The organism is Burkholderia sp. PvR073 (genome assembly GCF_054055695.1).
On the sequence record NZ_JBSRXO010000010.1, the window covers coordinates 230,053 to 278,843 of the forward strand.

31 protein-coding genes are annotated in these 48,791 nt (G+C 67.2%); 18 read left to right on the forward strand and 13 right to left on the reverse strand.

Annotation, left to right across the window (positions count from 1 at the left end):
- Window positions 1-273: 273 nt before the first annotated feature.
- A complete protein-coding gene (locus ACVK00_RS26565) occupies window positions 274-1,605 on the forward strand; it encodes an MFS transporter (RefSeq protein ID WP_228910161.1) in 1,332 nt (443 codons plus the stop codon).
- A 27-nt stretch (window positions 1,606-1,632) separates the two neighbouring features.
- On the opposite strand, the gene ACVK00_RS26570 is transcribed toward ACVK00_RS26565, so the two are convergent.
- Window positions 1,633-2,439 carry an IclR family transcriptional regulator gene (locus tag ACVK00_RS26570; protein WP_284894146.1) on the reverse strand — a complete coding sequence of 269 codons (807 nt, stop codon included), beginning with the start codon at window positions 2,437-2,439 and terminating at the stop codon, window positions 1,633-1,635.
- Window positions 2,440-2,540: 101 nt separating this feature from the next.
- Between ACVK00_RS26570 and ACVK00_RS26575 the strand changes: the two genes are divergently transcribed.
- Window positions 2,541-3,326: a substrate-binding domain-containing protein gene (locus ACVK00_RS26575; RefSeq protein ID WP_284894147.1), complete on the forward strand. Its 786-nt coding sequence runs from the start codon at window positions 2,541-2,543 to the stop codon at window positions 3,324-3,326.
- Window positions 3,327-3,418: 92 nt separating this feature from the next.
- Here ACVK00_RS26575 and ACVK00_RS26580 read toward each other — a convergent pair whose 3' ends face one another.
- From ACVK00_RS26580 to ACVK00_RS26610, 7 genes are all read right to left on the reverse strand, one after another.
- Window positions 3,419-5,377, reverse strand: a complete 1,959-nt coding sequence (locus ACVK00_RS26580; protein ID WP_284894148.1) for a phosphatase PAP2 family protein — start codon at window positions 5,375-5,377, stop codon at window positions 3,419-3,421.
- Between the two features lie 237 nt (window positions 5,378-5,614).
- Window positions 5,615-7,135, reverse strand: coding sequence for a GGDEF domain-containing protein (locus ACVK00_RS26585; protein ID WP_284894149.1), 1,521 nt, complete (start codon window positions 7,133-7,135; stop codon window positions 5,615-5,617).
- Window positions 7,136-7,347: 212 nt separating this feature from the next.
- Complete coding sequence (locus tag ACVK00_RS26590; RefSeq protein WP_284894151.1) at window positions 7,348-8,820, reverse strand: NAD-dependent succinate-semialdehyde dehydrogenase; 1,473 nt, start codon at window positions 8,818-8,820, stop codon at window positions 7,348-7,350.
- Window positions 8,821-8,930: 110 nt separating this feature from the next.
- On the reverse strand, window positions 8,931-9,422 hold the full coding sequence (locus tag ACVK00_RS26595; protein WP_034191873.1) for an Lrp/AsnC family transcriptional regulator: 492 nt from the start codon (window positions 9,420-9,422) through the stop codon (window positions 8,931-8,933).
- An 86-nt stretch (window positions 9,423-9,508) separates the two neighbouring features.
- Window positions 9,509-10,909 carry an aspartate aminotransferase family protein gene (locus ACVK00_RS26600; RefSeq protein WP_284894152.1) on the reverse strand — a complete coding sequence of 467 codons (1,401 nt, stop codon included), beginning with the start codon at window positions 10,907-10,909 and terminating at the stop codon, window positions 9,509-9,511.
- Window positions 10,910-11,070: 161 nt separating this feature from the next.
- Window positions 11,071-11,997, reverse strand: coding sequence for a 2-hydroxyacid dehydrogenase (locus tag ACVK00_RS26605; protein WP_284894153.1), 927 nt, complete (start codon window positions 11,995-11,997; stop codon window positions 11,071-11,073).
- Window positions 11,998-12,009: 12 nt separating this feature from the next.
- Entirely contained in the window at window positions 12,010-12,870 is an 861-nt protein-coding gene (locus tag ACVK00_RS26610) for a GNAT family N-acetyltransferase (protein ID WP_284894154.1), read from the reverse strand.
- A 467-nt stretch (window positions 12,871-13,337) separates the two neighbouring features.
- On the opposite strand from ACVK00_RS26610, the gene ACVK00_RS26615 reads away from it, so the two are divergent.
- The 14 genes from ACVK00_RS26615 to ACVK00_RS26680 all read left to right on the forward strand — a co-directional run bounded on the left by ACVK00_RS26615 (window position 13,338) and on the right by ACVK00_RS26680 (window position 31,068).
- Window positions 13,338-14,006 (forward strand): haloacid dehalogenase type II, encoded by a 669-nt coding sequence (locus tag ACVK00_RS26615; RefSeq protein WP_006749698.1) that lies wholly within the window; start codon window positions 13,338-13,340, stop codon window positions 14,004-14,006.
- 195 nt (window positions 14,007-14,201) lie between these two features.
- Window positions 14,202-15,740 carry a methyl-accepting chemotaxis protein gene (locus ACVK00_RS26620; protein ID WP_284894155.1) on the forward strand — a complete coding sequence of 513 codons (1,539 nt, stop codon included), beginning with the start codon at window positions 14,202-14,204 and terminating at the stop codon, window positions 15,738-15,740.
- A gap of 565 nt (window positions 15,741-16,305) precedes the next feature.
- The gene (locus tag ACVK00_RS26625) at window positions 16,306-17,889 is read left to right on the forward strand and encodes an ABC transporter substrate-binding protein (protein WP_284894156.1); all 1,584 of its coding nucleotides are present in this window, start codon (window positions 16,306-16,308) and stop codon (window positions 17,887-17,889) included.
- A gap of 79 nt (window positions 17,890-17,968) precedes the next feature.
- Window positions 17,969-18,922 (forward strand): ABC transporter permease, encoded by a 954-nt coding sequence (locus ACVK00_RS26630; RefSeq protein ID WP_012372394.1) that lies wholly within the window; start codon window positions 17,969-17,971, stop codon window positions 18,920-18,922.
- Between the two features lie 30 nt (window positions 18,923-18,952).
- Window positions 18,953-19,909 carry an ABC transporter permease gene (locus ACVK00_RS26635; RefSeq protein ID WP_284894158.1) on the forward strand — a complete coding sequence of 319 codons (957 nt, stop codon included), beginning with the start codon at window positions 18,953-18,955 and terminating at the stop codon, window positions 19,907-19,909.
- Window positions 19,909-21,783 (forward strand): ABC transporter ATP-binding protein, encoded by a 1,875-nt coding sequence (locus ACVK00_RS26640; protein ID WP_228910147.1) that lies wholly within the window; start codon window positions 19,909-19,911, stop codon window positions 21,781-21,783. Before ACVK00_RS26635 ends, ACVK00_RS26640 begins: the two co-directional genes overlap by 1 nt.
- A 198-nt stretch (window positions 21,784-21,981) precedes the next feature.
- Window positions 21,982-23,259 carry an FAD-dependent oxidoreductase gene (locus ACVK00_RS26645; RefSeq protein WP_435521304.1) on the forward strand — a complete coding sequence of 426 codons (1,278 nt, stop codon included), beginning with the start codon at window positions 21,982-21,984 and terminating at the stop codon, window positions 23,257-23,259.
- A gap of 23 nt (window positions 23,260-23,282) precedes the next feature.
- Window positions 23,283-23,714 (forward strand): helix-turn-helix domain-containing protein, encoded by a 432-nt coding sequence (locus ACVK00_RS26650; protein WP_006749705.1) that lies wholly within the window; start codon window positions 23,283-23,285, stop codon window positions 23,712-23,714.
- Between the two features lie 120 nt (window positions 23,715-23,834).
- Entirely contained in the window at window positions 23,835-24,569 is a 735-nt protein-coding gene (locus ACVK00_RS26655) for a cupin domain-containing protein (RefSeq protein WP_284894161.1), read from the forward strand.
- Between the two features lie 2 nt (window positions 24,570-24,571).
- On the forward strand, window positions 24,572-25,897 hold the full coding sequence (locus tag ACVK00_RS26660; protein WP_284894162.1) for an NAD(P)/FAD-dependent oxidoreductase: 1,326 nt from the start codon (window positions 24,572-24,574) through the stop codon (window positions 25,895-25,897).
- Between the two features lie 136 nt (window positions 25,898-26,033).
- The gene (locus ACVK00_RS26665; RefSeq protein WP_284894163.1) at window positions 26,034-27,311 is read left to right on the forward strand and encodes an NAD(P)/FAD-dependent oxidoreductase; all 1,278 of its coding nucleotides are present in this window, start codon (window positions 26,034-26,036) and stop codon (window positions 27,309-27,311) included.
- The gene (locus ACVK00_RS26670) at window positions 27,308-28,777 is read left to right on the forward strand and encodes an aldehyde dehydrogenase family protein (protein WP_284894164.1); all 1,470 of its coding nucleotides are present in this window, start codon (window positions 27,308-27,310) and stop codon (window positions 28,775-28,777) included. Before ACVK00_RS26665 ends, ACVK00_RS26670 begins: the two co-directional genes overlap by 4 nt.
- Window positions 28,778-28,808: 31 nt before the next feature.
- A complete protein-coding gene (locus ACVK00_RS26675) occupies window positions 28,809-29,996 on the forward strand; it encodes a M20 aminoacylase family protein (RefSeq protein WP_284894165.1) in 1,188 nt (395 codons plus the stop codon).
- Window positions 29,997-30,165: 169 nt separating this feature from the next.
- A complete protein-coding gene (locus ACVK00_RS26680; RefSeq protein WP_284894166.1) occupies window positions 30,166-31,068 on the forward strand; it encodes a GNAT family N-acetyltransferase in 903 nt (300 codons plus the stop codon).
- A 31-nt stretch (window positions 31,069-31,099) separates the two neighbouring features.
- Here ACVK00_RS26680 and ACVK00_RS26685 read toward each other — a convergent pair whose 3' ends face one another.
- Both ACVK00_RS26685 and ACVK00_RS26690 read right to left on the reverse strand, forming a co-directional pair.
- A complete protein-coding gene (locus ACVK00_RS26685; RefSeq protein WP_354123351.1) occupies window positions 31,100-33,319 on the reverse strand; it encodes a LamG-like jellyroll fold domain-containing protein in 2,220 nt (739 codons plus the stop codon).
- Between the two features lie 575 nt (window positions 33,320-33,894).
- Entirely contained in the window at window positions 33,895-34,053 is a 159-nt protein-coding gene (locus ACVK00_RS26690) for a hypothetical protein (RefSeq protein WP_456826967.1), read from the reverse strand.
- Window positions 34,054-34,257: 204 nt separating this feature from the next.
- On the opposite strand from ACVK00_RS26690, the gene ACVK00_RS26695 reads away from it, so the two are divergent.
- Entirely contained in the window at window positions 34,258-36,447 is a 2,190-nt protein-coding gene (locus ACVK00_RS26695; RefSeq protein WP_284894169.1) for a TonB-dependent siderophore receptor, read from the forward strand.
- A 24-nt stretch (window positions 36,448-36,471) separates the two neighbouring features.
- On the opposite strand, the gene ACVK00_RS26700 is transcribed toward ACVK00_RS26695, so the two are convergent.
- Window positions 36,472-37,287 carry a response regulator transcription factor gene (locus ACVK00_RS26700; RefSeq protein ID WP_228910919.1) on the reverse strand — a complete coding sequence of 272 codons (816 nt, stop codon included), beginning with the start codon at window positions 37,285-37,287 and terminating at the stop codon, window positions 36,472-36,474.
- Window positions 37,288-38,274: 987 nt separating this feature from the next.
- Between ACVK00_RS26700 and ACVK00_RS26705 the strand changes: the two genes are divergently transcribed.
- Entirely contained in the window at window positions 38,275-41,889 is a 3,615-nt protein-coding gene (locus ACVK00_RS26705; RefSeq protein ID WP_284894170.1) for a YadA family autotransporter adhesin, read from the forward strand.
- 114 nt (window positions 41,890-42,003) lie between these two features.
- Here ACVK00_RS26705 and ACVK00_RS26710 read toward each other — a convergent pair whose 3' ends face one another.
- Both ACVK00_RS26710 and ACVK00_RS26715 read right to left on the reverse strand, forming a co-directional pair.
- Window positions 42,004-43,377, reverse strand: a complete 1,374-nt coding sequence (locus ACVK00_RS26710) for a TolC family outer membrane protein (protein WP_284894171.1) — start codon at window positions 43,375-43,377, stop codon at window positions 42,004-42,006.
- A gap of 180 nt (window positions 43,378-43,557) precedes the next feature.
- Window positions 43,558-48,791: beta strand repeat-containing protein (locus tag ACVK00_RS26715; RefSeq protein ID WP_456826968.1), on the reverse strand; the 5,234-nt coding region annotated here is incomplete at its 5' end.

Here is a 48,791-nt window from a genome sequence, read left to right on the forward strand (position 1 = left end):
ATCTCTTCCTGCGTGGGAAACGAAAGCGGTGCGATGAACCGGCGGCGCGTGGCGCGAGGCCGATCCGGTTGCTGCAAGCGTAGCGCGGCCCCACGCGGCTGCCATCGGCACGGTTTCACTGAATGAAACTGTCAGGTGGCCTGTCGTTGTTTCATCCAGTGAAACAGCGCGGTTGCGGCTCGCCGCCAGCCGCCGATAATCGATTTCACCGCGACAGGTGAAAACAAAACACCGATTCGGCGTCGCGGTGCGATCAACAAGACTGGAGACAAGATGCAACACGCCATTGCAACGGAACCGCTCGAGCGAAGCGTCGCCGATCGGCCGGCACTCGACGCGGTATATGCGAAGGTCACGCGGCGGCTATTGCCGTTCCTGTTCGTCTGCTACGTGTTCGCGTATATCGATCGCGCCAACATCGGCTTCGCCCATCTGCAGTTCTCGCGGGACATCGGGCTGACCGAAGCGGCGTTCGGCTTGGGCGTCGGCCTGTTCTACGCCGGTTACATGCTGTTCGAGGTGCCGAGCAACCTGTGGCTCGCGCGGGTCGGCGTGCGCAAGACGCTGATGCGGATCATGGCGTTGTGGGGGCTCGTATCGGCGGGTACCGCGTTCGTGCAGACGCCCACGCAGTTCTACATCGCACGCGTGCTGCTCGGCGTCGCGGAGGCCGGTTTCTTCCCCGGCATCATCCTGTATTTCACGTACTGGTTCCCGTCGGCGCGCCGCGCACGCGTCACCGCGCTGTTCATGACGGCGATCTGCGTATCGGGCATCGTCAGCGGCCCGGTGTCCGGTTTCATCCTGAACAACTTGTCGGGCGCGCTGCACCTGAAAGGCTGGCAGTGGCTCTTCGTGATCGAAGGATTGCCGTCGGTCGTGGCCGGCCTGTTCGCCTACCTGTATCTGACCGATCGTCCGGAGCAGGCGACATGGCTGAGCGACGACGAGAAGGCGCTGCTGCTGCGCGAACTCGAACACGATGCGGCGCTGAAGGCATCGCACGCGCACGGCTCGATCTGGGATGCGCTGAAGGAGCCGAAGTTCTATTTCCTGACGTTCGCGTATTTCAGCGTGCCGTGGGCGAGCATCGTCGTGCACGTGTGGGCGCCGAGCGTGATCCGCAAGAGCGGCATCACGAACTTCTGGACCATCGGGCTGCTGTCGGCGATCCCATACGTGTTCGGCGCGGTCGCGATGTATCTGCTCGGCCGGCATTCCGACCGCAAGCTCGAACGGCGCTGGCATTTCATGGGCAGCGCCGTGATGGCCGCGCTGGGCGTCGCGCTGTTACCGGCCGCCGCATCGCAGCCGACGGCACTCATCGTACTCCTCTGCATCGCGACGGCCGGCTATCTCGGGATGCTGTCGCTGTTCTGGACGATTCCGCCCGCGTATCTGTCGAGCACCGTGGCCGCGAGCGGGATCGGCCTGATCAGCAGTCTCGGCCAGTTCGGCGGCATCGCGGCGCCGTCGGTGATCGGCTACACGTCGACGCACTTCGGCAGCAGCGCGATCGGCCTCTACACGGTCGCGATCGTGTCGGTGCTCGGCGGGCTCGCGGTCGTGCTCGGCATTCCGGCCCGCGCGATTCGCGAACGCTGACGCCTGCGCAAGCGATTCGTCGTCGCGTCAGCTGTCGAGGCGCAGCGTCGCGGCGACGATGTCGTCGCGCAAGGCCAGCAGCGCCGACGACAGGCGCGCGGCGACGGTTGACGGCGCATCGAGCGTGCGCACGCTGAAATTGAGCGCGAGCGTGCGGTGGCCCGCGATTTCGAGCGGGGTCGCGAGCGCGACGACTTCGGGCTGCCAGCTGGCGACGCAGAACCCTTGCGCGCGCACCGATGCGACGGCCTCGTCGATCTCGGCACGGATGCGCGGCCATGAAGTGCGATGCCGTTTGAGCTCGGCGAGTTGCCGCGCCTGGTCGGCCTCCGGCAGCGACGCAAGAAACGCGCGGCCGAGCGAGGTCAGCGCCATCGGCACGCGCTGGCCGCTGACGACGGTGCGAAGCGACGCGCGCGGGCTGTAGCGGATCGACTCCAGGTAGACCATGTCGTCGCGATCAGGGCCTGCGATGCCGACGTTGATGTGCAGCGACTGGGCCGTCTCGCGCAAGCGCGGGGCGGCGGCCTGCAGCACCGTCGAGCCGCTCCTGAGCGCATGCGCGAGACCGAGCACCGGCAGTCCGAGCCGGTAGCCGCGGTGCACGGGATCGTGTTCGAGATAGCCGGCTTCGACGAGCGTGCGCGCCAGCCGCGTGACCGTGGCCTTCGGCAGACCGGTGAGTTCGACGAGATCGCCGTTGCCGAGCAGGGTCGCGCCGGAGCCGAACGCGCGCAGCACGTCGAGCCCGCGTTCCAGCGAGCGGTTGGACACCGTCGACGACGGAGCGCGCGTGGCCGTGGCGGGCGAACGGGAAGGGTGGGAGTCACGCATGCGGCATAGAAATACAGGTTCATCAGGTCTTTGTCAAAGCACGCGCGCGGAGCCGCGCCGCGCGGCAAACGCCGCTTTCAAGTCAACCACAAGGAGCATGCATGAAGAACCGGACAAACTGGCGGGCAGCGCTCGCCGCCGCCGCGTGGATCGCGCTCGGCGCAGCGCCTGCGGCCGCGCACGCGGACGACATACACGTGCTGGCGACGGGCGCGTTGCACGGCGCGTTCGCACGACTGGCGCCCGCGTTCGAGCAATCGTCCGGGCACCATCTGAAGATTGAATGGGGGCCGTCGTACGGCACGTCGCCGGAGGCCCTGCCGATGCGCGTGCGCAATGGCGAACCCGTCGACGTCTGCTTCATGATCAAGCCCGCGCTGGAGCGGGAAGTCGACGCCGGCAGGTTCGACCGGGCGACGCTCGAAGACATCGCGGCGACCGGCATCGGCGTCGCGGTGCGCCACGGCGTGGCCGTGCCCGAGGTCGGCACGGTCGACGCGTTGCGCCGCGCGCTGTTGGACGCGCGTTCGGTCGCGTTCTCCGAAGGTGCGAGCGGGACCTACATCGTCGGCGTGCTGTTCGAGAAACTCGGCGTCGCCGAGCAGATGAAATCGAAGAGCGTGCTCGTGCGCGGCAAGGAGCTGGTCGGCACCGCGCTCGCGCGCGGCGACGCGGAGCTCGGCCTGCAGCAGGTCAGCGAATTGAAAGTGACGCCCGGCATCGACTTCGCGGGCCCGCTGCCGGCCGACGTGCAGAAGACGAGCGTGATTGCGTCCGCCATTGCCGTGGATGCACGGGCCGCCGACGCGTCACGCGCGTTCGTGGCCTTTCTGAAGACCGCGCCGGCCGCCGCGATCCTGCAACGCAGCGGCCTCGATCCACGTTGACGCGAATGCCTGCACGGTGCGCCGCGAGGTCGCGACAACGCGTTCGACGCGTTTGACGCGATGAAAGCGACGTCGCACGCGCCGCGCGGCGATCACGACGCGGACAACCTCACCGACACGCCCGTCGCCGTATAAACCGGCGTCGCCTTGAAGCCGTCGACCGTGACCGTCGAGAACTTCGCCGCGCCCGCCGCGCCGTCGATCAGCGCGATCGTATCGCCGGCCTTCGGCGCATAGCCGTTCACGAACTTCACGTGCAGCGTGCCGCCTGCGACGGTCAATTGGCCGCCCACGCGCAGCCGCCCGCCGCCGTTGCCGTCGATGTCGAGTTCGAGCGTCGTGTTGTCGAGCTGCGTATAGCGCGTCGCGATCGTGACGGGCGCGCTCGCCGCAATCCTGATGCTACCGCCGGCGCCGACGTACACGTCGCCGTTGCCGAACGCCGACGCGGATGCCGCGGCGAGCGTGCCGCCGCCGACCTGCGTGCCGCCCGCATAGCGATTGTTGCCCGCCAGCGTCAGCGTGCCGGTGCCTTGCAGCGTCAGCTTGCCGGCGCCGGCGATGTCGTTGCGCCACTGGTCGGCCGCGTTGAGTCCGCCCTGCGACGCGTCCATCGACACGATCACGTTGCCGTTGAACGCGCCATAGCCGTCGGCCGCGGCGAACAGGTTCAGGCGGCCCCAGCCTTCCGCGTCGTCCATCACCGGGTAGCCGGACTGCAGCTCGGTCGTCTTCAGCACGACGCGCCGCTGGTCGGCGCTCAGGTACGGGAAGCGCGTCTGCAGCAGGATCTCCGCGCCTTTCGGTACGACGGGCGGTGCGTCGGTCGACTCGATCGCGCCGAAGCCGTATGTCAGGCGGCGCGCGAAGGCCGTCTTGTTCGCCGTGTAATCGGCGAACCGGTCGTTGGCCGTCGTGCCCGAGTGCGCGAAGTCGGCGAACGTCGTGCCGGTCGTCCCCGTGAGCTGCTGCAGCGCCTGGTGGGCCTGGCTGTACGCGGCCTGCGCATCGCTCGCATACGCGCTCAGGTTCGCCGCGCTGACCGCCAGCGCGAGCATGCGGCCGCCGATCACGTCGAGCGGCGAGTGCATGCCGGCGAGAATCCGGTTCTCGCCCAGTTCGAGGCCGCGGCTCACCATCTCCTGGAATCGCTCCGGCACGAGCCATGCCATCGTCATCGCATCGCGCATCGCTTCGGCCTGGTGGCCGCTGATGAAGCCGCCGTCGGTCGCGGGCGTCGTGCTTTCGGCCGGGACGAGCGTCGGCGCGACGACGACGCTCGAACTCCAGCGATACGGCCGCGCGTACTTGTAGAAGCGCTTCGAGGGTTCGGTCGACGCGTTGTTGCCCATTTCGTTGAGCAGATCGACGACCTTGCCGAAGCTCGCGTTCGCGCTGCTGCCGACGCCGACGTTGTTGCCGGCGTCGTTGTACAGCACCGTCGTCGCGTCGGCGGGCACGCTGGTGATGCTGGTGGTCTGCTGAGCGGCCGTGCGCCACGCGCTGGTGAGCGGGCCCATGCCGTCGGTCACGCTATAGCCCTTGCCGCGCCGGTCGTCGAAGTAGGCGGCGTCGGCCTGCTGCTGCGTGCGCGCGGTCGTTGCGTTGACCACGTACTGCACATTCGCCGACAGCACGGTGTCGTTCAGGATCGTGCCGCACGGCGTGCCGCTGCCGGGCAGGCCGGAGCAGGTCGACGGCGAGATCGCCGGAAACGCGCCGTTGGCCGGCGCGGTCACGCCCGCATCGACCAGCATCGTCGACGGCTGCCACAGGTCGAGGAAGCGGCTCACCACGCGCACGGCCGCGTTGGTCGACAGCGTGGCATAGCGTGCGTCGCCGCGCTGGTTGGTCGCGATGTTGTCGACGAAGGCCGGCACGCTCGGCACGGGGGCGCTGTCGACGAAGCCCGGGTCCGCCGGCGGCGCCGGAACGGCCGCGATGGTCGGGTTCGTCGACGCGACGTCGTCACCGCCGCCGCAGGCGACCAGGACGAACGCACTCGACAGCGCTGCGACGTGCAGCGGGAAACGGCTCCGTGATACCAACATGCAAGACTCCATCCTGAGGGTCGAAGATGGCGGATTGTCGTGGGCGATCGTGACGTGGCGGTTAAGGATTTGTTGCGGGTCGCGGTCGACGCGCGCGAATTCTCACTATTTGGTGAATTCGTGATGCTGAACATGCCGGACGGACCGATTCGATCGTCGGTGCAGCCCGATGGTGGACGGCGATGCGCGAGCCGAGCATGCGTGCATTGTCGAATCAGGAGACCGGAACCGCGGCACTCACGCCGGTTGGGCGAGCGATTCCACGTCGGCGACGCACACGCGGTTTCTGCCCTGGCGCTTGGCCGCATAGAGGGCGAGGTCGGCCTGATGCGTCAGCGCATGCACGGACGGCGGCCGCGCGCGATGGCCGGTCGCGCAGCCGATGCTGACCGTGAAGGCCGGCATCGTCGCGTCGAACCCGTCGAGCTGGTTGCGCTCCACGGCGTGGCGAATCGCTTCGGCGACTTGCCGGGCACCGTGTTCGTCCGTGTCGGGCAACACCGCGACGAATTCCTCGCCGCCGTAACGTGCGGCGAGATCGCCGCGCCGTCGCGTATGCGCGCGGATGCATTCGGCAAGAAAGCGCAGCGCGGTGTCGCCTTGCGCATGGCCGTAGCGGTCGTTGTACTGCTTGAAGTGATCGGCGTCGATGAACAGCACTGACAGGCTGCCGTCGCTGCCGCGCTGCAGCCGTTCCCATTCGTCGGCGAGCGCGGCGTCGAGCGCGCGCCGGTTGTGCAGGCCCGTCAGCGGATCGGTGCGCGTGAGGTCCGTGAGCAGCGTCTGCTTGCGCAGGTTGTCGCGCAGCGCGAAGGCAAGCAGCCACACCACCGCGCAGAACAGCGCGCCGATGACGGACGCCGACACGCCGACCGTCCACGCCAGATGCGAGATGCCGGCCAGCACGTCGCGCTCGGCCGGCGCGACCACGGCGATCAGCGGCGTGCCGGGTACCCGCTGGTACGTGTAGAGCCGCAACGTCCCGTCGATGCTCGAGCGCGCGGCATAGAAGCCCGCTTCGCGGCTCACCATCCGCTCGAACGATTTCGACCGGCGCAGGCGCACCATCTGGTGATCGCTCAACGGTGGATTGCGCGCGAGGATCGTGCCGTCCGCGCGCAGGATCGCGCTGACGCCGTGCGGTCCGACGTTCAACCGAGACAGCAGCTGATCGAAGTAGGCGAGATCGACGGCGACCACCGCGATCCCGTTGAACGCGTGATCCGGCCGTTCGATGCGCCGCGACAGCGCGATCGATTCGGTGCCGCCGCGCGAACGCGCGCGGTATGCCTCGGATACGTAGAGGCCGACGTTGTCCGAATCGCGTTGGACCTTGAAGTAGTCGCGATCGCTGAAGTCCCAGTTGTGGGTCGGGCCGCAACAACCGTCGATCAGCCGCCCGTAGCGGTCCGTCACGCCCATGCCGGTCACGTATTGCGCGGCCGTGCGCTCGAACAGCACGTCGTGACGCAACCCGGCCTTCAGGCGCACGATGGCGGGGTTGCCGAGATCGGCGGCGAGCGACACGAGCGCGTTGTTGGACGTTTCGACGGTGCGCGCGATCTCGCTGACGAGGACGGCCGCGACATTGCGCGACGTCTCGTGCGCATGTTCGACGACTTCGTTTCGCGCGGCCCACAGCGTCACCGCGCTGATGCCGAGCGCCGCGACCGACATCAGCGTGCCCAGCACACCGACGATCAGATGGTGGCGGCCGGCCCAGTCGGCAATTTTCTCGATCGAAGGGGATGCAGGCATGGCTCGCGCTCGTACGGGAAGCGGGCTGCGACGGCAGCGGCGCTGGTCAAATCCGGGTTAACGGCAGGTGTGCCCGGAAATCGAGGCTGGCATGCGAGGCGCTGACTGCGCGCAGGCACCGCAAACGTGTGCGAGCGGGGCGCGCCGGCAGCGGCGCGCCACGACTGCGTGACGATTGCATAACCGCCGCGGATGACGGCGGCGGCGCGGCTTCAGTCGAGCCCGCCCTGGCACAGGTACTTGATCGACAGGTAATCGTCGAGGCCGTAGCGCGAGCCTTCGCGGCCGTAGCCCGATTCCTTCACGCCGCCGAACGGCGCGGCCTCGCTCGCGAGCGCGCCTTCGTTGATGCCGACGAGGCCCGTTTCGAGCCGTGCCGACACGCGCGCGATGCGGCGCAGGTCCTGCGTATAGAAATACGCGGCGAGCCCGAACGGCGTGTCGTTCGCGGCGTCGACGGCTTCGTCTTCCGTGTCGAACTTGAACAGCGCGGCGATCGGCCCGAAGGTTTCCTCGCAGGTCAGCTGCATGTCGGCGGCGGCGTCGCCGAGCACCGTCGGCGCGTAATAGTTCGGCCCGAGTTCGGGCAGGCGCTTGCCGCCCGTGAGCACGCGTGCGCCGCGCTCGATCGCGTCGCCGACGTGGCGCGCGATCTTGTCGACCGCGCGTGCGTTGATCATCGGGCCGATCTGCGCGGCCGGGTCGGTCGCCGGCGCGACCTTCAGCGCGGCGACACGGGCGGTGAGTTTGGCGGCGAAGGCATCGTAGACGCCAGCCTGCACGTACACGCGGTTCGGCGACACGCAGGTCTGGCCGCCGTTGCGGAACTTGGCGGCCATCAGCCCGTCGACCGCCGCGTCGAGCTCGGCATCGTCGAACACGATGAACGGCGCATTGCCGCCGAGCTCCAGCGACAGCTTCTTCAGCGTCGCCGCCGATTCGCGTGCGAGCAGCTTGCCGACGGGCGTCGATCCGGTGAACGTGATCTTGCGCACGCGGCCGTCGGCGAGCCAGTCGGCCACGGCGTCGATGCCGCGCTCACGCGACGCGGCGATCATGTTCAGCACGCCGGGCGGCACGCCGGCTTCCTGCGCGAGGAAGGCGAGCGCGAGCGCGGTGAGCGGCGTGTCCTCGGCCGGCTTCGCGACGACCGTGCAGCCGGCCGCGAGCGCGGGCGCGATCTTGCGCGCGATCATCGCGAGCGGGAAATTCCACGGCGTGATCGCGGCGACGATGCCGATCGGCTCCTTGACCGCACTCAGCCGCTTGCCGCGCTGCTGCTGCGGAATCAGGTCGCCGTAGGTGCGCGTCGCTTCCTCGGCGAACCACTGCACGTACGACGCGCCGTAGGCGACTTCGCCGCGCGCTTCGGCGAGCGGCTTGCCCTGTTCGCGCGACATCAGCTTCGCCAGATCGTCGGTATGCGCGACGATCGCCGCGTGCCATGCGCGCAGGATCGCGGCGCGGTCGCGAGCGGGCGTCGCGCGCCAGGCGGGCAGCGCGCGTGCCGCCGCGTCGGTCGCGGCGCGCGCGTCGGCGGCGTCGCTGTCGGGGGCGTGGGCCACGGTGTCGAGCGTGGCCGGATCGGTGACGTCGAAGCGACGGCCGTCGCGCGCGTCGCGCCACGCGCCGTCGATCAGGTTGGCGGTGCGAACGAGTTCGGGTCGGGAAAGCGTAAGCGGCATGACAGGTCCTTGGATGAAGCGATTCGGCGGCAGCGGCTGCGGCGCGGGCGCGCGACTATCCCACGCGGACAGCGAACTGCCACGCTCATGGGTGCCGCACGCTGCGGTAGTCAGTGACGGTCGCCGAACAGCGATTCGAGCGGGTAGTGCCGTTTGACGAACGGCGACTTGATGATCACGTAGCTGAAATACTTCTCGATGCCGATGTTCTGCTCGAGCAGCCCTTCGACGATCGTCTGGTAATGGCTCACGCTGCGCGTGATGAACTTCAGCAGATAGTCGTAGCCACCGCTCGCGAGATGGCACTCGACGATCTCGTCGACGTTGCGGATCGCCGCGACGAAGCGGTCGAAGTCCTCGCGGCGGTGGTCGGCCAGCGTGACCTCGGTAAACACGACCTGCACGTCGCCGAGCTTCTCGAGCTGGATGTGCGCGCCGTAGCCGCCGATGTAGCCGGCCTTCTCGAGCCGCTTCACGCGGATCAGGCAGGGACTGGGCGACAGCCCGACCGCATCGGCCAGTTCGACGTTGGTCATGCGGCCGCGCTTCTGCAACTGGGAGAGGATGCGCAGGTCGATGCGATCCAGCTTGCTGTCCGTCATGTTCACGTGAGAGCGGAAAAATGGAATGTCCGGTTACTTTAGAGTCGAACGATGGCCGCCACAAGCCCGGCTTTCCCTCGGCCGGCTCAGGCCGGCTGCGCGTGCGCGGCGTCGAGCGCGCGCTGCACGCCCGCGTCGGCCAGCACATCGTCGAGCGTCTTGCGCACGCGTTCGAACAGCAGGTCGAACTCGCCGGCCGTGAAGCTCAGCGCCGGCGCGAAACCGAGCACGCCGTCGCCGAATGCGCGAAACACCGCGCCGTTCGCGTAGGCGGCCGCCGCGATCCGGTCGGGCACGTTCAGCGCCGCGTCGAAGCGCGTCTTGCGCGCCTTGTCCGACACCAGTTCGAGCGCGCCGAGCAGGCCGACCGAGCGCGCGTCGCCGACGAGCGGATGCGCGCGCAGCGCATCGAGCCCCGCCGCGAAGCGCGGCGCCATCGCCTGGCCGTTCGCGAGCAGCCCGCCTTCGTGATAGAGCTTCAGCACCTCGAGGCCGATCGCCGCGCTCACCGGGTGCGCGGAATACGTATGCCCATGACCGACCACGGCCGACTCCGCGCGGCTGCCCGCGAGGCCTTCGTAGATTTCGTCGGACATCAGCACCGCGCCCATCGGCGCGTAGCCGGCGGTCAAGCCCTTCGCGACGGTCATCAGGTCCGGATCGACCTGTTCGGCCTCGCACGCGAACAGCGGGCCCGTGCGGCCGAAGCCGGTGATCACCTCGTCGGCGACGAACAGGATGCCGAGGCGCCGGCATGCGTCACGCATCGCCTTCAGCCAGCCGGGCGGCGGCACGATCACGCCGCCGGAGCCTTGCACGGGCTCGCAGAAGAACGCGGCGACGTTGTCCGCGCCGAGTTCCGCGACCTTCGCTTCGAGCGCGGCGACCGACGCGGCGATCAGCGCCTGCGGATCGTCGCCGAGCGGGTGGCGATACGGGTAGGGCGACGGAATATGGTGCTGGTCCGCGCGCGGCAGGTCGAAATGCCGGTGGAACGCGGGCAGCGCGGTGAGCCCGGCGCCGATCGACGACGAGCCGTGATAGCCGCGCTCGAGCGCGATCATCTGCTTCTTCGACGGGCGGCCGGTCGCGTTGAAATAGTGCGTGATGAAGCGCACCGCGGAATCGACCGCATCCGAGCCGCCGAGCGTGAAGTACACGCGGTTCAGCGACGGCGGCGCGAGCGCCGCGAGCCGTTCGGCGAGCTCGATCGCGGGCTGCGAGCCGAAATGGAAATAGCCGGTCGCGTAGGGCAGCTTCTTCATCTGCTCGGCGGCGGCCTTCACGATGCTGTCGCGGCCGTAGCCGACGTTCACGCACCACAGGCCCGAGAACGCATCGAGCAGCGTATGGCCGTCGCCGTCGCGCAGGAACACGCCGTCCGCGGATTCGAGCACGGTGACGCCGCGCGCCTCGTGCGCGCGATAGTTGACGACGGGGTGGATCAGGTGTTGACGATCGGCTTCGATCAGCGCGGCTTGGTTCATGGCAGGGCGGGACTCTCGTCGGGTGTCAGCGGTGAGTCCATGCTACCGGGCGAGAAATCCGCACGCGTCTTCAATTTGTCGCCCGAAACGTATGGTCGCGGCGTTTGCACGGGGCGCTTCGGCATTTTCTGCTGCGCGCCCCGCCGGGCCGGGCGAACGCGTCAGTAGCCGCGCGCGCGATCGACGATGCCGATCATCGGCTGTCCCGCGCGATGGCGCGCGAGGTTCTCGAGCACCGCGTCGACCGCGGTGTCGGGCCGCGTCGCGCTCGCGATGTGCGGCGTGATGCGAATGCGCGGATGCGTCCAGAACGGGTGGCCGGCCGGCAGCGGTTCCGGCTCCGTCACGTCGAGGATCGCGCTGTCGAGCCGGCCGCTGTCGAGCGCGGCGAGCAGCGCGGCCGCATCGAGCTGCGGGCCGCGCCCGACCTGCACGAGCGACGCGCCGGCCGGCAGCGCATCGAACACGCGTGCGCCGAGCAGGCCGCGCGTGCTGTCGGTGAGCGGCAGCAGGCAGATCAGCACGTCGGTGCGGGCCAGGAACGCGTCGAGCGCCGCGTCGCCCGCGTAGCAGTCGATGCCGTCGAGCGTGCGCGGCGTGCGGCTCCAGCCGGCGCACGGGAAACCGAAGCGTCGCAGCGTGTCGAGCACGGCCTGGCCGAGCGTGCCGAGCCCGAGCACGCCGACGCGCCGCGACGCGGCCGCGCGCACCGGCTTCTCGGACCATGCCTGTACGCGCTGTTGCGCCGCATAGTCGAACAGGTCGCGGTGGATCGTCAGCACCGCCTGCGTCACGTATTCGACCATCCCTTCGACGATGCCCGGCTCGATCATCCGCACGACCGGAATGTGCGCGGGCACGCGCGACAGGTCGAACTGATCGATGCCGGCGCCGACCGAGAACACGACCTCGAGGTTGGGCAGCAGCGCGACCGGGTCGTCCGGCGGTTGCCACGCGGCGAGGTAGCGCACGTCGTGCGGATCGCCGAGATCCGGCCAGATCCGGAATGGGAGGTCGGGCGCGCGTTGCGCGAAGCGTTGTGCCCATTGCGCGCCGCGCACCGGGTCGGCCTTGTACAGGAAGCTCATCGTGCGTGCCGCTCAGCCGAGCGCCTGGTTGACGATCGCGAACGCGCGCAGCGCCGGATCGCGCGCGGGCGCCGCACCGCGCGCCATCGCGACGACGGTATCGACACGCGGCAGGCCGAGCCCCTGCAGCCAGTCGGACAGCCCGCTGTCGCCCGGCACGTCGAGGCGCACGAACATGCCTTCGTGCAGCGCGAGCCAGTGGCTGATCAGCGCCTGCGCGCGCAGCGCGTCCGGCGCGATCACCGGGCCGATCACATGGCCGCGGCCGAAGCGGCGGAACAGCGCGAAGCCGAGCAGTTCGCCGTCGCGATCGAGCGCGATCCCGTTCGCGACGTCGAGCAGCGCATCGGTCACCGCGCCACGCTCGTAGCCTGCCGCGCGCGATGCGAGCGCCGCGAGGCGCGGCCCGTCGTTTGTGCCGAGCGGGCGCAGGCGCTCGCCCGGCGGCAGCGAGATCAGCGGCGGCTGGAACGCGGCGCCCTGGTGCTGGTCGATCGTGGCGATCGCTTCGAAGCCGAACTTCACATAGAGCGGTTCGCCGGACGGCGTCGCATGCAGGAATATCGTGCGCGCGCCGAGACTGTCGACGACGCGCGCGAGCAGTTCGCGGCCGATGCCGCGGCCCTGCCGCTCGGGCGACACGATCACCATGCCGAGCGACGCGTGCGCGTCGTCGAAGCGCCAGCCGAGCGCGGTGCCGACGACGCCGGATTCGTCCTCGGCGACGAAGCCGCCGCCGAGCTGGAGCGCGAAGCGCCAGTCGTCGAGGCGGTGCGGCCACTTGACCGCTTCCGACAGCCGATGGGCGGCGGGCAGGTCGGTTTCGGCGAACGGGCGATAGGTGAGCGTGCGGGAAGGGTTGAGGTCGGACACGCCGGACTCCGGATGGGTGGAAATGACGCATTCACTCTGCCAGCGCGGGTGCGGCGCGGATAGGACGATTCGCCTGTTTTCCGGCGGTGACGGGCGCGCCCGCGAGATCGACGCAAACCCGTTCGATCGACGCGGACGAACGCGCTGATCGTGCCGGCGCGGCCGATCAATCCCACCACGCCTGCTGTGGGAACGACATTGCGATGAATGCACGGCGGCGCTGCCGCCTGCCGGAGGGCCGCACCGGTAGGCGAGCCCGCTGCGATAGCGCGGCGCCCACCGGCCGGCCCCGCTGCGCCGCGCCCGATCGCACCGCAGATCGTGCTGCATGTGCCGGGCAACTTGCGGCGATTGTGCGTTTTGAGCGGCGCCGAACGATGCGCGAACGACTTTTTGCCCTGATTCAATTTCGTTAAACCCAGCCCATCCCCGGCCCTGCCGGGGCTTCACACCGACAGGACCTGACCATGATCCAGTTTGAACCGAAGTACATCACCTTCGACTGCTACGGCACGCTGACCCATTTCCGGATGGCCGAGACGGCGCGCGAAATCTATGCGGATCGGTTGTCGCCGGCCACGATGGAGGCCTTCGTGCGTGCGTTCGCCGCCTATAGGCTCGACGAGGTGCTCGGCGCGTGGAAGCCGTACCGCGACGTCGTCGTCAACGCGGTCCGCCGCACGTGCGCACGGGTCGGCGTGAAGTTCGACGAAGCCGAGGCCGAGCTTTTCTATCATGCGGTGCCGACGTGGGGCCCGCACCCGGACGTGCCGGCCGGGCTGTCGCGGCTGGCGTCGAAGTACAAGCTGGTGATCCTGTCGAACGCGATGGATGACCAGATCATGAGCAACGTCGACAAGCTCGGCGCGCCGTTCCATGCGGTGTTCACCGCGCAGCAGGCGCAGTCGTACAAGCCGCGGATGCAGGGCTTCGAATACATGTTCGACAAGCTCGGCTGCAAGCCCGAGGACGTGCTGCACGTGTCGTCGAGCCTGCGCTACGACCTGATGACGGCCGAGGATCTCGGGATCAAGCACAAGGCGTTCGTGAACCGCGGTCACGAGCCGGGCACGCCGTTCTACAACTATTACGAAGTGTCGGACATCGGCCAGCTGGCGACGCAGCTTGGCCTGTAAGTCGCCTGCGCCGGCCGATTCATCGATCGGCGCGACGGGACGGGACTTGACCGCGATGCCGTCGGAGCCTGTCGCGTCCCGTCGCGCGTTCGATCAGCGTACGAAACGAGGGTAATTACCGATATTGAGTCGTTCAAGGGCGGGGTCGCCCGGGCCGATATATGTACCGAACGGTTAATATTTCGAGGCCCCCGCATGAAGTTGTCCACCAAACTGCTGATGCTCGTCGCCGCGGCGCTGCTCGGCGTCGTCCTGCTCGCCGCGTTGTCGCTGCACACGCTGCGCGACGCGCTGATCGACAGCCGCCGCGACGAGATCGTCATTCTGCTGACCAAGGCCGAGCACCTGGTCGATTCGTATCGCGCGATGCAGACGAGCGGCACGCTCACGCAGGAGCAGGCGCAGCAGCAGGCCAAGGCCGCGCTGGCGGCGCTCAACGCGAATTCGAAGAGCTACTTCTGGGTCACGACGTCCGACGGCGTCAACCTCGTCCACCCGAACGCGAAGTTCATCGGCACGCGCGCGAAAGGCAACCGCACGACCAGCGGCCTGACCGACAGCGACGCGTACCGCGCGGGGATGGCGCAGTCGCATTTCGCGCTCGTCGACGTGCTGATCAAGCGCAGCCCCGACGCGGACCTGGAGCCGAAGCTGCAGGGCGTGGTCGCGATTCCGGACTGGAACTGGTGGATCGGCACGGGATTTTTCTACGACGACATCAATGCGGCGTTTGCCCGGCTCGCGATGGTGCTGGGCGCCGTCGCGGTCGTCATCGCCGCGGCGCTCGCGGCCATCGCATGGGGCGTGCTGCGCAGCGTCAGGCGCACGCTGGGCGGCGAGCCCGCGCATGCGATGCAGATCGCCGCCCGCATCGCCGCCGGCGAACTGGACGTGCCGTTCGATACGGCGCACGCCGCGCCCGGCAGCCTGCTCGTCGCGCTGGGCGACATGAAGGCGCGGCTGACCGACACCATCGCCGAGATCCAGACCACGACCCACTCGATCGCCACCGGCACCGGCGAGATCGCGCAAGGCAACCTGGATCTGTCGCAGCGCACGGAGCAGCAGGCCGCGTCGCTGCAGGAAACGGCGGCGAGCATGGAGCAGATCACGTCCACGGTCAAACAGAACGCCGACAACGCACGCCAGGCGCATGCGCTCGTGGCCCAGGCGAAGGATGCGACCGAACTCGGCGGCGCGGCCGTGCAGGCGGTCGTCGAAACGATGCGGCAGATTTCGGACGGATCGGTGCGGATCGCCGACATTACCGTCGTCATCGAAAGCATCGCGTTCCAGACCAACATTCTCGCGCTCAACGCCGCGGTGGAAGCCGCGCGGGCCGGCGAGGAGGGGCGCGGGTTCGCCGTCGTCGCGTCGGAAGTCCGCTCGCTCGCGCAACGCAGCGCCGCGGCCGCGAAGGACATCAAGGGATTGATCGACGCGTCGGTCGAGCGCGCCGGCAGCGGCAGCCGGCTCGTCGAGACGGCCGGCGCGCGCATGACGGAGATCGTCCGGTCGATCGACCGGGTGGCCGACATCATGGGCGAGATTTCGGCGGCATCGGCCGAGCAAAGCACCGGCATCGAACAGATCGGGCTGGCGGTCGCGCAAATGGACGAAGTCACCCAGCAGAACGCCGCGCTCGTCGAGCAGGCGGCTGCGGCCGCTTCGTCGCTGGACGAGCAGGCGGCGCGCCTGCGGGCCGCCGTATCGGTATTCCGGCTCGCTGCGTGACGGCTGCGCGCGCCCGGTTTCCGGGCAGTCCCGCCTTCTTCCCGTCTTCCCGCCAAGCGGTTCCGATCGAGCGGCATTCTTCTGAACTTTCCTGCGCGACGGCCCGTCGCGATCCCCACCGTCGACGCCCGGGCATGCGGCGATCTGCCGCAACGTGCCGCTCGTTTCGGCCGTCGTGGGCAGGCGCGCACGCATTCGACACAAACGTGCGGTTTGCGTGAGCCAAACGCGCGCCGGATGCCGAACGGGCAATTTTGTCGGCGCAATCTGCGGCGGCCGCGGCCTTACGATTTCCTGCATCGACACGGGTTCGGCAACCACCGCGACACGCCGCCGGGCCAACGGCGACACGTGCGTGCACGCAGCAATTCATGCTGCGCGGGCCGCTCAAAACGGTCGATTCGTATCGTGCGGGCGGCCCGAATCGCGACAAACCGCATTTTGGCGATGCTTAAATGAATTGCATGTGTACGACGTTGCGCCCGCCACCAGCAAGCGGGCGCGGCGGGATTCGAGAACCACGCTGGACCCAGGACCCCACTTTCCACAGTCAGGAGCAGTTCGGATGAGCGACGATATCGACAACGGCGGCAAGGGCGGCTTCACGCGCCGCGACATGATGAAGGTCATGGCGGCGAGCGGCATGATGGCCGCCGGCGCCGGCGGACTGCTGATGACCCCCGGCTCTGCATTCGCCGCGCCCGCGCCGAAGCGCGGCGGCAAGATCCGGGTCGCGAACGAAGCCGGCTCGACGGCCGATACGCTCGACCCGGCCAAGGGCTCGACGGGCGCGGACTACACGCGCTTCTTCATGTTCTACAGCGGCCTCACGCAGCTCGATGCGAGCCTGACGCCGCAGATGAACCTCGCCGAGTCGCTGCAGACGACCGATGCGAAGACGTGGATCATCAAGCTGCGCAAGGGCGTCACGTTCCACGACGGCAAGCCGGTCGGCCCGGCCGACGTGGTGTTTTCGCTGATGCGCCACAAGAACGCGGCCACCGCGTCGAAGGTCAAGACGCTTGCCGAACAGTTCGCGGACGCGAAGGCGAGCGGCCCGGACGAAGTCACGCTCACGCTCGCCAGCGCGAACGCGGACCTGCCGGTGATCCTCGCGACGCCGCAATTGGTGATCGTCAAGGACGGCACGACCGACTTCTCGACCGGCATCGGCTGCGGCCCGTACAAGCTGAAGTCGTTCAAGCCGGGCGTGTCGACCGTCGGCGTGCGCAACGACAGCTACTTCAAGCCGGGCAGGCCGTATCTCGACGAGATCGAACTGATCGGCATCAGCGACAGCGCCGCGCGCCTGAACGCGCTGCTGTCGGGCGACGTGCACCTGATCAACGCGATCGATCCGCGCTCGACGCAGCGGGTCTCGTCGACGCCGGGCTACGCGCTGAAGGAAACCAAGTCGGGTCTCTATACCGACCTGATCATGCGCAGCGACAACCCGATCGTCTCGAGTCCCGATTTCGTCGAAGGGATGAAGTACCTGTTCGATCGCGAGCAGCTCCGCACGGCGGTGTTCCGTGGCTACTCGGTGATCGGCAACGACCAGCCGATTCCGCCGGGGCACCGCTACTTCAACGCGTCGCTGCCGCAGCGGGCGCACGATCCGGACAAGGCGAAGTTCCTGTTGCAGAAGGCGGGCGCGCTCGGCGCCACGTTGCCGCCGATCTATGCGACGTCTGACGCGAACGGGTCGATCGAAATGGCCGTGCTGCTGCAGCAGGCCGGCCAGAAGATCGGGCTGAACCTGCAGGTCAACCGCGCGTCGCCCGACGGCTACTGGTCGAACCACTGGATGAAGCACCCGCTCACCTTCGGCAACATCAACCCGCGCTCGAGCGCCGACGTGCTGTTCACGCAGTTCTTCAAGTCGGATGCGCCGTGGAACGAGTCGGGCTGGAAGAACGCGAAGTTCGACCAGCTGCTGCTCGCCGCGCGTTCGGAAACCGACGACGCGAAGCGCAAGCAGATGTACGGCGACATGCAGGTGATCGTGGCGCAGCAGGGCCGGGTCGGCATTCCGGCGTTCATCAGCTTCCTCGACGGCTACGACAAGCGGCTCGCGGGCCTCGGCTCGATCCCCACCGGGCCGATGATGGGCTTCACGTTCGCCGAGAACGTGTGGTGGAACGCATGACGTTGTGGCTGGCCGCCGTCGCGCGGCCGGTGCGGACCACCGCGCCGGCCACGCGCGGTTTTTTCGGGAGTGCCGCTTCATGAACCGAATTCTCATCGGGCTGATCGGCCGGCGCATCGCGGTCACCGCGCTGACGCTGCTGATCGTGTCCGCGATCATCTTCACGATCACGAACCTGCTGCCGGGCGACGCCGCGCAGGCCGCGCTCGGCCAGTCGGCGACGCCGGAGACGGTCGCCGCGCTGCGCCAGCAGTTCGGTCTCGACATGCCGGCGCACGTGCGTTACCTGCACTGGCTCGGCGGGCTGCTGCACGGCGACTTCGGCCGATCGTTTTCCGGCGACATGCCGGTGTCGGAGCTGATCGGCGGGCGCCTGCCGAAGTCGCTCACGCTGGCGGCGATCACGACCGCGGTGTCGGTGCCGATCGCATTGCTGCTCGGGATCCTCGCGGCGGTCAAGCGCGAGTCGGCGATCGACCGCGTGATCAGCCTCGGCACGCTGTCGCTCGTCGCGACGCCGGAATTCCTGATCGCGACGGTCGCCGTGCTCGTGTTCGCGGTGAAGCTGCACTGGCTGTCCGCGCTGTCGTACAGCGGCCCGATCGAAAGCCTGCACGATTTCCTGCGTGCGTATGCGATGCCGGTGCTGACGCTGTGCGCGGTCGTGATCGCGCAGATGGCGCGGATGACGCGCGCCGCGGTGATCGAGCAACTGAGCGCGTCGTATGTCGAGATGGCCGTGTTGAAGGGCGCGAGCCCCGCGCGCGTCGTGCTGCGCCATGCGTTGCCGAACGCGATCGGCCCGATCGCCAATGCGATCGCGTTGAGCCTGTCGTATCTGCTCGGCGGCGTGATCGTCGTCGAGACGATCTTCAACTATCCGGGCCTCGCGAGCCTGATGGTCGACGCCGTCAGCAACCGCGATTTCCCGTTGGTTCAGGCCTGCACGCTGATCTTCTGCGTCGCTTACCTGACGCTGGTGCTGTTCGCCGACCTGTGCTCGATCGTGTCGAACCCGCGACTGCGCACCTGAGTGTTTCGTTTTCCTTCCGAGATGCCGCCCATGCAACCGACCGAACCCGTACAACGCAGCAGCGCGCTGCCGCCATCCGGCGACCCGCCCCTCGGGCGGGGCAGCATGCCGCCTGCCGCGCCCGCCCCCGACCAGCCGCGCAAGGGCCGCGCCGCGCGCATCGCCTTGACGACCGGCGGCCGCGTCGGCCTATCGATGGTCGGCCTGATGCTGTTCGTCGCGGTGTTCGGGCCGCTGATCGCGCCGCATGACGTCGGCGCGATCGTCACGCCGGACGTGTTCGCGTCGTTCAGTGCGAAGCTGCCGTTCGGCTCCGACTTCCTCGGCCGCGACATGCTGAGCCGGATCCTGTACGGCACGCGGCTGACCGTGCTGCTCGCGCTGGCCGCGGTGCTGCTCGCCGCGGTGACCGGCACGACGCTCGGGCTGCTCGCGACCGTGTCGGGCCGCGCGGTCGACGAGACGATGAGCCGGCTGCTCGACGCGCTCACGTCGATCCCGTCGAAGATGTTCGCGCTGATGTTCGTCGCCGCATTCGGCTCGTCGCTGCCGCTGCTGGTGCTGACCGCCGCGGTGAGCTACATGCCGGGCTCGTACCGGATCGCGCGCGCGCTGGCGGTCAACATCAGCACGCTCGAATTCGTGCAGGTGGCCAAGGCGCGCGGCGAAAGCGCGCTGTACATCGCGTGCGTCGAGATGCTGCCGAACATGATCCACCCGATGCTGGCGGACACCGGGCTGCGCTTCACGTTCGTCGTGCTGCTGCTGAGCGGCCTGAGCTTTCTCGGGCTTGGCGTGCAGCCGCCGTATGCGGACCTCGGCTCGCTCGTGCGCGAGAACATCGCCAGCCTCGGCGACGGCTCGGCCGTCGCGATCATGCCCGCGGTCGCGATCGCGATCCTGACGGTGGGCGTCAACCTGTTGATCGACGGCCTGCCGCATCGCGGCCGCCGCAAGGGCGCGGCCGCGGCCGCGGGAGAACGCTGATGCGAGATGAATCGACTCCGCTCGTGCAAGTGCGCGGGCTGCGCGTGGTCGGCGGCCGTCCGGGCGGCGTGGAAACGACGATCGTCCACGACGTCGACTTCGACGTCGGGCGCGGCGAGGTGCTCGCGCTGATCGGCGAGTCGGGCTCCGGCAAGACGACGATCGCGCTGTCGCTGATGGGCCATGCACGCGCCGGCTGCCGGATCGCCGGCGGCTCGGTGAAGCTCGGCGGCACGGACGTATGCACGCTGTCCGCGCAGGCGCTGACCGCCTTGCGCGGCCGCAAGGTCGCGTATATCGCGCAGAGCGCGGCCGCCGCGTTCAACCCGTCGCGCACGATTCTCGACCAGGTGATCGAGAGCGCGCTGATCCACAAGACGATGACGAAGCGCGATGCGCAGGCGAAGGCGGTCGAGCTGTTCCGCGCGCTCGCGCTGCCCGAGCCGGAGACGATCGGCAAGCGCTATCCGCACCAGGTGTCGGGCGGCCAGTTGCAGCGGCTGATGGCCGCGATGGCGCTGATCACCGATCCGGAGCTGGTGATCCTCGACGAGCCGACGACGGCGCTCGACGTGACCACGCAGATCGACGTGCTGCAGGCGTTCAAGAACGTGATCCGGCGCTACGGGATGAGTGCGGTGTACGTATCGCACGATCTGGCGGTGGTCGCGCAGATGGCCGACCGGATCGTCGTGTTGAGCGACGGCCAGATCCGCGAAGCGGGCGAGACCGAACAGATCCTGCATGCGCCGACGCACCCGTACACGCAGAGCCTGATCGCGGCGGTCACGCCGGGCGCGGTCGAACGCGATGCGAAATTCGCGCAGGCCGCGCCCGCGCCGCTGCTCGACGTGCGCGGCGCGATCGCCGGCTATGGCGGCCGGACCGCGAAAGGCTGGCCCGCGAAGGTGATCCTGCACGAAGTGGACCTGCGCATCGGGCGCGGGCAGACGGTCGGCGTGATCGGCGAATCGGGTTCCGGCAAGACGACGCTCGCGAAGGTGATCGCGGGCCTCGTGCCGGCGACGGGCGGGCAGATCCTGCTCGACGGCGAGCCGCTCGCGCTCGACATCGGCAAGCGCTCCAAGGAGCAGCACCGCCGCGTGCAGATCGTGTTCCAGAACGCCGATACCGCGCTCAACCCGGTGCATACCGTCGAGCGCACGCTGGCGCGGCCGCTCGCGTTCTATCACGGGATCAAGGGCGCGCGTGCGCGGCAGCGCGTCGCGGAACTGCTCGACCTCGTGCGGCTGCCGCAGGCGGTGGCCGCGCGGCGCACCGGCGAGCTGTCGGGCGGCCAGAAGCAGCGCGTGAACCTCGCGCGCGCGCTCGCCGCCGAGCCCGACTTGATCCTGTGCGACGAAGTCACGTCGGCGCTCGACACCGTGGTCGGCGCCGCGATCATGGACTTGCTGCGCGACCTGCAGGCGAAGCTCGGCGTGTCGTACGTGTTCATCACGCACGACATCGCGAAGGTGCGCGCGATCAGCGACGACATCGTCGTGCTGTATGCGGGCCGCCGCGTGGAGACGGGCAGCCGCGACGCGCTGTGCGCGCCGCCTTACCACCCGTATTCGCATCTGCTGGTGTCGTCCGCGCCGGAACTGCGCGCGGGCTGGCTCGACGATGCGGCCGAGCGTTGCCATCGGCCGCTGGTGCCGATCGGCGAGCGCGAGAACGAGGCCGAGCTGTGTCCGTTCCTGTCGCGCTGCGCGATGCGCGTGGACGGCGTGTGCAACCGGACGGCCCCGTCGCTGCGCACGCTCGGGAACGGCGCGCAGGTGCTGTGCCATCGCAGCGAGGAGGATCTCGCGCGCTTCCAGGCGGAGCCGGTGGAGGCCGGCGGAGCGCCGGTGCAGCCGGTGCGTCTGTAGCGCGCGACACGTCACGTGTTCATCGCGCATGCCGCGGCAGCCGGCGTTCCGCATAGTCTGCTGCGGCAGTCGCGCAAAACGGCAATTTGTACGCGTGCCGCGCGCGAATACGCGGCAACTGCGGTTTTTGACGGTGATTAAATGATTCTCATTGAACGGTCGCCGATCGTCGTTGCCGGAATGCTCGAGAAGGATCCGATGAAACTGGAATCGTACTGGCTGGATACCCGCCCCGCGTTTCGCGCCGGAAGCGTTGGCCCCGTCGAAGGGCGGGCCGACGTCGTGGTGATCGGCGGCGGCTTCACCGGATTGTCGGCGGCGCTCGCGCTCGCGCAGCGCGGCGTGTCGGTGGTCGTGCTCGAAGCCGCGCAGGTCGCGGGCGAAGCGTCCGGCCGCAACGGCGGCCAGTGCAATACGGGCGTCGCGCAGGACTACGCGTCGCTGGCCGCGCGCATCGGCGCCGCGCAGGCGAAGCAGTTCTATCGCGCGTACGAAAGCGCGGTGAAGAGCGTCGAGACGATCGTGACCGAACAGGCGATCGATTGCGATTTCCGGCGCGCCGGCAAGCTGAAGCTCGCCGCGAAACCGCAGCATTTCGCGGGGCTTGAAAAGACCTTCAACGCGTTGCGGCGCGACGTCGATCCGGACATCGAGCTGATCGACCCGTCGCACATCCGCGACGAAGTCGGCTCCGACGGTTTCTACGGTGGACTCCTGCAGCGCAACGGCGCACAGATGCACATGGGCAAGTTCGGCGTCGGGCTCGCGCAAGCGGCCGTGCGGGCCGGCGCACGCGTGTACGAGCACGCGGCCGTCACGCAGCTCGACCGGCTCGACGGCGAGCGCCACACGATCACCTGCGCTCGCGGCACGATCGTCGCCGACCGCGTGCTGGTCGCGACCGGCGCATCGCAGCACGGGCCGTTCGCGTGGTTCAGGCGACGCATCGCGCCGGTCGGCAGCTTCATCGTCGTCACCGAGCCGCTGCCCGACGCGCAGTTGAACCGGCTGTTTCCGCATCGCCGCGCATACGTGACGTCGCGCCAGATCGGCAACTACTTCCGCGTGACGCCCGACAACCGGCTGCTGTTCGGCGGCCGCGCGCGCTTCGCGATGTCGAGCCCGCGCTCCGACGCGAAGAGCGGCGACGTCCTGCGTGCCGGCATGGCCGGCTATTTCCCGGAACTGGCCGGCGTGCGGCTCGACTACTGCTGGGGCGGCCTCGTCGACATCACCGCCGACCGGCTGCCGCGCGCGGGCCAGCACGACGGGCTCTATTACTCGATGGGCTACAGCGGCCACGGCGTGCAGATGTCGGTGCACATGGGCCGCGTGATGGCCGACGTGCTGTATGGCGCGGCCGCGTCGAACCCGTGGCGCGAGCTCGAATGGCCGGCGATACCGGGCCATTTCGGGCACGCGTGGTTCTTGCCGCTCGTCGGCGCGTATTACCGGATGCAGGATTTCCTGCATTGAAGCGAGCGCCGGGAGAATTCGACATGACAGTGCAATTCGTTGGCTCGCCGCGTGTCGCGCGGCCGGTCTCGCCGGCGATCGGCGACGTGCTGCGCACGATCGACGCATCGTTCGCGCAGCCGCTGAACCTCGATACGCTCGCGGCGGTGGCCGGGTTGAGCGTGTCGCGTTTCACCGCGCGTTTTCGCAGCGAAACCGGGCTGTCGCCGCACCGGTATCTGTGTCTCGTGCGGATACGGCGGGCGCAGGACCTGTTGCGCGCCGGTCTCGCGCCGTCGGTCGTCGCGACCGACGTCGGCTTCTTCGATCAGAGCCATCTGTGCCGGCATTTCCGGCGCGTGCTCGGGATCACGCCGCGCGATTACGTGGTCGCCCGCACGGGCGGCGCGCCGGTGCGAGCGCCATCGACGCGCATGCGCAGCGAACGCCGCGATGCGTCGTGTCACGCGGCGTAAGCACAGGCATGGACGACATGCCCCGCTGAGGATGTCCGGCAGGAGAGCCGGCGAACGACGATTTCCGATATCGCGTGACGGCTTTTGAACCAGTCCGCCGCGCACTGCACAGGAGCAGAAATGACCGCAGTTTTCGTGTTGCACCGGGCCGACGGCGCACCGTCTTCCACCGCGTTCCGCAAGCAGGCGTTCGGCGCGAGCGATCCGTTCGCGTCGCATCGCGAGATTGCGTGGGAAGGCCCCGACGCGATGGCCGCGGGGCGGATCGTTTTCGTCGGCGAACTGGACGTGCCGAGCTTTCCGCACATCGAAACCGTCGTCGTCGTCCAAGGCGAGCTGACGCTCGAAGCGGCCGGGGCCGCGCCGCTGGTGCTCGGCCCGGGGCAAGGCGCCGTCATCGGCGGCGGCACCGCACTGCGCATCGCCGCGCAATCGCCGGTGCTGCTGATGTTCTGCGCGGCAGCGTGCGCGCAACCGACGAAACGCGGCCTCTTCGAGCTCTACGCCGACGCGGACTTCAAGCCGTCCGCCACGCTGCCGGCCGAGGTGCTGCTCGGCCCTGCGCCGCAATGCCGCAGCGACAACGTGTTCACAGACGACGGCGCCGGGTACTGCGCGGGCACGTGGGATTCGACGCCGTATCACCGGATCGTCCGGCCGCATCGTGCGAACGAGTTCATGTTCCTGCTGGACGGCGGCGTCCGGTTCGCGGCGCCCGACGGCAGCGTGCAGTCGCTCGGTACCGGCGACGCGCTGTTCGTGCCGCGCGGCGCGTCGATCGGGTGGGAAAGCAGCGAACGCGTGGCGAAGTTCTACGTGATGCAGAACGTCAAACCCTCCACCGAACGAGACTGAGCATGTCCCCTCCGCTGCGCCATATCGAAACCTTGTCCACGCCGCCGGCCGCGGCCGACGTCGTCGTGATCGGCGGCGGCATCATCGGCGTCTTCACCGCCTACTATCTGGCCCGCCGCGGCATATCGGTCGCGCTCGTCGAGAAGGGCCGCATCGGCGCCGAACAGTCGAGCCGCAACTGGGGCTGGTGCCGCCAGCAAAACCGCGATGCGCGCGAGTTGCCGATGGCGAGCAAGAGCATCGATCTGTGGGAACGATTCGCGGCCGAATCCGGCGAAGACACGGGCTTTCATCGCTGCGGGCTGCTGTATCTCAGCAATGACGAGGCCGAGCTGTCCCGCTGGGCCAGCTGGGGCGAATTCGCGAAGACCGCGGGCGTGACCACGTACATGCTCGACAGCAAGCAGGCCGGCGAGCGCGGACGGGCAACCGGGCGGCAGTGGAAGGGCGGCGTGTTCTCGCCGACCGACGGCACGGCCGATCCAGGCAAGGCCGCGCCGGCCGTGGCCGCCGCGCTGATCAAGCTGGGCGGCAGTGTCCACCAGCACTGCGCGGCGCGCGGCATCGAACTCGAAGGCGGCCGGGTCGCGGGCGTCGTCACCGAGGCGGGCGTCATCAAGACACGAACGGTCGTGATGGCCGGCGGTGCATGGGCGTCGTCGTTCTGCCGCCAGCTCGGCATCCGGTTTCCGCAAGCGTCGATCCGTCAGTCGATCCTGAGCGTGTCGCCGGTCGAAACGCCGTTGCCGGATGCGATGTACACGTCCGGCGTGTCCATCACGCGCCGCAGCGACGGACGCTACGCATTGGCGATCAGCGGCCGCGCGCGCGTGGACCTGACGCCGCAGTTCCTGCGCTTCGCGCCGCAATTCGTGCCGATGTTCGCGAAACGCTGGCGCAATCTGCTGCCGGGCGGCCTCGAAGGCGTGCGCGGCGGCCACGAAACGTTGAAGCGCTGGCGCCTCGACGCGCCGACGCCGATGGAAGCCGTGCGCATTCTCGATCCGAAGCCCGACATGCCGACGGTCGCCGAAACGTACCGCCGCGCGGCCGAACTGTTGCCCGAACTGCGCGAAGCGAAGATCACGCACGCGTGGGCCGGGTTCGTCGACAGCACGCCGGACGGCGTGCCGGGCATCGGCGAAGTGCCGGGCGTGCCGGGGCTGATCCTCGCGGCGGGGTTTTCGGGTCACGGCTTCGGGATTGGCCCGGGCGCCGGGCACCTGATCGCCGATCTCGCGTCTGGTGCGCAACCTTTCGTGGACCCGGCGCCGTACCGGCCCGGCCGGTTCAGCGAGTCCGCATGGGGCAAGGTCGCGGATTTCTAATGCAGGACCGTCGCGCTGACGCGGGGGCAGCCTGGACGAGGCGCGCCGATCCGGATCGCGGGCAAGCGGCCGGATCGGCGCGGCGAACGTTGGTCGGTCTGGCAGCACGGTGCGGTGGACAGCTTGGGAGTGCCTGATGCGTTTCAGTTCCTACTGGCTCGATACGTCGGAGCCATTCGCGAGCAGCTCGCCGGCGTTGCCCGACGGAAGTTGCGACGTGGTGGTGGTGGGCGGCGGCATCACCGGTTCGGCCGCCGCACTGGCGCTGGCCAGGAAAGGCGCGCGCGTGATCGTCTGCGAGGCGGGCACCGTCGGGCAGGCGGCATCGGGACGCAACGGCGGCATGTGCAACAACGGCTTCGCGCAGGATTACGCGTCGCTGTCGCAGCGCCTCGGCACGGAACTGGCCAACCGGCTCTATCTCGCGTTCGACGCGGGCGTCGACACGGTCGAGCGGCTGGTCAGGGAGGAGTCGATCGATTGCGATTTCGTGCGCCGCGGCAAGCTGAAGCTCGCGGCGAAGCCCGAGCACTACGACAAGCTCGCGCGAAGTCAGGCCCTGCTCGCGGCGAGCGTCGACCCCGACACGCGCCTGGTCACGAAGGCGGAGCTGCGCGACGAGATCGGCTCGAACCGATATCACGGCGGGCTGCTGTTCGGCAAGAGCGCCGGGATGCATGTTGGCCGTTATGTGCGCGGCCTCGCGCGCGCCGCGCAAGCCCGCGGCGCGCATATTCTCGAGCATGCGCCGGTGCTCGGCCTGAAGCGGCAAGCGGGCGGCGCGTACGCGGTGCAAACACCGCTCGGCGAGATCCGCGCGCGCCAGGTGCTGCTCGCGAGCGGCATTTCGCAGGTCGGGCCGTTCGGCTGGATCCGGCGCAGGATCGTGCCGGTCGGCGCGTTCATCATCGTCACCGAGCCGTTGCCGAACGACCTGCTCGACCGCTTGCTGCCGACGCGCCGGATGGTCACCGACACGAAGAACTTCGTGAATTTCTTTCGCGTCACGCCCGACAACCGGATGCTGTTCGGCGGGCGTGCGCGTTTTGCCGCGTCGAATCCGCGCTCCGACGAAAAGAGCGGGCTGATCCTGCGACAGCAGATGGCCGCCGTGTTTCCCGAGCTGGCCGACGTACACATCGACTATTGCTGGGGCGGGATGGTCGACATGACGGCCAACCGCCTGCCGCGCGCCGGCGAGCGCGACGGCGTTTACTACTCGATGGGTTATAGCGGCCACGGCACGCACATGGCCACGCTGATGGGCACGTTGATGGCCGAGATCATGGACGGACGCGCCGATCTCAATCCGTGGAAAGGTTTCGACTGGCCCGCGATTCCGGGTCACTTCGGCAAACCCTGGTTTCTGCCGTTCGTCGGCGCATGGTATCGACTCAAGGACACGCTCCAATGAATTCACTCGTCAATTCACCCGTTCGTCACCTGTTGGAAGCCGGCAGGCTCGATCGCTTCTTCATCGACGGCGACTGGGTTTTACCCGACGGCGGCGACCGCTTCGCGGTCGTCTGCCCGTCCACCGAAGACACGCTGTGCGAGATTCCGCTCGGCACCGCACGCGACGCCGACCGCGCGGTGCAGGCCGCGCGCCGCGCGTTCGAACGCTGGGCCGCGACCTCGCCGCAACAACGCGCCGCGCTGCTCGACCGCGTGCATGGGTTGATGCTGGAGCGCGCGGAATGGTTCGCCACGGCGCTTGCGCTGGAAATGGGCGCGCCGATCGGTTATGCGCGCGGCGCCCATGTGCCGCTCGCGGCCGAGCATATCCGGGTTGCGCGCGACAATCTGGCCCGCTACCCGTTCGTCACGCGGCGCGGGACGACCGCGGTCGTACGCGAGCCGATCGGCGTATGCGCGCTGATCACGCCGTGGAACTGGCCGATCTATCAGATCACCGCGAAGGTCGGCCCGGCGCTCGCCGCAGGCTGCACGGTGGTGCTGAAACCCAGCGAGCTGTCGCCGCTCAGCGCGCTGCTGTTCGCGGAAGTGATCGCCGATGCGGGCGTGCCCGCGGGCGTGTTCAACCTGGTGAGCGGCAGCGGCGAGGCGGTGGGCGCCGCGCTGTCGTCGCACCCCGAAGTCGACATGGTGTCGATTACCGGGTCGACGCGCGCGGGCGTGCTCGTGGCGCAGGCGGCGGCACCGACCGTCAAGCGCGTCGCGCAGGAGCTGGGCGGCAAATCGCCGAACATCGTGTTGCCGGACGCGGACCTGCAGCAGGCCATCGGGCCGGGCGTGGCCGCCGCGTTTCGCAACATGGGGCAATCGTGCAGCGCACCGACCCGCATGATCGTGCCGCGCGACGTGCTCGGCGCGGTCGAGGAACTGGCCGTCGCGGCAGCGCAGCGGCTGATCGTCGGCGATCCGTTCGACGACGCGACGACGCACGGCCCGCTCGCCAATCGCGCGCAGTTCGGTCGCGTCGCGCAGATGATCGACGCGGGCATCGACGAACGGGCGAAGCTGATCGCCGGCGGCCCCGGACGGCCCGCGGGATTCGACCGCGGCTTCTATGCGCGGCCGACGATCTTTTCCGACGTTCGCACCGACATGGCGATCGCGCAGCAGGAGATCTTCGGTCCGGTCCTGGCGATCCTTCCTTACGATACGGTCGACGAAGCCGTCGCGATTGCGAACGACACCGTCTATGGGCTCGGCGCGCATGTGCAGGGCGCCGACAAGGAACGCGCACGCGCGGTGGCCGCGCGCATCCGGTCGGGGCAGGTGCATCTGAACTACCCGGCATGGGATCCGCAGGCGCCGTTCGGCGGCTACAAGCAGTCGGGCAACGGTCGCGAGTACGGGATCGAAGGGATGGAGGAGTATATGGAGATCAAGTCCGTCGTGGGCTTTTACGACTGACCCAGCCGTCTACTTTTCGAAGGTGCCGAAATTGGAAAACCCCGTGATTCCCGACACGTCGCTGCAAGCGCATCACGCGCACTGGGCGAAGCTGCGCCGCGACCTGCATGCGCATCCCGAGCTGCGATTCGAAGAACACCGGACGGCCGACGTCGTCGCCCGCGAGCTCGAAGCGCTCGGCTATGCGGTGTCGCGCGGGCTCGGCGGCACGGGCGTCGTGGCGAGCCTGCCCGGCGCGGATCCGGGCCGCGGCATCGTGCTGCGCGCCGATCTGGATGCGTTGCCGATCCACGAAGCCAACGACTTCGCGCATGCGTCGTGCACGCACGGGATCATGCATGCGTGCGGCCATGACGGCCATACCGTGATGTTGCTCGGCGCCGCGCGCGTGCTGAAAGCGTTGCCGCAGCTGCCGGGCACCGTCCATTTCGTATTTCAACCGGGGGAAGAGGGCGGCGCGGGCGCGCGCAAGATGATCGATGACGGGCTGTTTGAGCGATACCCGACGGAGGCGGTATTCGGCATGCACAACTGGCCCGGTTTGCCGGCCGGGCATTTCGGCTTGCGCACCGGCCCGATCATGGCCGCCGGCTCGCGGTTCAGGATCACGATCACCGGCAAGGGCGCGCATGCGGCGCAGCCGCACCTGGGCATCGATCCCGTTCCGCTCGCGTGCTCGATGGTGCTGCAGTGCCAGACGATCGCCGCGCGGCACAAGGATCCCGTCGACCCGGCGGTGATTTCCGTCTGCATGTTCCATGCGGGCACGACGGACAACGTCATTCCGGACACGGCCGAGCTGCGCGGCACGATCCGCACGCTGTCGTCGGCCTTGCAGCAACAGCTGCAGCGCGACATCCGGCTCATGTGCGAAGGGCTGGCGGCGGCTTATGGCGCGCAGGTCGACGTCGAATTCTTTCAGTACTACCCGGCAACGGTCAACACGCCGGTCGAGACGGCACTGTGCGAAGCGGTGATTCGCGACACGTTCGGCGACGAACGCCTGTACCGCGACGTGCCGCCGAACATGACGTCCGAAGACTTCGGCTTCATGCTGGAGGAGCGCCCCGGCGCGTACGTGCTGATCGGCAATGCGCCGGTCGGTTCGGCGTCGCCGGCGCTGCATCACCCGAAATACGATTTCAACGACGACATCATTCCGGCTGGCGTCCGGTACTGGGTGGCCCTCGCACAGCATTATTTCGCGCGATTCCCGTGACGCTGTGCGTGACGCCGACCCGGTCGGCAGTCGAGCCGCATCGAATGGTCATGCGCGTGCTTGGCATTAAGTTTTGATTAATGGTGAATTTATAGATCGTTAGGCACAGGAAAATCATTCCTTCCTATAGTTGGGTTGTGAAACTGCGCCATTTCGAAGGATGACTTTGATGAACGACGAACACGTAATGAACGCTTCCGGCGCCGCGACGGCGCTGCACTACCGCAGGTTTACCGCGGCCGACGTACCTGCGGCCCACGCCCTCTCCATGGCGCTTCGCTGGCCGTTCAGGGCGGAAGACTGGCAGTTTTCCGCGGACACCTCGATCGCGTTCGCGGCCGAGGAAAACGGGGTGGTCATCGGTACGGCGATGTGCTGGAAGTACGGTGCGGACCGTGCTGCTATCGGACACGTGATCGTGTCGTCCGAGCATCAGGGCCGAGGGATCGGCCGCGCGCTGATGGAGATCCTCCTCGACGAACTCGGATCGCGCATCGTGTTCCTGCATGCGACACCAGCCGGCCAGCCGCTCTACGAAAAGCTCGGTTTCAACGTGTGCGGATCGCTGGATCAATATCAAGGAAACGTGAGTCAGCCCGCAGCGGTTGCGCTACCCGACGGCGCTCGACTGCGGGCGGGCACATCTGCGGACCTGAGCCGCTTCGTCGAGCTGGACGCGCGTGCTTCCGGCTTCGAGCGCGACGCGCTGATGTCGGCGTTGATGAAGCGGGGCGAAAGCGTCGTGCTCGAGCAGGATGGCGAGATCGCCGGATTTTCAGTGCTGCGCCGCTTCGGTCGCGGTTACGTGATCGGCCCGGTCGTCGCACGGCGTTCGAGCGACGATGCGCAGGCGAAGGCGCTGATCAGTCACTGGCTGAGCACGCGGGAGAATGAATTCATTCGCATCGACGTACCGTCGGGAACGAGTTTGCCGGACTGGCTCGACGCCCAGGGATTGAAACGCGTCGACACCTGCTCGAAGATGGTTCGCAACGCGCCTGCCGACGCGCACCGCGGCGCGACCGATCCGGTATTCCGACAGTACGGTTTGATCAGTCAGGCGATGTTGTAAGCGCCGGCCGCGCGGCCGGCGGCAGCGGGCATCACGCTCCCTGCGCGAGCGCCTTCACCTGTTCGGCCGTCATCGCCCCGCGATAAATGCGGAATTCGTCGATCAGGCCGTTGAAGAACGGATCGCCCGGATACTGCGAACGTCCGATCCAGTTCTGCGCGGTTTTCCCGATGCGCCAGGGCGCGAAGATGACGTCGTTCGCCGAGCCGATCGCATCGCCGTTCAGATAGAGCGTCGCGGTGTCGGCCGCCAGCGTGACGGCGACGTGCGCCCATTGTCCCGCCGGCAGTGCCGCGTTGCCGTCGATCGTGCGCTCGCCATGGCCGCCATTGGTGGTGATCGCGAAGCGCATCGTGCCGCCGTGGCTCTTCGGCGTGACGAACAGATAGCGGCCGGTGCCCGAACCGAAATCGAAGAGGCGCGCCCACGTCTGGCCGCCTCGCCAGTTGACCCACGCCGCGATCGTGACATCCGACACGTCCGCGACGATGTCGTTCGGCAACGCGACGTAGCCGGTCGAGCCGTCGAGCGACACCGCATTGCCCGTTTTGCCGGGCCCGCGCGATGCGCCGCCAACCAGCGTGCCCCCATGACCGTTGCCGCTCGCGTCCGCCGCACTCGTGCCGCCGGTCTCGTCGAACGTCAGCAGCGTATGCAGTTGCAGGGCCGTCGACGCGGCGACTTCCGCCGAATTCGCGGATTCGCCCGATGCCGTGCGCGCACTGATCACGTAGTACCAGGTGCCCGCGGCCGGGTTGTCGGTGTACGTCAACGGATCGACGATGCCGGTCGCGATGGTCGTATACGGACCGCCCGCAGTGGCGGCACGCTTCACGTCGTAGCTGGCCGCGTTTGAGATTCCCCACCACGACAGCACGACGTGCCCGGCGGCCGGCCACGCGGTCAGCCCGCTCGGTGCGGTTGCGGGTGCAACGGGATCGCGCGTGCACGTCAGCGTGCCGTAGCCGAGCTGGTCGTAGCCGCCGCTCGTTTCGCCGTAGTTGCCGCCGCCGCCTTCGGGCTGGATCGCGCGCGCAAACTTCTCGGACCACGGTGCGGCGAGTCCCCTGCGGTTCACGTAATGGTTATAGACGAGCGCCCAGCACGGACGAATCACGCCTTGGCTGCCGGTCGAGAATTGCGCTTGCGTGACGTCGACGTTGGCGTAGCGCGCGTACGGCACCGTCGGGAACGTCCCGTCCGGCTGCACGAGATTCGCTTTTGCAACGTATTCGGCGCCCGCGAGGAAGCGGTTGTTGTCGTGGCCGTACAGGTCGATGCCCTGGTTCCACGCCATTTCGCAGATCGCGCCGGCGAGCGCGATGCCGAGCGTGTTGTGCCCCTGGTCGCGGCCCGATTCCTGCCATTGGCCCAGGTGGCCGGGATGCAGGTAATAGACGGCCTGCGCGATCGCGCCGTTGCCCGCGCCGTCGATGAAATAGTTGACGGCTTCGTCGAACTTCGCGTGGTCGTCGCACAGCACGCCGATCGCCATGATCGACGCGATGTTGCACAGATCCCAGTTCGCCCAGTAGTGCGTGATGTCCGTGTTGTTGTGGCGGTTCAGGAAGTCGGCGTTGATCGGGTAGAACTTGTCGGCCATCATCGCGCGGAACGCGGCGAAGTCGGCCGCGGCCCAGCCGGGATACGTGCGCATGATTTCGCCGGCGTTCGCGAATTCGTACCCGTAGAGGCCGGCGGCCAGATCGACGTTCGAGTCGCCCGCGAGGTTCTGCAGCGTCGACGACCATTCGTTAATGATCTGCACGGCCTTGTCCGCATACGCTTTGTTACCCGAGACCTTCCAGCGCAGCGCGCACGCGTAGGCGGCCGCGATGTCCTTGTACAGCACCGGATAGTTTTGCGCGCCGGTGCCGCCGCGCGTGACGACGGCTTGCGGGCGTGGCGACCACGTCAACTGCGCATGGCTGTTGGCAATCAGCGTGTTCCAGCCGTCGCGCCACGGCGACGCGGCTGCCGCGACCTTCTGCGCGATCCGGTCGAAATCGGCCTGCGTGTGCAGCAACCCCGGATGGGCGAACGCCGTACGGGTCGTGACGGCGGTGGTGCCCGTCGCCACGCGCGCGAGCGCACGGTTGCCGGCCGCCGCTGCCGCACTCGTGACGCCGCGGACGCTCTCGCTTGCGCCGGAGCCGTTGCATGCCGACAGCGCGAGCGCTCCGACGCTGTAAAGGAAGGTGCGCCGGGAAACGCGCGCGCCCGATTCAAGCAGGAGAGGGGTGTCGTGCATGTCGCGTTGGTTCCTTGACGAGTTTCACGGAAGGCAAGCGATGTCGCGCGGTGACGGAAGGGCACGCGGCGAAATCAGTCATCGCATGACGACGCGGATTGTAACGGAATGGCGGGCGATGAGGACCACGAATGGGTGGCGTCGTGCCAAATTTTTCGATAGCCGATTATCACGCTCCAGTTGATTAACATGCTAAGAAAGCGGAAAAAAATGGCGATTGATACGTTTGCGAGATATGATCGTCGCCGGCGTGCGGGCGGCAGACTTTTCAGGTGTGCAGAACGATAGATTCCCACTATTTCGGACAGTCGTCATACGACGGATGACGTGGGGCGGGTCTCATATCGCGCTCTCGGTCCGCACGCCGCGGCAAGCCCATGCCGGTGAAGCCACGAACGACAAGAATCGGAGAACGACACGATGACGAGCAGCCTCCCAGGTTTGAACGAACGGTTTGCACGACGTGCGGCGTGGGTCGCGTCGCGCTCGACGCTGGCTTGCGCGGGTGTGACGGCAATGCGGGCCGCCGCCTCGGCAACGACGACGGTCGACACGCAGTGGGGCACCGCGACGCACTACACGTTCGGGCCGGGCGCGGTGAGCTTATCCGGCTCGATCGTCACGTCGAGCGCGAACGACGTGACAGTGACGGGCACGCCCACGCCATCCGACAGCAGCGCCGCGTTCACGACGCTGAAGTCCGTCGCGCCGACCTCGCCGATCTGATCGGACACGCGGTGAACGATCGTGCGCCGGCAGGCATTTTTTCTAAAGACCGCACAACGTTCCGCCGATATCATTCAGGCGCTCAAAAACGACGCAATCGAACCACGCGCACCGACTCGTGCGCGACAGGCCCGCACCGCCGGCCAGCCCCGCAACGAAGCACGACCGGGCGCGCGGCACCCGGGCAACACGACGGAGACACTAGCTAAACGATGGGAACGGCAACAGGTTCGGTGCGACGCGCAATCGCGATCGCGGCCGGGGGAACGTTGTGCGCGGCGGCCGCGGGCGGCGCGCACGCGCAGGCATCGAACGCGGCGGCAACGCCATCGGGCGATGCGGCGGCGATGCTGCCGAAGATCGACGTGACGGGCGAGGCCGCCCGCGCATCGCTCGGGCTGGTCGGGTTGCGTACCGCCACCGCGACCAGGACCGACACGCCGGTCGCCGAGATCCCGCAGACGACCAACATCGTGACCGCGCAGCAGATCGAGATGACCGGCGCGACCGACCTGAACCAGGCGCTGCGCTACGTGCCGGGTTTCGCGACGTTCGGCTCCGATACGCGAACCGACTGGTATGCGGCGCTGCGCGGCTTCACGCCGACGCTGTATGTCGACGGCCTGGCGGCGCCGAACACGGCGGTCATCGCGAACTGGCGCGTCGATCCTTACACGATCGACTCGATCGCCGTGCTGCGCGGGCCGACGTCGGTGCTGTACGGCGCGGGCGAGCCGGGTGCGATCGTCGATGCGCACACGAAACTCGCCGACGGCGAACGCGTGCGCGAAGCCGGCGTGCAGATCGGCAACGATGCGCGCAAGCAGACCATGCTCGACATCGGCGACAAACTGGATTCGGACGGCCGATATGCGTATCGCTTCGTCGGCATCGCGCGCGACGGCAATGCGGTGACCGGCCCGAATGCCGACCGGCGCGTCGCGGTGGCGCCGTCGTTCCGCTGGCGGCCGACGGCCGACACGTCGCTGACGGTGTCCGCTTCGTTCCTGCAGGATCACGGCGACATTTCGTCGAACTTCCTCCCGGCGTCGGGCACGGTATTGCCGAATCGGAACGGGCGTCTGTCGCAGGACATCTACATGGGCGACCCGACGTTCAACGACTACCGGAAGAAACAATGGTCGCTCGGCTATGCGCTCGAGCATCGCGTGAACCCGATCTGGACGCTGCAACAGGACGTGCGCTGGTCGCGCCTGTCGCTCGACGACGCAACGGTGTTCGGCAACGGCTTCATGCCCGGCAGCACGACGAACATGATGCGGTTCGCGGGCCTGTTCCAGTTGAACTACAGCCGGCTCGACATCGACAACCGCGCGCAGGCGCGCTTCGCCACCGGCCCGCTCGAGCACACGCTGCTGCTCGGCCTGCAGTTCGACCGGCAGACGACGACCAACAGCGTGTGGCTCGCGCTCGCGCCGTCGCTCAACCTGTACCACCCCGTCTATCGTCCGGTGACGGCCGCGATCTTTTCCGGCCGCACGTCGCTCGGGCACGTCGATCAGTACACGGCGATGAATTCGCTCGGCGCGTACGCGCAGGACCAGATGCGCTGGAACCGCTGGACGCTGACGCTCGGCGGCCGCGAAGATCGCGTGAACGCGCGCTTCGACGACCGGGCGGCCGGCATCGGCACGCAGCAGGACGTCAGTGCGTTTTCGGGCCGCGTCGGGCTGACCTATCAGGGCGATGCGGGATTGTCGCCTTACGTGAGCTACTCGACGTCGTTCGATCCAGTGATCGGCGTGCGGATGTACGGCGGCGGCCTGCCGAAACCGACGCGCGGCAAGCAGACCGAAGCCGGGCTGCGCTGGCAGCCGGCCGGCCGGAACCTGATGCTCACCGCGGCCGTTTATCGGATCGACCAGACCAACGTCTTGACGCCGACGCCGCCGAATCTCGACCCCACCGGCACGTCGTCCGTGCAGACCGGCAAGGTGCGTTCGCGCGGCATCGAACTGAGCGCGGTCGGGAACGTGACGCGCGAGCTGTCGATCGTCGCGTCGTACGTCTATCAGGACGTCAAGAACGTGCAGGCGAACGATGCGTCGCTGAACAACTGGCCGGTGTCCGTGCCGCTGCCGCGGCAGATGGCGTCGCTGTGGACGGACTGGACCTGGCACACCGGCGCGCTGTCGGGCCTCGGCGTCGGCGCCGGCGTGCGCTACCAGAGTGCGTCGGCCGGTGCGCCGGACAATTCGCTGACGGTGCCGAGCGCCACGCTGTACGATCTCGCAATGCACTACGAGCTGCGTCACTGGCGATTCGCGCTGAATGTCGCGAATGTGTTCGACCGCCGCTACGTCAGCGGCTGCACGTCTTACACGGTATGCGTGTTCGGCAACGAGCGGACGGTGCTGGCCAGCGCGAAATACAACTGGTAGCCGTACCCGCGATGCCGGGCGCGACTACGCGTCGCGCTGCGGTTCCCGGGCGGCATCACGCCCGGCCGCATGGCGTTCTCGCCGCCATTCGGTCGGCGTGATGCCGAACCGTTCGCGGAACGCGGTGGCGAAATTCGCCGGTGTGGAAAAGCCGATCTCCTTCGCGATGCTCGCAATGCTGAGCGACGTCGTATCGAGCAGGTCCTGCGCGATGCGCAGGCGCTCGTGCCGCAGATATTCGAACACCGTCTGGCCCAGGTTGTCGCGAAACGCGCGCGACAACCGCTTCTCGTGCGTGCCGACCGCGCGCGCCAGCTGCTCGACCGTCGGCGGGTCGTTCAGCGTGCGCGACAGATGCCGAATGGCCGCGCGCACGATGATGTCGTCGTCCTTGCCCGTCGCAAACGGATCGTGCGCGGCCGGCGCATCCATCGGCAATGGCCGTTTCGTTCGCGCGAGCTGCACGCGGATTCGCGCGACGACTTCGGCCGGTTCGAACGGCTTCACCACATAATCGACGCCGCCGATTTCGAGCCCTTCGACGCGCTCGTGCAAGTCGCCGGCCACCGTCAGGAAAATGACAGGGATCGCGCTCGTCAGCGGATCGGCCGCCAGCCGCCGGCACGCGGTGAAACCGTCCATGCGCGGCATCCGGACATCCATCAGGACCAGGTCGGGCATGAGTGCCTGCGCGCGCTGGCACGCCTGCACGCCGTCGAATGCGATGCTGATCCGACATCCGGTGCTGCGCAGGACGTCGATCAGCAAACGGAGCTGGTCGGGCTGATCGTCGACGATCAGGATATGGGCATTATTCAATGCGGCGGTCGATGGCGACATCGTGTACCTGTTCAGGGAAGGCTGTGGGCAGCGTTCCTGCGCGCGGTCGATTCCGGTTCGGGAAAATCGTCGGAAGCCGTGACATGACTTCGCGAAAACGCACGGTACGCTCGCATCGACAAGCGGACTTCGCCGGACTGCACGGCAGGCAGTATGTCGGCGCATTACTCGGCGTTGTTTCTTTTGATCGCTGAGCCGATAAAGGGGCGGAAGATTGCCGCTGCCGGAATCGATGCGAGCGGAATTGTAGGGGGATATCTCGATTCTCGCTAGAGTGCTTATCTCTATTATTGGGATGCGAGTCGGGGCTAACATTTAATCCCCTTTTCGGTATTTTGCAGTTTTTTGCGAGATTGCTTTTAATGGCACTCCGCTCCAGCAAAGTATTTATCCTTCCAGGAAAACATTTTTATTAAGCGTGGCAATACGAAATCGTTTGCGAGATTGGTGTTTTTAACCTAAGCCATTGAAAACATTGCATTTTGCAATCTATAAAGAATGCCACCTTCTCTAATGCCGGGGCGTGTCTCATAATTCGTCCGAACTTTGGATGACGGATGGATTCGACGGGTTGGACCTCCGGCATACCGTGGCAGACGTTGCGGGATTAGAGTCCGGTGCATCAATTGATGTGCGCGCCGACGAATATTCGTCACGACGTCCGTCGCATCCGCATTATCGACGTTGATGGAAATTCGTTCGCGTGCAGCAGATGAAATAAAAGAAACGGGGTTGGTCGCGCCACGCGCGGCATTCAATTCGGAATGTCAATGACAGCAGGTTGACTCGCGAGAATCAGCAGGGACGAGTTCGTCCATGGCAGTCATTTTGTATTCCTGATGGTTTTTATCGAATGAACGGAACGGGCCGTCGACCGAGCGACGCGCCTGGGCAGCGTATCGCGCATTGAGTTCGAAGTTGAAGTCGAAGCTGTGAATAAACCTAAGTAGTCCAAATCCAAACCAAAGAAACAAAACGGAGCAAAAAATGCAGAGGAACCAGATTTCGGCGCTCGTCGCCGCCATGTTCGCAAGCGCAGGTGTGCTGGTCGCGGGGGCTGCACACGCGGACAACTTCGTCGATCGCGGCAACCCGGACAACGCGCTGAACGGGCAGTGCATCGACGGTACGAACCCGTTGTGTGTCGCGACGAAGAGCGGGACGTTCGTGGCGACGAGCAGCACGAACTTCACGTCTGGAACGAATGCGAAGGCCGGCTCCAGTGGCATCGCGATCGGCGACCAGTCGAACGCGGGCAGCCAGGGTGGCTCCGGCAGTGGCGGCGGCATTGCAATCGGCGTCGGCGCCCAGGCACTGGCGAACTCGGCCACGGCGATCGGCACGGTGGCCGTCGCGCAGGGCAATACGGCGCTCGCGGTGGGCCGTCAGTCCGCCGCGATCGGCGATTACTCGATGGCGCTCGGCAACGTCGCCGATGCGCATGGCACGAGTTCGATCGCACTCGGTCACTCGGCGCTGGCGAGCGGCGATCGCTCGATTGCGATCGGCGGCGCGAATCCGACCACGAGCGACGGCGTGTCGAACGGCGCATCCTACGATGCCGCGACGCAGACCCGTGCGGGCGGCACGCAATCCGTCGCGATCGGCGCCGGTGCGCAGACGAATGACAACAACCAGGTCGCGATCGGCTCGGGCAGCGTCGGTGCGAACAACGGCGGTACGCCGGTATTCGGCGGCACGGCTGCACCGGTCGGCGGGGCCGTCTCGTTCGGTTCGCTCGGCCACGAACGCCAGATCAAGAACGTCGCAGCGGGCGCGGCCGATACGGATGCCGTGAACGTCCAGCAGCTGAAGAACGTGAACAGCACGCTCAGCACCGGCATCGCCAACGTCGACGCACGCGTGACCTCCGTCGGCAACACGCTGTCGACGTCGATCGCGAACGTCGACCAGCGCGTGACCAACGTCGGCAACAGCCTCAGCACGAGCATCGTGACGGCGACGCAGAACGTCGTCAAATACACCGACGATTCGCATGCTGCGATCGCGCTCGACGGCAGCGCCGGCACGACGATCAGCGGTGTCGCGGCCGGTGTCGCCGATACGGACGCGGTCAACGTCGGCCAGCTGAAGGGCAGCGTTGCACCGCTGCAGACCTCGCTGTCGACCGCCGCCGCGAACATCACGAACCTGCAGAACAACGTGACCGGCCTCAATGCATCGCTGAGCACGGCCGCGTCGAACATCGGCGGCCTGCAGGCAGCCGATGCGCGCAACGTGAAGTACGACGGCGCGAGCGGCTTCGACTCGGTCACGTTCGCCGGCCCCAACGGCACGACGCTGCACAATGTCGCGGACGGCAAGGATGCGCACGATGCCGTCAACGTTGGGCAACTGGGCAGCGGCCTCGCATCGCTCAGCACGAGCGTGACCAACAGCGTGAGCACGTCGATCGGTAACCTGAGCACGTCGATCACGAGCCAGATCGGCAACGCGACGAAGAACGCGGTGCAGTACGACGACGACACGCATGGCGGCGTCACGCTCGGCGGCCAGGGCGCGACGGCACCGGTCGGCCTGCACAACGTCGCGGACGGCGTGAGCGCGAACGACGCGGTGAACGTCGGCCAGCTCGGCAAGACGACCGATACGCTGAACCAGTCGATCGCCAACGTCGGCAACAGCGTGACGAAGCTCGGCGACCAGGTGACGACGAACACCGGCAACATCGCTGCGCTGCAGCAGGATGCGCTGCAGTGGAACCCGAGCCTCGGCACTTACGATGCGAGCCACGGCGGCAACAGCCCGCAACGCATCGGCAACCTCGCGGCTGGCCAGAACGGCACCGACGCGGTCAACGTCGACCAGCTGAACGCGGCGATTCACGACGGCACGAGCCAGCTCGATGCGCTCGCCGTGAAGTACGACGATGCGAGCAAGCATCAGGTTTCGCTGGGCGCGGGCAACGGCGGGATTCCCGTGCGCGTGACCAACGTCGCGGAAGGCAACGTGTCGACCGGCAGCACGGACGCCGTGAACGGCGCGCAGCTGCGCCGCGCGATCGACGGCACGGCCGCCGCGTTCGGCGGCGGGGCAACGGCGAATACGGACGGCTCGATCACGGCGCCCGCGTACAAGATCGGCGGCGATTCGTTCAACAATGTCGGCGACGCGCTGACGAACCTCGATGGCCGTGTCGGCAGCAACACGACGACGCTCGGGAATCACGAGACGCGCATCGGCAATGCCGAAACGAACATTGCCGTCAATACGACCGCGATCGCCGGGCTGCAGAAGGATGCGCTGCAGTTCGACCCGACGCTCGGCGCATACAACGCCGCCCGCGGCGGCGCGCCGACCAAGCTGACCAGCATCGCCGACGGCAATGTCGCGGCCGGCAGCACGGACGCGGTGAACGGCGGCCAGTTGTACGGCGTGAAGTCCGATCTCGAGCAGCAGATCACGCAGGTGTCGAACCAGACGGGCGAGGCCGTGAAGAACGTCGTCAAGTACGACGTCGACGGCAACGGCAACCGGCTGAACTCGGTCTCGCTGATCGGCGGCAACCCGAACGCGGCGGTCGTGCTGAAGAACGTCGCGGCCGGCACCGACGATACGGACGCGGTGAACGTGAAGCAGCTGAAGTCGGTGCAGTCGAACCTCGACCAGCTCGGCGCGCTCGCGGTGCAGTACGACGACAGCTCGAAGGGCTCGATCTCGCTCGGCGGGGCGGGTGGCACGCGCATCACCAACGTGAAGGCCGGCACGCTCAGCGCCGCCAGCACGGACGCGGTGAACGGCTCGCAGCTCTACGCGACGAACCAGCAGGTATCGAAGAACACGACCGATATCGCGAACCTGCAGGACAACGTGACCAACATCGCGAACGGCAAGGCCGGGCTCGTGCAGCAGCAGGACCCGAAAGGCGCGATCACGGTCGGCAAGGACTCGGGCGGCACCAGCGTGAACTTCTCCGGCACGGCGGGCGACCGCGTGCTGACCGGTGTCGCGGCCGGCGTGAACGGCAACGACGCGGTCAACATGGCCCAGTTCAACGACGCGCTGAAGACGGCGGCGGCCAACGACCAGATCCGTGCGGCGGCAACCGATGCGAACACGACGTGGATCGCGCGTGCCGATGCCGGTTCGATCGGCACGACGGCGACGGCAACCGGCAAGAACGCGGTGGCGGTCGGCCAGGGCTCCGTTGCGGATCGCGACAATTCGTTCTCGGTCGGCGCGAAGGGCAACGAACGGCAGGTCACGAACGTGGCGACCGGCACGGCGCCGACGGATGCGGTGAACGTGCAGCAGCTGAACGACAACCTCAATACCGCGTCGACGCAGGCGAAGGGCTACACCGACCAGCGGATCGGGCAGGTGTACAACTCGTTCAACGACCTGAAGAAGGACATGTACGGCGGCGTGGCGTCGGCGATGGCGGTGGCCGGTTTGCCGCAGCCGACGGGAGCCGGGCGCTCGATGGTGTCGGCGGCGACGTCGAATTATCACGGGCAGCAAGGCTTCGCGGCCGGGTATTCGTACGTGACGGAGAGCAATCGCTGGGTCGTCAAGGCGTCGGTGACGGGCAATGCGCGGTCGGACTTCGGCGCGGTGGTGGGCGCAGGCTATCAGTTCTGATGCGGCGCGACGGACGTTGACCGTCGGGTATCGGGCATGCTGACGATGCCCGACACCGCGGCAACGTCGATGACTGAAGGGCCCCGGGCTCGCGATGGCGACCTCGGGGCCTCGTCATTTGCCGGGATCGGATGCGCGCCGGTCGAAGGCCACCGCCGGCTGCACGCCGCCGGCGCCCCAGGCCTGCGCCGGCCGCGCGACGTGAAGCGTGTCGAGCAACTGCCCCATCCCGGCGAACACGCGGTACGCACTCGCCACTTCCGCGTACTGGCCGCTGATGTAATCGATGCGCGCGCTGTAATACTCGTTCTCCGCATTGAGCAGGTCGAGCAGCGAACGTTGACCGATGCCGAACTGCAACAGGTACGCTTCGCGCGTCGACGCGCTGGAATCGACGTACTGCTTGAGCACGACCAACCGGTCGCGTGCGGTGACGTAAGCGTTGTAGGCGTGCGATTCGCCTTCCGCGATCTCCAGGCGCGTGCGGTTCCGGTCTTCCTCGGCCTCCCGGATCTGCGCATGCGCTTCGCCGATATGCGCCTTGTCGGCGCCGCCCTGAAACAGGTTGTAGCGCAACCGCAGCATCACGCGGCGGTCGTTCGTCGGACCGAGCACGCCGTCACGGTCATGGCTCGCACTCAGCTCCAGATCGATGCGCGGCCATAGTGCGGCCTTCGCCGCGTCATAGTGCGCATTGGCCTGCGCGACGTCCGCCTCGGCGGCCGCGAGGGACGGGTGGTTCGCCAGCGCCGTATCCAGCGCGAATCGTTCCGTCGGCGGCAGCGTGGCTTCCGGCGCGACCGGCTTGACGAGCACGTTCGGCGGCGCGCCCACCAGCCGCGCGTAGGCCACTTCGGCGTCTTTCAGGTTGCTTTGCTCGGAGCGTAGGTTGTCCTGCGCGAGCGCCAGCCGGCTTTCCGCCTGGTAAAGGTCGGCGCGCCGGCCGACGCCGCGGTCGCTGCGCAGCTTGATCTGATCGTGGATCCGGCGGTGGGACTCCAGGTTGTCGGTGGCGGCGGCGACCGTTTCCTGACGGCGCAGGACTTCCAGATACGCGCCCACCACGCGCAGCGCCACGTCCTCCGAGGTTGACGCGACGCGATTCGCGGACGAGTCGATGCGTGCCCGTTGCCGCGCCACTTCGCTCTTGACCGCGAAACCGTCGAACAGCATTTGCGACAACGTCACGCTGGCCGTCCGGTGCGTGAACGTCGTGCGGTTCAGGCCGAGCAGACGCGTTTCGACATCGTCGCGCTGCTCCTTGCCGATCGCCGCGTCGACGTCCACGCGGGGCAGGTAGCCGGCTCGCGCCTGCTTCAGGCCTTGATCCGCCGCTTCCCGGTTATATGTCGTGGCAAGGACTTCGGGGTTGGTCCGGATCGCCTGCTCGACCGCTTCCTGCAGGCTTTGCGCGGCGGCGGGCGCGGCGGTGCCCGCGAGCGCCGACGCGAATGCGAGCACGGCAAGCAGAGGGCAGTTCCTGTTCATCGACTGTTTCCTGTCGCCCGACGGTGGTTTGCAGCCAGCCTTGGGCACGATTATACGTTGCGCGATGCCGGCGATCATGCGACCGGCCATCGCGACAGATGCATCAAACACACTGCCGCGAACGACGATCCGGAGGAGAGTTCGTCCGTCGGACGTCGCTCACGGGGTATTCCGGGCGGCTCAAACCTCCTGAACGTGCGGCAGCGGCGGCGGCACGTAAGTGACCACGGTGCCGCTGCCCTGATCGTGCGAGAGCTGGAAGCTGCCGCCCGACAGATTGCCTTGAAGCGCGACCTGCGCGGTGTGGGCGCCGTCGCTGACCGTGAGCGTGCCGCCCGTTCCCGTGTCGTTGGCCGTGAAGCTCAGCGTCGTGTGATCGCCGAACAGCACGTCGGTCAGGTCGAGCGCGTCACCGGCGCCGAAGCCGCTGACCGTGCCGGTGAAACCGGCGGAGTGGTCCAGCTTGAGCGTCCCCGCGGCACCATCGGCGAACGTCGTGTTTTCCGCGGACGCGCCGTCGAAATCGAGCGTTGCGCCGCCGCTGATCGTCGCGCTGCCGGCGCCCGTCACGTCGCCGTGGATCGTCAGGTTGCCGTTGTTGGCCCACAGGTTGCCCGTGTTGTTCACCGCGCTTTCGATCACGAGGCCGCCGCTGCCCGTCGCCTCGAGCGTGCCGGCGTTGGCGACCGCGTGCGTGCCCGTGTCGATGACGAGCGCGTTGGCGCCGTCGGCGACGATCGTTCCTTCGTTGACGAGCGTCAGCTGGCCGGCGCCGAGCTGGCCGGCACCCGTGATCGTGTTGTCGACGTTCACGAGCGTGGCATCCGGCGTGCTGCCGAATACGACGTTGTGGCTATCGTCGGACAGCGTTACGTGCCCGCCGCCTTCCAGCGTCGCGCTCTTCGGGAGGATTTCGAAGCGGGTGATGTCGCCGGTCGAGCCGAGTGCGATCGTGCCCGTGTTCTCCACGATCCCGCCGATCGGCAGCATCGCGCCGTCGTTCACCGTCATGACGCCGGCGTTCTGTACGACCGGTTCCTGGTCGAACACGAAGTTGTCGCCGGTGAGGTCGGCCGAATGCACGCCCGTTACCGTGATGGTGGCGCCATCGCCCAGCGTGATCACCGCATTGCCGTTCGCGTCGTCTGCCAGATGCGCCTGGACGTCGCTGAAGCTTGCGATGCCCGTGAAGCCCACGAGATCGATCTTGTCGGCGGCGAGGTCGAACGTGTGCAGCGTGTCGTTGCCGATCGGCTGCGAGAAGACGAACAGGTCGTGGCCGGCGGATCCCGTCAGTTGGTCGTCGCCCGACCACGCGAAGATCGGCGCGTTGGCCGCGTACGCTTCGACGTTGTCCGCGATCGTGGCGGCGGCGTGGCTGCCGTCCGCGGCCGTCCAGGTTTCGGTCACCGTGAGCACGGTGGCGCCGGTGAAGGAGGTGGGCGGCGTGACGGTGAGCGCGCCGAGGTCGTTCGTCGGCACGAGCCATGCGCCGTTGCCGAGGTCGGTGCCGGCATTCAGCGTCCAGCCGGACGGGATGCCGGCGATCGTCACCGCGAGGTCGGCCGCGTGGCCGGACGGATCGGCGAGCGCCAGGTTGATCTCGGATCCGGCGACCCCGGCGGGCGCCGTCTGCGTCAACGAGCGCGAGTTGCCCGCGGTGTCCCACTCCGTCACGGTGAGGGAGTCCTTGTTGAGATTCAGGCTCTGTTGCGTGTAGGTCCAGGTTCCGGCGGTTTGCTGCGTCGCCGTGTAATCGGCGTTGGTCGTGTTGTCGTGGATCAGGACTTTCCAGACATTGGACGTGTCGGTGTTGGCCGTCAGCGTGTGGCTGCCTTGATTGTATTGCCATGACAGCGTCGACGGCGCGGTGGTGTCGAGCGTGAAGCTTAAGCTCGTGGCGTTCGAGATATTGCCCGCGATGTCGATCTGACGGACTTGCAGGTTGTTCACGCCTTCGGTGGCGCTGAAGCTCGTGTTCCAATGTGCGCCGTTGTCGACGCTGTACTGCACGGTGGCGCCGGTTTCGATGCCGGAGAGGTTCAGCGTGCCGACGTTGGTGATGTGGTCGGTGGTGCTGCTGCCGGAATCGGTGGTCAATACGACACCGGGTGCTGCGGCCGAGGTATCGAGCGTGAAGCTCAGCGATGTAGCTGATGATGTGTTGCCAGCCACGTCGATCTGGCGGACTTGGACGTTGTTCAGCCCTTCGACGGCGCTGAAGCTCGTGTTCCAATGTGCGCCGCTATCGATGCTGTACTGAACGGTTGCGCCGGTTTCGATGCCGGAGAGGTTCAGCGTGCCGACGTTGGTGATGTGGTCCGTGGCACTGCTGCCGGAATCGGTGGTCAGCGCGACACCGGGCGCAGCGGCCGAGGTGTCGAGCGTGAAGCTGAACGACGTGGCCGACGACGTGTTGCCCGCGATGTCGATCTCTCGAACCTGCACGTTATTCACGCCTTGGACGGCACTGAAGCTCGAGTTCCAATGCGCGCCGTTGTCGATGCTGTACTGTACGGTTGCGCCGGTTTCGATGCCGGTGACGTTCAGCGTGCCGACGTTGGTGATGTGGTCGGTGGCGCTGCTGCCGGAGTCGGTGGTCAGCACAACGCCGGGCGCAGCGGCCGAGGTATCGAGCGTGAAGCTGAACGACGTGGCCGACGACGTGTTGCCCGCGGCATCGACCTGTCGAACCTGCACGTTGTTCACGCCTTCGAGGGCACCGAAACTCGTACTCCAATGGGCCCCGTTGTCGACGCTGTATTGCACGGTGGCGCCGGTTTCGATGCCAGTGAGATTCAACGTACCGACGTTGGTGATGTGATCAGTGCCGCTACTGCCCGAGTCGGTGGTCAGCGCAACACCCGGCGCCGCGGCCGACGTATCGAGCGTGAAGCTGAACGAGGTTGCCGCCGACGTATTGCCCGCGACATCGATCTGCCGAACCTGCACATTGTTCACACCTTCGATGGCGCTGAAGCTCGTGTTCCAATGCGCACCGTTATCGACGCTGTATTGCACGGTTGCGCCGGTTTCGATGCCGGAGAGGTTCAGCGTGCCGACGTTGGTGATGTGGTCGGTGGCATTGCTACCGGAGTCGGTGGTCAGCGCAACGCCGGGCGCGGCGGCCGAGGTGTCGAGCGTGAAGCTGAGCGACGTGGCCGACGACGTGTTGCCCGCGATGTCGATCTCTCGAACTTGCACGTTATTCATGCCTTGGACGGCACTGAAGCTCGTACTCCAATGCGCACCGTTGTCGATGCTGTACTGAACGGTGGCGCCGTTTTCGATGCCCGTGACGTTCAGCGTGCCGACGTTGGTGATGTGGTCGGTGGCGCTACTGCCGGAGTCGGTGGTCAGGGCGACACCGGGCGCGGCGGCCGAGGTGTCGAGCGTGAAGCTGAACGACGTGGCTGACGACGTGTTGCCCGCGACATCGATCTGTCGAACCTGCACGTTATTCAGTCCTTCGATGGCGCTGAAGCTCGTGTTCCAGTGCGCGCCGTTGTCGACGCTGTATTGCACGGTGGCGCCGGTTTCGATGCCTGAGAGGTTCAGTGTGCCGACGTTGGTGATGTGGTCGGTCGAGCTACTGCCGGAATCGGTGGTCAACGCAACACCCGGCGCAGCGGCTGAGGTATCGAGCGTGAAGCTGAGCGATGTAGCTGACGATGTGTTGCCCGCGACATCGATCTGCCGAACTTGCACATTGTTCAGCCCTTCGACGGCGCTGAAGCTCGCGTTCCAATGCGCGCCGTTATCGACACTGTACTGTACGGTTGCGCCGGTCTCGATGCCTGAGAGATTCAACGTACCGACGTTGGTGATGTGATCAGCCCCGCTACTGCCCGAGTCGGTGGTCAGCGCAACGCCGGGCGCAGCAGCCGAGGTATCGAGCGTGAAGCTGAACGAGGTTGCCGCCGACGTATTGCCCGCGACATCGATCTGGCGGACTTGCACGTTGTTCACGCCTTCGAGGGCACTGAAGCTGGTACTCCAATGGGCACCGTTATCGATGCTGTATTGCACGGTTGCGCCGGTTTCGAGGCCCGAGAGGTTCAGCGTGCCGACGTTGGTAATATGGTCCGTGCCACTGCTGCCGGAATCGGTGGTCAATGCAACGCTGGGTGCTGCGGCCGACGTATCGAGCGTGAAGCTGAACGAGGTCGGGTCCGACGTATTGCCCGCGACATCGGTTTGCCGAACCTGTACGTCGTTCACGCCTTCGACGGCGTTGAAGCTGGTGTTCCAGGTATGGCCACCGTCGATCGAGTATTCGACGGTGGCGCCGGTTTCGACACCGGTGAGATTCAACGTGCCGACGTTGGTGATGTGATCGGTCGAGCTACTGCCGGAATCGGCGGTCAATGCGACGCGGGGTGCGGCGGCCGACGTATCGAGCGTGAAGCTGAACGAGGTTGGGGCGGACGTGTTGCCTGCGACATCGGTCTGCCGGATCTGCACGTCGTTCACGCCTTCGACAGCGCTGAAGCTGGTGTTCCAGGTGTGGCCACCATCGATCGAGTATTCGACAACTGCGCCAGTCTCCACGCCAGACACGTTGAGTGTACCGACGCTCGTGATGTGGTCGGTGGCGCTGCTGCCGGAGTCGGTGGTCAACGCAACACCCGGCGCACCAACCGACGTATCGAGCGTGAAGCTGAACGACGTGGCCGACGACGTATTGCCCGCGACATCGACCTGCCGAACCTGCACGTTGTTCAGTCCTTCGACGGCGCCGAAGCTCGTGTTCCAGTGCGCACCGTTATCGACGCTGTACTGTATGGTGGCGCCGGTTTCGATGCCAGTGACGTTCAGCGTGCCGACATTGGTGATGTGATCGGTCGAGCTGCTACCGGAATCGCTCGTGAGCACGACACCCGGCGCAGCGGCCGACGTATCGAGCGTAAAGCTGAGCGAGGTCGGGTCCGACGTATTGCCCGCGACATCGGTTTGCCGAACCTGTACGTCGTTCACGCCTTCGACGGCGTTGAAGCTGGTGCTCCAGGTATGACCGCCATCGGTCGAGTATTCGACCGCGGCGCCCGTTTCAACACCCGTAAGATTCAACGTACCGACATTGGTGATGTGATCGGTGACATTGCTGCCGGAATCGGCGGTCAATGCGACGCTGGGCGCGGCGGCTGAGGTATCGAGCGTGAAGCTGAACGCCGTCGGATCCGACGTATTGCCAGCGATATCGGTCTGCCGCACCTGTACGTCGTTCACGCCTTCGACGGCGTTGAAGCTGGTGTTCCAGGTATGGCCACCGTCGATCGAGTATTCGACAACTGCGCCGGTCTCTACGCCAGACACATCGAGTGTACCGACGTTGGTGATGTGATCGGTCGAGCTATTGCCGGAATCGGCGGTCAGTGCGACACCGGGCGCGGCGGCCGACGTATCGAGCGTGA

What these genes read in the sequence shown, in the direction of transcription:
- ACVK00_RS26620 (WP_284894155.1), top strand. Translation starts at nt 14,202, where the DNA reads ATGAAGTTGTCCACCAAACTGCTGATGCTCGTCGCCGCGGCGCTGCTC.
- ACVK00_RS26695 (WP_284894169.1), top strand. Translation starts at nt 34,258, where the DNA reads ATGGGAACGGCAACAGGTTCGGTGCGACGCGCAATCGCGATCGCGGCC.
- ACVK00_RS26590 (WP_284894151.1), bottom strand. Translation starts at nt 8,820, where the DNA reads ATGCCGCTTACGCTTTCCCGACCCGAACTCGTTCGCACCGCCAACCTG.
- ACVK00_RS26640 (WP_228910147.1), top strand. Translation starts at nt 19,909, where the DNA reads ATGCGAGATGAATCGACTCCGCTCGTGCAAGTGCGCGGGCTGCGCGTG.
- ACVK00_RS26680 (WP_284894166.1), top strand. Translation starts at nt 30,166, where the DNA reads ATGAACGACGAACACGTAATGAACGCTTCCGGCGCCGCGACGGCGCTG.
- ACVK00_RS26650 (WP_006749705.1), top strand. Translation starts at nt 23,283, where the DNA reads ATGACAGTGCAATTCGTTGGCTCGCCGCGTGTCGCGCGGCCGGTCTCG.
- ACVK00_RS26660 (WP_284894162.1), top strand. Translation starts at nt 24,572, where the DNA reads ATGTCCCCTCCGCTGCGCCATATCGAAACCTTGTCCACGCCGCCGGCC.
- ACVK00_RS26630 (WP_012372394.1), top strand. Translation starts at nt 17,969, where the DNA reads ATGAACCGAATTCTCATCGGGCTGATCGGCCGGCGCATCGCGGTCACC.
- ACVK00_RS26635 (WP_284894158.1), top strand. Translation starts at nt 18,953, where the DNA reads ATGCAACCGACCGAACCCGTACAACGCAGCAGCGCGCTGCCGCCATCC.
- ACVK00_RS26655 (WP_284894161.1), top strand. Translation starts at nt 23,835, where the DNA reads ATGACCGCAGTTTTCGTGTTGCACCGGGCCGACGGCGCACCGTCTTCC.
- ACVK00_RS26585 (WP_284894149.1), bottom strand. Translation starts at nt 7,135, where the DNA reads ATGCCTGCATCCCCTTCGATCGAGAAAATTGCCGACTGGGCCGGCCGC.
- ACVK00_RS26625 (WP_284894156.1), top strand. Translation starts at nt 16,306, where the DNA reads ATGAGCGACGATATCGACAACGGCGGCAAGGGCGGCTTCACGCGCCGC.
- ACVK00_RS26705 (WP_284894170.1), top strand. Translation starts at nt 38,275, where the DNA reads ATGCAGAGGAACCAGATTTCGGCGCTCGTCGCCGCCATGTTCGCAAGC.
- ACVK00_RS26600 (WP_284894152.1), bottom strand. Translation starts at nt 10,909, where the DNA reads ATGAACCAAGCCGCGCTGATCGAAGCCGATCGTCAACACCTGATCCAC.
- ACVK00_RS26670 (WP_284894164.1), top strand. Translation starts at nt 27,308, where the DNA reads ATGAATTCACTCGTCAATTCACCCGTTCGTCACCTGTTGGAAGCCGGC.
- ACVK00_RS26700 (WP_228910919.1), bottom strand. Translation starts at nt 37,287, where the DNA reads ATGTCGCCATCGACCGCCGCATTGAATAATGCCCATATCCTGATCGTC.
- ACVK00_RS26565 (WP_228910161.1), top strand. Translation starts at nt 274, where the DNA reads ATGCAACACGCCATTGCAACGGAACCGCTCGAGCGAAGCGTCGCCGAT.
- ACVK00_RS26615 (WP_006749698.1), top strand. Translation starts at nt 13,338, where the DNA reads ATGATCCAGTTTGAACCGAAGTACATCACCTTCGACTGCTACGGCACG.
- ACVK00_RS26645 (WP_435521304.1), top strand. Translation starts at nt 21,982, where the DNA reads ATGAAACTGGAATCGTACTGGCTGGATACCCGCCCCGCGTTTCGCGCC.
- ACVK00_RS26570 (WP_284894146.1), bottom strand. Translation starts at nt 2,439, where the DNA reads ATGCGTGACTCCCACCCTTCCCGTTCGCCCGCCACGGCCACGCGCGCT.
- ACVK00_RS26685 (WP_354123351.1), bottom strand. Translation starts at nt 33,319, where the DNA reads ATGCACGACACCCCTCTCCTGCTTGAATCGGGCGCGCGCGTTTCCCGG.
- ACVK00_RS26710 (WP_284894171.1), bottom strand. Translation starts at nt 43,377, where the DNA reads ATGAACAGGAACTGCCCTCTGCTTGCCGTGCTCGCATTCGCGTCGGCG.
- ACVK00_RS26595 (WP_034191873.1), bottom strand. Translation starts at nt 9,422, where the DNA reads ATGACGGACAGCAAGCTGGATCGCATCGACCTGCGCATCCTCTCCCAG.
- ACVK00_RS26580 (WP_284894148.1), bottom strand. Translation starts at nt 5,377, where the DNA reads ATGTTGGTATCACGGAGCCGTTTCCCGCTGCACGTCGCAGCGCTGTCG.
- ACVK00_RS26605 (WP_284894153.1), bottom strand. Translation starts at nt 11,997, where the DNA reads ATGAGCTTCCTGTACAAGGCCGACCCGGTGCGCGGCGCGCAATGGGCA.
- ACVK00_RS26575 (WP_284894147.1), top strand. Translation starts at nt 2,541, where the DNA reads ATGAAGAACCGGACAAACTGGCGGGCAGCGCTCGCCGCCGCCGCGTGG.
- ACVK00_RS26665 (WP_284894163.1), top strand. Translation starts at nt 26,034, where the DNA reads ATGCGTTTCAGTTCCTACTGGCTCGATACGTCGGAGCCATTCGCGAGC.